The organism is Bacillus sp. VT 712, assembly GCF_001614195.1.
Lineage (GTDB): Bacteria > Bacillota > Bacilli > Bacillales > Bacillaceae_H > Priestia > Priestia flexa.
Window position 1 is genome coordinate 1 of sequence record NZ_LWBK01000010.1, and the last position, 57,671, is coordinate 57,671.

The window sequence follows — 57,671 nt, forward strand, 5'->3', positions numbered from 1 at the left end:
ACTAGCGTCGCATAAATTTTAACCGAATTTTCTGTTTTCTTATTTTTCCTTTTATAAAGAAAAACGAATACTCTTGAACAGAGGTAGTAAACATCCATTTTTTTACTATAACTGTTGACGAGTGTGACAGAGGCGGGAAACCCTTTATGGGACCGCTTTTCCTGCGATTTTTCGTAGCCATAAGTGAGCGGATTTCCATGGAGCTGCCTTCAGTAAACGACTAATTTGTAAGTACGTTCTCGAACTATTCGTGTTCAGTTGTGCCAGTACATGCAGGCAATAGACAATCATCGCGATGTACACCTGATTATGCACGCCTTGTTCGCTTTGTGCGTAGAACTTTTTAATAGTCAAGTGCTGCTTCAGCCATTTAAAAAATAGCTCGATTGCCCAGCGCGACTTATATAACTCAGCGATTTCGTCAGCGCTTAAATCAAATCGATTCGTGATCAGATGCAGTTCGTTTCCTTTTGAATCGAGCACTTTGATGAGGCGAAAAGCGTTTTCTGCACGGTTTTGTGGTGTACCAATCAAAACCATTTCATCTGAAAACACAAGCGAGTCTTCAGGCAGTTTAAATGGCTCGATTACACGAATGACAGCGTTTTTTCGTAAGCGTGACACAAAGAAATACCCATCGTCTGTCATGCGGTCAAATCGTTCATAATCCAAGTAACCCCGGTCAAAGACGTACATGCATTCTTTGTCGTCAACGAGTACTTCCAGCTGACCACGATCATGTTCTTTCGCGTTTGTCAGCACCGCTTTATCTGGATAGGAACAGCCTTTTTCTGCGTAAACAAGACGTAAATGAAGCTTGATGCCCGACTTTGTTTTACGGAATTCAGCCCACTTATGGTTTTTCAAGTTCAATGGCAACATACTCGAGTCGATAATTTTCAGTGGTGTTGTCGTTTCTCGGCGCTGCTCATAATGTGATTTCTCGTGAATTTGGGCAACTAAATCCAAAAATACCTGTTGGAACACTTCAGTCGGTACTTGATTTAATCGGCGTCCGAGCTGCGAAAAGCTAATCGCTTCTAAATGCGTCGCTTTTTGAAGGTCGTCAGAAAATAATGTCTCACTGACTGCACGCAGACTCTCGGTTTCATTGAGCTGAGCGAATACGAACAATTTCAAGAATGACGCAATGTGTAGCTTCTTTGTATAGGAATTTAATTGATAGCTTTCAACCAATTCCTCGAGTTTTGTGGAGAAAATCGGTGAAAACCATTGTTCAAATGATGTTTTTCGTGTAAACTTATCCATGCTTATTGTCCTTTATTTTGGATTTGGATGGTTTATTACCGCCCAACCATTATAAAGGCTTTTTTTATGCAAAGATAAATTACTGAAAATTCAGATTTTTATAAAGCGTTGAATTATTTTAATGCGACACTAGTGAATTTAATTATATAGATAAATTAAGCAAGTGAGCATTACTATAGCTGAAAGTGAAATCTTTATATAATGTACTACTATCTACTTTAGATTAACTCTATTAACAAGTTTATAAAACAGAAAATAGCAAAGGTAGAGGTTAAGGCTGCGTCAGAATCGCTAAAATTTGTATAGATGACTTTTACAAGCTCAGAAATTAAATAACATATACCTACTATTGCTGGAGCTAACAGAAGAAACATATATACTAGCCCTTTCTCCATGCTTTTCTTGAATAATGCAATATCCCTGTCATGAAAGGCTTTCACAATACTAGGATAGATCATGGTTGCTACCGTTACACCAAAAGGAGCATCTCATATCTTAACGAGATATGAGATGCTCCTTTTACAAGTCATTGTTCTATCTTTTCTTTTCGTCCAACAATCCAAGCTAACGATAAAGTTGAAAATGTTACTATAATTGTAGTTAACATACCTACACGCACCTCTTTTTTTCCTTATAATTACAGTATGACATAAAATTAAAATAGAATCTAAGGGTATATATCAAATATAAAGTTAAGTCATTTTTTTATGCAAAATTCTGGATACGATAAGACCAATTCCACCTAACGCAATGAATAAAACAGCTCGGATGGCTAAAGGAATGAACGGTAAATCATAAAGAACAAGCTTAATTAAAGTAAGAAACAATAAGCTAATTCCAATATAAGTACCCGCTTTGAATAATTTTACTATACCAATAGATAAACCAATGATAGCTAGTAAAATCCACGAAAATGTCAGAGCTAATGTTTGAGTATTGGTCGATAACGCTTCTGTGAAAAGTTGAACTTCCTGCGTGACAAAACTTAAGGTTAAAATGGTAAATAAAATACTGGTACTTGCTACAAACAAGGTTGATTTTTTCATTGAATTATTTTGAATAAACACTAAAAAAAGCATTGTGCCTAAAAAACCAAGCCAATTTAATGTCGGTTGTGAAAATACCGCCTCAATTGGTATCGCCATAACAGCAACTGCGCTGATTGTGTAAATTGCATATCCCACAAATTTCTGAATTGGATTGTTATATTTATGTGCTAAATAACAAGTAACAGCTCCTTGAATAATATAAAGCAACAGTGCATCTTCTTTATTAAGAAGCTGATTAATCAAAAACGCAATGCCAATGACTAAATAGCTCATAAAAAAGTCAAATTTCACCTTTTCTGTTTTATATACCTTAATACATAGGGCATATACTACAATAAGTACAGCAATTATAATGGTAACAGTTGTTTTTTCCATCGTACTACTTATCCAGCCATAAACGATAAATAAGCTTGCCAAAGTAGTTGAGGCATAAATAAACTCATTCCCCTTGCGAACGGCTGACAGTAAAAGTAAACAGACATGTTGAATAAGAAGAGCTGCTCCTAGAAGGGATGTAAACTCTACAAACCAACCATATACTAACAACACTACATTCAAGAGTATTGCCGCTAACCCATATAACACATGATAATTCAATCTCCACGCAATGAACGCAAAAGCGAGGTATAAGAGCGTTTCGTAGCTAATAAACACAAGTTGATTGGGTGAGTTACTTTCTATTAAGAACGGTACAAGCACCCCGCCAATTATGCTAATGATCCCAAGCGCTTGTGAACGATAATAAACAGTCATGCCAAGCCCTGCTACAACCCACAGCGCGTTTAACATAAATGCAAACGAAGGCCCAATCATTCCATATAAACTATGCGCTGCAAACGTTGTTAGCATTAGGATTGGAACGGACCCACCAAGGAGCACTTGCCCTAATACAGAGCGTTTTTTTACAATTTGCAAATGGCCAACACCTACAAATGCGGCGCTTACAATATATCCTAGCGTAACCTTGACACCTTCACTCATTACCCCGTAGTCAGAAGCAGCTTTAAATCCCCAAAGAACACCAATTATAAAAACAAAAATAAAAATGCGGGGCAACCATATTTGAAAAAGCTGTTCTTCCCAATTCGTTGATTTTTTCACTTGTTGTTCATAAACTTCAGTTGGCTTCATCGGCTGATGAGAAACCGCTTCTTCATGATTTGAAGGTTTCTTTGCCTGCACTGTAAATTCTGTTTTGCTCCCATATTGATTAGTAAGTAGTTGCTTTAACTCCTTTACTTCCTCCTCTAATACCGTAATCTTTTTTTCTAGGTTCTCTATTCTTTTATGATCCATAACATCTCTCCCTATAGCTTTATCAATTACCAAATTATATCATTTTAGTGTTTTTTAGGATATCTCTTTTCAATTTAACAATAAAAAGTGCAGGCTAAAAATGCCTGCACTTTCTGCTCATGTAAAGTATTCAATTTTTGCATTTGGAAAGAATTGACCAATATAGTATTCAAGCGTTTCACGCAGCTCATGCTCTTCGTCCTTTGTATACACATACTTTCCAATCCCATAGCGTCCCCACTTATAGCGACGCTCTTCTTCATTCATTTGTAGCTTAGACTTTGGATAGTTCTTTTCAATGACACGTTTGGCTGGTTTTGTAAATCGATGCTGAATCATTTCAAATGTAATATCATCACGCGATTCCTGTGGGATGGAAGCATCCAGCTTTTCAAATAGCTTGCGATACCCATCTCTCCATCCCTCATGGATATAGATAGGTGCTACGATAAACCCCAGAGGATACCCCGCTTTTGCCACTTTGTTCGCTGCTTCAATTCGGTAATCTAACGGTGACGTTCCAGGTTCAAAATATTTAATAACATAATCAGCATTCACGCTGAAACGAAAGCGCGTTTTACCGTTATGTTTAGCATCAAGAAGGTGATCTACATGATGAAACTTTGTCACAAAGCGAAGTTGTCCTAAATCGCTTTCTCCAAAATATTCAATGGCATGCTTGAGCGTATGAGTTAAGTGATCAATACCTACAATGTCAGACGTACACGCAGCCTCAAAACGCGTAATTTGTGGTGCTCGTTCTTTCATGTATTGCTCAGCTCTATCTAGAATTTCTTCTACATTTACATACGTTCTGATGTACGGCTTACTTCCCATCGTCGTTTGTAAATAACAATAGTGACAGTGTCCCATACACCCTGTTGCAAAAGGAATTGCGTATTCTGCCGAAGGCTTGGACGTATCAAAATTTAGCGTTTTACGCACACCCACAACAAGCGTTGATTTTGCATTGCGATACTTTTGCAGGTGATTGTCTCCAGGAATATTTCGAACCTGGTTATGAGACGTTGTTTCGCGAATTTCAATGCCCATTTTTTCAAATTTATCTTTTAGCTCTACGCCTAGCGGATATTCTAAAGCACGTGGCTCAATATATACTAATTGCGGTACAAACGGTTTTATCACATTCATCACTTCCCTTTACTTTTCACTTCATGACATTTAGTGTTCGAAAAAAGGAATGGCATATGCTTGTTAAATGTAGGCTAAAAAAGACGCTGTTTAAACAGCGCCCTTTTTTAGCCTTCGTACGGTCCGTAATCAAATAGTTCGTTATATGCTCGTTCTGCTTCTTCATAGCTTGTGTATATCGCATCATCATCTGATAATAAGTGATACGACTCATGTAAAAGCAGCGCAACGTCGCTGTTATTTTCAGGATGCTGAACTACTTCTCCCTGCGTAATATTGGCTACGTTTGCCGTATGAGGGTTTCGATAGATCACAAAAACTTGGTCCCCAACATGATATTCTTTTTTCATTATGTCACCTTCTCTATTTCAGCTTTATTTCTATAGTGTCCGCACATAGTGACTTTATAATGGTGCTTTTTTACACTGTCTGACGTTCAATAAGCTGAAAAGGAAGTTCAATGTATTGAAGACTTTTATCAAGCACAAGTTTAAATAAATGCTCCCCCATTTCAAAAAGTGGTAGCTGAATAGTAGTAATATCTAAATAAGCTGTTAACGGATGATTATCAAACCCAATAATCGCAATGTCTTTGGGCACTGATAAACCTTCTTTCTTACAGCGAGTTATAACTCCTACTGCAAGCTGATCATTGGTAACAAGCAATCCTGTTGGCCGGTCGTCCATTGCAAGCAAACGATCTACAATCATATCTCCATCTGTTATGTATAAGCAATCTGTGAATACCCACTCTTCTCGTATCGGTTCTTGCAACCTCTTCATAAAATCACCGTAAGCATTAGCTCGCTGTTCACTGTTTGTACCACTCATCCTGCCTACGCAGTAACCAATTTTCTGATGTCCGTGCTCATGCAGGTAAGATAGGGCTTTTTCAAAAGCTGCGTAATGATTAACGTACACGGACGACACCTTTTTAGCTGTTCCGTCTTCGCATACAACAACAGGGCCATACGATTGATACTCGCTAAGAACACTCCAATCATTTGCTCTAGAGCAAATGATGACACCATCTACCTGCTTGGTTTTCAACATATGAAGTGCTTCAATTTCCTTCTTTACATCGTAAGCTGTTTGGCACAATACAAGCTGACAGTGAGCGCTAAGTGCTTGCTTTGAAACCCCTTCAAGTATGACGCTAAAGTATGGGTGATTAATAAATGGAAGAACAACTGCAATCCGATTAGTCTTTCCTTTTGATAAAGTAACCGCATTGCTATTTTGCTCATAGTTGAGCTCATCCACGACTGCTTGTACACGCTCTCGCTTCTCTTCGCTTACATAAGGGTGATTGTTCAAAACTCGCGATACGGTAGAAACGGATACCCCAGCTTTCTTTGCAATATCTCGAATATTTACCATTTTTCTCTCCTTTTGCTCTTGTTCTGAAACGCGTTTCATCATTTATGCTGTTTTTATTATAACGAAAGGTGGTCATAAATGATGCTTGGATTGGTTATTTTATTTGTTTTATGCGGAGTTGAACTTTTACTAGCTATGGTAGCTTTAAAGCAAAAACCAGATTTATGGAAGGAGGTTGAATTCGAAGATTTTTATGATTTTTACGATTCAAAAAAGCGATAGAAACCTATCGCTTTTTCTAATTATTTATGTACAACCTCTTCAGTGATTGATCGACCTTTTGTCTGATCTATATCTAACCATTGCCACTCTTCATGTAGGCGAATCCTTCCGTCTGGCAAAACCTCCGGTGTAGAAAAGCATGTGCCTCCGCGAATTTCATAAGCTATGTTAACATGCTGATAGCGGAATGTAAGACAGCTCTTTTCGTCTATAGTCCCAACTAACGTCCCGTATAAAACGTTTCCACCTTCATACGTTGCGTGAATAATTCTGCCTTCTTGCTCATAGCGAAAGGTCGTATGAGAAGATACTTCACCGTTATCCGTATTCTGTACAGAGCGAAACACTCGATTCCTAAAACAAATCATCCTTTCACATCTTTTTCAATATTCTAACATTTTAACTCTAAAAAAAGATGACATCAACCCTTCTTTCCGGTTGATGTCATCTAATGAAATGATGAAATTAAGCTATTTGTTTTTTAGCAGGTTGTTTATGAGTAAGCTTTGGATAATTAAAGACAATCGCTAAAATTCCAAATATCGCTGTTAAGATTGGATAAAATGCGAATGGCATTAGTTCAACTGAGGATACTTTTGCAAATTCTGATGCAATTAGCATTTGCGCTCCATATGGAACAAGTCCCTGCACGCTACATGAAAATAAGTCAAGTATACTTGCTGACTTACGGTTATCGATTTCGTATTCATCTGCAATCTCTTTTGCTAAAGACCCGACCGTAATAATTGAAATTGTGTTATTAGCTGTCGAAAGATTTGTCGCGCTTACTAATCCAGCAATACTAAACTCTGCGCCTTTTCTTGTTTTAATATTACGTGTTAATAGCCCAAGCAAGAAATGGATCCCTCCATTATACTTAATAAGTTCAACGACTCCACCAATTAAGATGCTGAGAATAATGAGTTCAGCCATACCGCCAATTCCTGTTGTAATAGCTTTTGCAAAGGTTGCTAGCGTATAGCTTCCGTCTGCCAATCCAATAATTCCAGCTACAACAATACCCCCTGTTAAAATTGCTAACACATTTAATCCAAGCAATGCTGCAACCAGCACTCCTATATAAGGAAGCATTTTTACAAAGCTAAAACTTTCAACATCTACATTAGAATTATTTCCAAGCGTCATTACTAATAAAAGAACCATTGTAATAATTGCTGCTGGTAATACAATTAGAAAATTCACTTTAAATTTATCATTCATTTTTGTTTTTTGCGTACGAACCGCAGCAATTGTTGTATCAGAAATAATGGATAAATTATCTCCAAACATTGCACCGCCGATAACGGCTGCTACGGCTAGTGCTGCAGAAATATCCGTTTCAGCACTTACTCCAACTGCAATTGGTGCTAGAGCCGCAATGGTACCAGTAGAAGTACCCATCGCAAGTGAGATAAAAGCACCGATAAAGAATAATCCAACAACAAGCAAGCTTTGTGGCAAAACAGATAAAGCAAGGTTAACCGTTGAATCAACCGCTCCCATGCCGCTTGCTACTTCTGAAAAAGCGCCCGCCAGAATAAAGATAAAGACCATAATCATCAAGTCCGGATGACCTGCGCCTTTAGCAAAACGCTCAACCTTCGCATTTAGCGTTTCTTTCCGGTTCATCGCTAAGGCAACGATAGCCGCTACGATAATTGCTACAAGTACAGGAAGCTTATAAAAATCAACTGTAATAATCCCCGAGCCTACAAACAAAGCTAGAAATACTCCTAGCGGCAGCAGTGCCCAACCGTTTTCTTTTTGTTTTCCCATGTTTACACCTCTTTGCATAAATAAAAGACCTCTTCATCAAGAAGAGGCCCTCTTATAATTCTTTATAAGAATACGCTCTTCTCATCTTTCAAACAAAATTGTTTGCTGGATTTGGCACCGCACTCTGTGAGTCAGTTGCCGAGACATCATCGGGCCAGTCCCTCCGTCTCTCTTGATAAGAAGTATAATATTTTTTAAATTTATTATTCAAAATTAACTCTTAACTACTTTAATATCTTTTACTTTCCTTGTCAAACACTATTGTAGAAAAACAAAAAGAAAGAAAATTCAAATATCAATTCGCTACGTCTCGCTTTAAGAAAAACAGCCAAGCCGTTCCAACAAAGAAGAGTAGATGAGCTATAATAATAAATAGAGAAAACGGTAGGGTCATCCCAGGGAAATACGTTTGATTTCCATCCATATATTGACTAAGGTTGGTGTTAGCAAACAGTAAAATAATTCCCCACTGTACTTGAAACTCAGATAAAATTCCAGCAAGCATTTTTGCTCCTACTCCAACAACAATGCCAAGACCAACTGCTAATGCACTATTTCTGAATACCGACGATAGCATAAACGCAAAAGCAACCATCATAAAGGTTTCAAGATATGAAACACCATATGCAATCCAGATACCTTGTCCTTCTTGACCATTAAAAGCTCCTCCTGAAAAGAAAATAATCCCCCAAATGATTGAAAATAAAAAGAAGGCAGCCAAATAGTACAAGCTAATAAAAATGCTAGTCAGGTATTTGGATAAAAGAATAGTTGAGCGACTCTTAGGACGAATTAATAGAAGTTTAATCGTTCCTTTTTCAAATTCAGATGCAACAATCGATCCAGCAGCGGCTACAGCAAAAAATTGGACAATAATTAAAAAGTTTGAAGTGAAAGCAACAAAGCCTGGCAACGTTTCTGTAATTCCAGCATTTGTTGTAATAGCTCTCATTATAAGAGCCATTCCAAGCGTTAAGACAGCAATTGCCAGAAATACGACTTTCGTGCTTTTTTTCATAAACCACTTCATATGTTCATTTTGTATTAAATTAAGCATTGAAATCTCCTCCCGTAACAGACATAAACGATTGTTCTAGCGATTCATAAATTGGAGTAATTTGGTATACTTCAATGCCTTCTTCCACTAGAAGTTTATTAATAGCAGCAGCCTCTTTCGGTTGAGCTTGTACAGAAAGCTGCTTTTCTTTTATTGCACAAGTGTAGCCTTGATTTGATAGCAGATTTTCCGCTTTTTCTACAGCATCAACTGCAAATACAATCGTTAGGTTCTCTTCTGTATTACGCTTAGCTAATTCTTGAACAGATAGCAGTCTGCCGTCTTGAATAATCCCTACGCGATCACACAAGGCTTCCACTTCTTTCAACAAATGGCTAGCAATAAGAATTGAAATTCCTTCTTCTTTGCACAACCGTTTTAAATATGTTTTAAATTCAATCATTCCTGCTGGATCCAAGCCGTTAGTAGGCTCATCTAGTAGCAGTAGTGACGGTTTATGTAGAATAGCTTGTGCAACTCCGAGGCGCTGACGCATTCCGAGTGAATAAGTCTTTACCGGTTGGTGAATGCTTTTTTCTAACCTTGTTAGCTCGACCACTTCATCGATTCGATTTGCAGACACACCGTGCATTCGTGCAAAATGCTTTAAATTTTGATAACCTGTCAAATATCCATAAAACTCCGGGTTTTCAATGATTGCACCAATTGATTTGACAGCTTCATTAAATTGTTTGCGCTGGTCATGATTGTTAATGGTAACGTCTCCTGTTGAACTTACTAAACCTACAACTGCTCGAATAAGCGTAGTTTTACCCGAACCGTTTGGACCTAGTAACCCAAAGATTTCTCCTTTTCGCACAGACAATGATACGTTATCCAAAATAATTTTATTGCCAATCTTTTTCGTGACGTTATGAACCTGTAGTACCTCTCTCTCTGACATAATGTTCATCCTCTCTTCTATGTAATCCTTCTTTTATTTTTCCTTGTTTTGAGGTATTTGTCTAGATTAAAACAAACCATTCGTTTATTTTTCATTTTTTTGGTAAGCTATACGTATATATATTTTTTTATAAAGGGGATGCCGTTATGGAATTAGTCGTTTATTTAGCAGGACAAATTCATGATAATTGGAGAGACGATATCAAAAAGCAAGCGGAGGACTTAAAGCTTCCAATTACGTTTGTAGGACCGATGACGGACCATGATCGCTCGGATAATATCGGCGAAGTCATTTTAGGTAAACAAGACTCAGCTATTTTAAAAGATGAAGCCGCTTCAGCTTTTAACAACTTGCGCACAGAAGTACTGCTTAAGAAATCCGACGTAGTCATTGCGCTTTTCGGTGAAAAATACAAACAGTGGAATAGCGCAATGGACGCGGCTACAGCCGTTGCATTTAACAAGCCCCTTATCCTTGTACGTCCAGAAAAACTGCACCATCCTTTAAAAGAGCTTTCAAACAAAGCACAAGTTGTCGTTGAAACACCAGACCAAGCAATTCGTGCACTGGCTTATATCTTTGAATAAGGCTGATTCATAAGTATTTTAGTTAATGAGATATCCGAACGATCGCTAACCTGCAATCGTTCGGATATTTTTTGTTCGTTCCCAAAACAAGTTAAAAAACTTGTGGAATGGAGCGTAAGACATTCGGCTCCTGCCAGAAATAGAGTAAAAGCTGAGCCTCCTTGACGTTATTCCTTGGTTCATGTACACTTTATGTTCAATTTATTGCTATTGATATCGCTCTTGTAAAGAAAGAATGATATAATTTGATAGATATTGAATTTGGAGGATTGCTCATACATGATTACAGTTAGTAATGTAAGCCTACGTTTTGCAGACCGTAAGTTATTTGAAGATGTAAACATTAAGTTTACGCCTGGTAACTGCTACGGATTGATTGGAGCGAACGGTGCTGGAAAGTCAACATTTTTGAAAATCTTATCTGGTGAACTTGAGTCACAAACTGGTGATGTACATATGGGACCTGGCGAACGCCTAGCGTTCTTAAAACAAAACCATTTCGAATACGAAGAATATGAAGTATTAAAAACCGTTATTATGGGTCACGCTCGCTTATATGAAGTGATGCAAGAGAAGGATGCTATTTATATGAAAGCTGACTTCACTGATGAAGATGGAATGAAAGCAGCTGAGCTTGAAGGTGAATTTGCTGAACTTAACGGTTGGGAAGCTGAATCTGAAGCAGCGATTCTTTTAAAAGGTTTAGGCGTTTCTGAAGATCTTCACGATAAAAAAATGGCTGAGCTGACAGGTAGTGAAAAAGTAAAAGTATTACTTGCTCAAGCTTTATTTGGCAAACCTGACGTTTTACTACTAGATGAGCCGACCAATAACTTAGATATTCAGGCAATTCAGTGGTTAGAAGAGTTTTTAATTAACTTTGAAAACACAGTAATCGTTGTATCCCATGACCGTCACTTCTTGAACAAAGTGTGTACGCACATTGCGGATTTAGATTTTGGTAAAATTCAAGTTTACGTTGGTAACTACGACTTCTGGTATGAATCTAGCCAGCTTGCTCAAAAAATGGCATCTGATGCTAATAAGAAAAAAGAAGAAAAAATTAAAGAACTTCAGGCGTTTGTCGCTCGTTTTAGCGCCAATGCATCAAAATCAAAGCAGGCAACATCTCGCAAAAAATTACTTGATAAAATTACGTTAGATGATATCCGTCCATCTTCTCGTCGTTACCCATACGTAAACTTTACGCCAGAGCGTGAAATTGGAAACGACGTACTGCGAGTTGAAGGTTTAACAAAAATCATTGATGGTGTTAAGGTACTAGATAACGTAAGTTTTACAATGAATCGAGAAGATAAAATTGCGTTAGTTGGCCGTAACGAAATTGCAAACTCAACGCTTATGAAGATTCTAATGGGTGAAATGGAAGCAGATAGCGGTACATTTAAATGGGGTGTAACAACATCTCAATCGTTCTTCCCGAAAGATAACTCTGAGTACTTTGAGAATAGCGACTTAAACTTAGTTGAGTGGTTACGCCAATACTCACCACAAGATGAAAGCGAAAGCTTCCTTCGTGGATTCCTAGGAAGAATGTTATTCTCTGGTGAAGAAGTACTAAAGAAAGCCAATGTATTATCTGGAGGCGAAAAGGTTCGCTGTATGCTTTCTAAAATGATGCTAAGTGGTTCAAACGTTCTTCTTTTAGACGATCCTACCAACCACTTAGACTTAGAATCGATTACGGCATTAAATAACGGATTAATGAGCTATAAAGGTGCAATGATTTTCACATCTCATGACCATCAGTTCGTTGAAACAATTGCGAATCGCATTATTGAAATCACGCCAAACGGAGTGGTTGATAAGCAAACAACATATGATGAATACCTAACAAACACAGACTTACAAAAACAAGTTAAAGGTATGTACGCTTAATCATAAAAAGGTGACGAATATTCGTCACCTTTTTACTATACTTGAATTCCACGCTCCATCAATTTTTGTTCAAAGTAAGAAATCATCACGCTTAAGGTTTTGACTCGCGCATATTGCTTATCGTTACCTGCAATAACAAACCACGGAGCTTGATTCGTATTCGTATATTTAAACATATGCTCTACCGCTTCTTCATACTCGTCCCACTTTTTTCGATTACGCCAATCTTCTTCTGTTAACTTCCAGCGTTTAAAAGGATCCGCTTCCCTTTCTTTAAAGCGCTTGAGCTGCTCATCCTTACTAATGTGGAACCAAAACTTTGCTACAATATAGCCGTTATCCGTTAACGTACGCTCAAACTGATTAATCTCTTCGTACGCCCTTCCCCACTCACTTGTTGAAATTAAATTTTCAACCCGCTCGACGAGTACGCGTCCATACCAAGAACGATCAAATAAAGCTATTTGCCCCGCGTGCGGCAATCTTGTCCAAAAGCGATGAAGATAGTGATACCTACGTTCATCATCAGTTGGTGCACTAATCGGATACACGTGAAAGCCTCGGGGGTCCAACTTTTGTGTAATACGCTTAATAGCTCCCCCTTTCCCTGCCGCATCCCACCCTTCAAACGCAAATATAATAGGTACCTTTTCCATATAGATAATGTGTTCTAACTGCAATAAGCGTAGCTGCAAAGATTTTAGCTTTTTTTTATATTCTTTTTTAGATGAAATCTTTTTAGACAGATCAATATCTTCTAAATTCATATAATCACTCCTACCTACTAGTCAGTAGTATAGTATGAACGTTCTAGGCTGTAATTATGTTATTGAAACATCTTGCTAATGAGCTCATAAGAATGTAGCTTCGCCTGGAAATCGTGAATGTTAGTAATGATTAAGAATTCATCGTTATTATATTCATTTTGTAAGCGTAACAATTTAGCATGAACAGTTTCTGTAGATCCTACAATCATTCGACTCCTATTTTTCTTTATTTTTTGTTTCTCATATTCAGAATACACGCGCTGGTTGACTTCATTAATAGAAGAAACCTTTGTATCTTTTCCTTTTTCTACTTTGAGCAACCAATCATCAAGCGTTTTGGCATGTTGCTCCGCTTCTTCGTCTGTATCAGCACACACCACAAATACGCAAACGTTCGTGTGAGGCACTTGCTGATAGTCTGATGGAACGTATTCTTGTCGATAGTGTTTCAGGGCTTCTTTTCCTCCAATAGGAGAAATAAAGTGACCAAACGTAAAGGAAACGCCAAGTTCCCCAGCTGCTCGCGCACCTCGTTTGTTAATGCCTAGCTGCCACATCTCAGGCTTAGTATCACTTTTGGGATAAGCTGTTACCCCGTAATAAGGGTGATTTTCAGGAAGGTTTTGCAGCAAATGTCCCTGTAGCGCTTGAATTTGACGTGGAAATTCATTCAGACTTTTTCGTACTCCGTCTGTTAATGCTAACCTCGTTAGTGCATCGCCTCCTGGAGATCGACCTAATCCCAAATCAATTCGCCCTGGAAACAAATTCTCTAATAACTGTACGTCTTCAGCCACTTTATATGGGCTGTATTGAGGGAGAAGCACGCCTCCAGAGCCAATTCGAATCGAACTTGTTTGAGATGCCAAATGAGTCATTAATAAAAGTGGCGAAGAGCCTGCTAACCCATTTGTATTATGATGTTCAGCTACCCAAAAGCGATGATATCCTAGTCTTTCTGTCCACTTTGCTAGCTGTACCGTCTGAGCAAGCGCATCTTTTGCTGTTTGGCCGCTTGATATTGGAGACTGATCTAATACGCTTAAAATTATAATTGATATCACTTCCTTTGCTTTTATTTTAAAAGAAAGAGGCTTGCTCGTCCGTTATTTTGCTTAGTCATTTATGTATACATATTTACAATTTCAGTTGCTTTCTTTTTTAATGACTCCCGTAATTCTTTTGGTTCAATTACTTCTGCATAACGTCCTAAATTCAGCAATATATTTGCCGTAAAATCAAGGTCATCTCGACCAATTACTGATTTTATTGTTCCCGTTCCATCGTTATTTATGGTTATATGAGGTCCTAAGCTAGGATTTGCACTTGCTAACCGCACGCCTTCTTTTGTTATTTCAATATGCAACAATAGAGCCTTTGTGGGAACATAGTCTTGAGCTAACCATTTCTTTAACGTTAGCGATTCCGTAAAATCTTCACCTAAGTTCTCTATTTTTTTTACCCTATCTGCACGAAAAAGCAGGATTTTTTCTTTTTTATAGCTATATGCCGGAAAGTACCATAGACCTTCATGCGCATAAATACCAATTGGTTTAACAATATGCCCCTTTATCCCTGTTTTACTTTCATACTGAATCACTACTTTTTTATGCTTCATTGCTGATAGCAATAAGTCTTTTAAAAGGGGGGCTTCCTCTGAACGATTTGGCGTTAAAAATACAACAAAATCTTTTATCTGTTCTAACTGATTTCTTACATCTGCAGGTAAATGAGTATAAAACTTTGTTTTTACCCTCTGAGTATCTACTTGAAACGGGATTGTAGGATAATGAGTGATCATTTCAAGTAAAAAATACATCATTTTTCCTTCTTCCTCAGAAAAGAATAAAGGAGGCAATACGCGATTGTTCAAAACACGATAGCCGCCATATTTTCCTTTTTCAGCATATAAAGGAACCCCTAGCTCCTGTAAATCCAATAAGTAGCGCTGAACAGTACGCACAGACATATCAAACTCTTCTGCAACTTCTCTAGCAGTAAAATAGCGCTTCGCATTAATATAAAACATCAGTTCAAATAACTTTTTTGTTTTCATAATATTCACCTATCTATGACAGTTTTTGACGCATTTAAATGTTATTATCATACACGAAGCGGGTAAAATATAATAGCGATTTGCTAAGGAGGAACATGGCATGACAAGAAAAGTAATTTTATATATTGCAACTACAATTGATGGATTTATTGCGCGTGAAAACGGAAAAATTGATTGGCTAGTGGAGAATGAAACAAACGAAGATTATGGATATAATGAATTTGATGAAAGCATTGATACCGTATTTATGGGTCGCCACACGTACGAACAAGTATTAACGTTCGGCGAGTTTCCTTATAAGGGAAAGGAAGTATTTGTAGTGACAACAAAAAAGGGCGGCAAATCTGAAGACGTAACGTTCATCTCACCTACAGAAGTTCACGACAAAGTCACCGAATTAAAGAAGCTGGAAGGGAAAAACATCTTTCTTGTAGGGGGCGGGTCACTAAATGCACTGTTTTTAAATGAAAACTTAATTGATGAGTATTGGATCTTTCAAAAGCCTATATTGCTAGGAAGTGGCATTCCTCTCTTTCAAAGAAACGTAGCTGACACGCCACTTTCGTTAATTGATTCAAAAATTTATCCTTCTGGATTTGTTTTTCTTAAATTTGTGAATGATAAGAAGAGTTTGGGACATAACAAAATGATTGCTTCTAAGAGACGAACAATAGCTGTTCCAATCTTTTTGGTTTGTCTGAACACGTTCATTCCATTGCGCTACGGCCACTCGCTTTCCGCGGGGAGGAACCTGAGCTTCCTCGCTGCGCTGCGGGATCTCAGTTTTCCCTCTCTTTCCCGCAGGAGTCGAGTGTCCTACGCTCCATTCCACCCTGTTTCCAACATTGTTTTCACAATCAACCAAAAAACCTGAACGATTAAAAGTGAGAAACTCTCAATCGTTCAGGTTTATCATTGGCTGAATTACTTATGTCCCAGCCTCTTTTATAATTCGTTATTCATCTCTTTTACTTGCTTGTCACTTGGCAATAACCACGTTAGAATTCCAATTAGAGGAAGGATACTACAAAACAGCATAATAAATTTTAGGCTATATATATCCGCTAACTTTCCAAATATAACGGCTCCCAGCGCTCCCATCCCGAACGCCAAGCCCACGATAAGCCCTGAAACAAGGCCGATTTTTCCAGGTAATAATTCTTGAGCGTAAACTACCGTAACGCTGAAACTAGATTGAAGAATAAAACCAATAAGCACTAACAACAGGGCTGCTGCACCAAGCATCACGTGCGGTAGCATAAGTGCAAATGGTGCTGACCCAAGCATGGATACCAACAAAACGTTTCGTTTTCCGAAACGATCTGCTAAAGGTCCCCCAAAAAAAGTGCCAAAGACTCCTGCAATCATAAATAAAAAGACATAGATTTGTGCATGTTTTATTGTGACTCCGTATGCTTCAATTAAATAAAATTGGAAGTAATTCAAAATCCCAGCTCCATACCACGAACGAGCAAAAACTAAAAAAATTAATAAAGCAACAGCGAATACTAATTTGCTTGTCACTTTCATTTCATTTACTGATCGCTTTTTTTGCAACTGTTTTCGAACAATCAGCTCTTGCTTGTACCACGTTGATACATAGTAAAGAGTTACAATACCAACCGCTGCCAAGAGTGTAAACCACATTGCACCAAACTGACCTAAGCTAATAAAGATAAAAGCAGTAAATAAAGGCGCCATCGACTGCCCCGTATTACCTCCTACTTGATAGATTGACTGAGCTAACCCCCTTTTCTGTCCAGCAGCCATATAGGCAACACGTGACCCTTCCGGATGAAAAATGGCTGATCCTAATCCAATAAACAGCACGGACGCTAGAACAAAATAAAAGTTAGGTGCTAGCGCTAAGCCAATAATGCCGACTAAACTTAAACACATTGCAATTGGTAATAAAAATGGGAGTGGCCGCTTATCTGCGAAGATACCAAATACCGGCTGCATGATAGAGGATGTCATATTCAGCGCAAATGCAATCCAACCAATTTGCGTATAATTTAAATTCATTGATTGCTCTAGAATGGGAAAAAGCGCTGGAACAACTGATTGCATGCAGTCGTTTAAAAAGTGACCTAAGCTGATAGCAAATAAAATACGATAAATAGTTTGTTCTTGTTTCGTTTGTAACTTTACTGCTGCTTGCATATAAAACCTTCTTTCTATTACCTTCTCGTTCCTGTATAAACTTTCTATGAACTTGTATTATATTCTTCAACCAAAGAAAATTTCCTTTTTTGAAAAGCAATTATATTTATATCAACCTACTATTTTGATAAAATGGAAAAGTAAGCGTTTTATATAAAGCGTGTGGGAGGAATGAACAATGGTTAAAAATAAAGTTGTATTAATTACAGGGGCTGCTCAAGGAATTGGCTTTCAAATCGGCGAGCGTTTTGCTGAACATGATGCAAAGGTTGTCTTGACTGATTTAAATGAAGAAGGTGTTAAAAAAGCAGAGCAAGAACTCTCTTCAAAGGGATATGACGTCTACGGTGTAAAAGCAGACGTCACAAATGAAGATGATATTAAATCGATGATTAACGCTGCTTCTGCAAAATACGGAAAAGTTGACGTATTAATTAACAATGCGGGCATGCAGTTTGTCTCCCCACTCGAAGAGTTTCCAACTGAAAAATTTGAACTTTTATTAAAGATTATGCTGACTGCACCTTTTGTTGCTACAAAGCACGTCTTTCCTCTTATGAAGCAGCAAAAATTTGGTCGCATTATCAATATGGCATCCATAAATGGCTTGATTGGCTTTGCAGGAAAAGCAGCTTATAACAGTGCAAAACACGGAGTCATCGGCTTAACAAAAGTAGCGGCGCTAGAAGGTGCTGAACATGGAATAACCGTTAACGCTATTTGCCCTGGCTACGTAGATACGCCTCTTGTCCGTAACCAATTACAAGACTTAGCTCGTACGAGAAACGTTGAGCTCGAGAAAGTACTTGAAGAAGTAATTTATCCACTCGTCCCTCAGAAACGTTTATTAGATGTAAGTGAAATTGCCGATTACGCCCTCTTTCTAGCAAGTGATGCAGCAAAAGGCGTGACCGGTCAAGCTGTCGTTATTGACGGGGGATATACGGCTCAATGAAAACAAGAGAGGGCTCTTTTAGCCCCCTCTTGTTTTCAAGATTATGAGAAAGGTGAAGTATTCTTGTTAGAATCCAGACGACTTACTTCCTTATCTTTCTATTTAAAGCCTATGCTTTTCACTACTAGCTCTTCACTCCCACTATGCTACACTAGTGATAGAAACAGAACGGGGGAACATGTATGATGATAGCATCTTTAGCAGATAGCATCATTTCAGAAATCAATCATCTAATTCATGAAGATTTAATTGTAGCCGATACGTCTGGCATGATCATCGCCAGCACGGATAAAAACCGAGTAAATACATTTCATGAAGGAGCTCTCATTTGCACGCAAAAAAAGCAAAAGTTCATTATTACTCAAGAAAATCAAGCTCCTTTAAAAGGCGTCAAAGCGGGAATTAATCTTCCAATCCTTTTTCAAAATCAAATTGCTGGTGTAATTGGTATTACCGGTAACCCAGAACGCGTATCCGCTTATGCCGAAATTTTAAAAAGAATGACTGAACTAATGATGAATGAACGCTACTATTCCGAGCAGCTTGAATGGCAAGCGCGAGCACTTGAAGCGTTTGTATTCGATTGGGTCCAAAAATCCGATTGGAGTGAAGAATTTATCCACCAAGCGGAATTGATTGGTATCGATCTTTCAATTGAACGACAAGTTTTAATCGGTCACTGTTCAGACGTAATGAATAACAAAATGTTAAAAGATCTTATGGAGAACTTTAGTCAGGACAACAAAGATGTGTTTGTTCGCTGGGGAAACGACCGCTTTATTATTTTACAAGCTGACCAAAAGACAAAGGAACGTACGCTTCATTTTGCTAAGCAAATTAGCCGCCATTTCAAAACTCGATATCAAGTAAACGCTTCAATTGGAATTGGACAACCTGCTTCTCCTAGAATGGTTCATCAATCTTTTCACGAAGCGGAACGAGCTTTGAGTACTGCAAAAAAATCCGGAGCTATTATATTTGATGATGACCTTCGTCTTGAAATGTTGTTAAAAGATATAAAAAAAGAAACAAAGGTTGAATTTATTCGCAGAACCATTTCCCAGGTTATGAATGATCAAGAATTAATAAAAACTGTTAAAACGTTTTTAAGGCAAAATCAATCCTTCAAAGCTACGGCAGATGCACTGCACATTCATATCAACACGCTACACTATCGAATAAAGCGAGTCGAAGAATTAACTGGACTAAACCTTCGCCATACCGAGGACTTGCTCATTTTTCACCTCGCTTTTTTGTTTTTAGATGAATAACCAACGATACCGCATAAATAACTGCTACACTTTAGAGGATTAACCATAGTTAATCCTTCTTCTATTTCTTATTATAAAAGTAAGAATTCGTTTACTTAAAAGGAGCTATAACCATGATACCTATTGAACTCAAGAAATCCTTTGAAGACATTGTCGGCGCCCATAATTATGATGACTCAAAAGCCGGTCGACTCGTTTACTCCTACGATGCTACACCTCAATTCCAATCACTGCCTGATGCCGTTATTGCGCCCAATAACACTGAAGAAGTAGCAGCTATTGTAAAACTATGTAATGAATATAAAATTCCGATTGTACCTAGAGGGTCGGGCACAAACTTATGCGCAGGAACCTGTCCAACTGAAGGTGGTATCGTTCTTTTGTTTAAACATCTAAATCAAGTGTTAGAAATTGATGAAGAAAACCTAACTGCTACAGTTGAACCAGGCGTCATTACCTTAGATTTCATCCACCAAGTAGAAGAAAGAGGTCTGTTTTATCCTCCAGATCCGAGCTCGATGAAAATTTCTACAATCGGGGGAAATATCAACGAAAACTCAGGGGGGCTTCGCGGTCTTAAATATGGCGTTACGCGCGACTATGTGTTAGGGCTTGAGATTGTACTCGCAAATGGAGACGTTATTAAGACGGGAGGAAAGCTCGCAAAAGACGTAGCTGGCTACGATTTAACACGCTTGTTTGTCGGTTCTGAAGGAACTCTTGGAATCATTACAAATGCAATCTTAAAACTAATACCAATGCCTGAATCAAAAATGACGATGCTTGCTCTTTATCAAGACCTTGAAGCCGCAGCAAAATCGGTGTCAACGATTATTGCGAATAAAATTATTCCGACTACGCTTGAATTTTTAGATCAACCAACATTAAAAGTCGTAGAGGATTTTGCTAAAATTGGGCTTCCTACAGATGTAAAAGCTGTTTTATTAATTGAACAAGATGGACCAATTGACATTGTGAAGCGAGACATGCTGAAGATGGCTGCCATTTGTGAAAGAGAGCATGCTGTATCGGTAAAGGTAGCTGATTCAGAAAAAGAAGCTGATGATCTTCGCACAGCAAGAAGGTCTGCCCTATCAGCTTTAGCGCGTTTAAAGCCAACGACTATTTTAGAAGACGCAACGGTTCCAAGATCTGAAATTGCAAAGATGGTTGTGGCCACTAATGAAATTGCTAAAAAATATAACTTAACAGTTTGTACATTCGGTCATGCTGGAGACGGTAACCTTCATCCAACATGTTTAACAGATGTACGAAACCATGAAGAAATTGAGCGTGTTGAAAAGGCCTTTGAAGAGATATTTATTAAAGCGATTGAGCTCGGAGGCACAATTACAGGTGAACACGGAGTTGGCGTCATGAAAGCTCCTTATCTTGAGCTTAAAGTGGGCAAAGAAGGAATTGCTGCAATGCAAGCCATTAAGAGTTCCCTAGACCCAAATAACATTCTCAACCCAGGGAAAGTTTTTGCTAAAGATTCCCGAAAACGAGTGGTGATTACAACATGACAACAGTTAAAGAACGTGAGAAAATCCAAAAGCAATTTAAAGAACAAATGAATGAAGATGAACTATTAAACTGCATGCGCTGTGGTTTTTGCTTACCAACCTGCCCTACTTATATTGAATCAGGCTTTCAAGAATCGCATTCTCCAAGAGGAAGAATTGCGCTCATGAAAGCCGTAGTTGACGGTGTTATTGAGCCTGATGAAGAGGTAGAAAAATCGTTAAACATGTGCCTTGGCTGTAGAGCCTGTGAGCCTGTATGTCCTTCTGGAGTCAACTATGGACATTTACTTGAAGAAGCAAGAGATATTATCAATCAAAATAAAAAGCACTCTATTCCTGTAAAAACGATTCGAAAAGTGGTATTTGAAGGCCTGTTTCCTCATCAAAACCGCATGCAAAACGCGACAGGGTTACTTAGCTTTTATCAGCGTTCTGGCCTTCAACGCATTGTTCGCTCTACCGGAATACTAAAGCTTCTTCCAGACAACCTAGCGTTAATGGAAACAGTATTACCAACTGTTCCTCCTTTAAAGGAAATGAAAAATCGACCTACCCATTTGCTTTCAAAAGTTGAAACAAAAAAACGAGTGGCCTTTTTTTCTGGTTGCTTGATGGATACCATGTTTATGAAAACAAATGATGCTACAATGAAGCTACTTCAGCTTGCGGGTTGTGAAATTGTGATTCCTAAAAATCAAGCTTGCTGCGGGGCTTTACATGGTCACAGTGGTGAAAAAGACGGAGCGAAACAGCTTGCGAAGCGCAATATTCAAGCCTTTGAAGATTTAAAAATAGATTATATTATCACAAATGCAGGAGGCTGTGGTGCTTTTTTAATCGATTATGATCACCTGTTAAAAGATGATGTTAACTGGGCTGAGCGCGCTCAAGCGTTCTCTAAAAAGCTGAAGGATATAAGCAGTATTCTTGTCGATCTGGAATTTTTCAACATGAAACTTTCACTGCCTCAACAAGTGATTACGTATCAAGATTCTTGTCACTTGCGCAACGTCATGAAAACATCAAGTGAACCTAGAAAGCTTTTAAAAGCCATTGCTAACGTAGAATATAGGGAAATGAAAAATGCAGATAGCTGCTGCGGATCAGCTGGTATCTATAACATCGTTGAATCTGAAATGTCCATGCAAATCCTCGATACAAAAATGAAAAATGCTGTGGCTACACAAGCTACAACGATTGTGACAGCTAATCCAGGCTGCCTTCTTCAAATGAAGTTAGGAATTGAAAGGGAAGGATTATCCTCGAAAGTAAGAGCTGTTCATCTCGTGGATTTATTACTTGAAGCCGTGCAAGAATAACCCTAAAAAAGGAGCTCTACAACCAGAGCTCCTTTTGCTATTTCTGTTATTTCCACCACGTATCAAACATAGTTGCCGGAAGCTGGCGCTTATGCTCAGTCATTCGATAGCGCTTCTCAATCTTTTCAGCTACTTCTGGCGCCACTTCTTTTCCTTCTAAATAATCATCCAGCTCATCATATTTAATGCCTAATTCCGTTTCGTCTGCTTGGCCTGGCTTGTTATCCAATAAGTCTGCAGTTGGAACTTTTTCATATAAGCGCTTATCTGCACCTAGTTCTTTTAGTAATTCTTTTCCTTGGCGCTTTGTTAATCCAGATAACGGTAGGACGTCCGCTCCACCGTCTCCATACTTCGTGAAAAATCCTGTGACTGCTTCAGCAGCATGATCTGTACCTATTACCAATAGTCCATGTTCCCCGCCAATTGCGTACTGCGCAATCATACGAACACGTGCTTTCACATTTCCTTTATGAAAGTCTCCCAATTCATGACCAGCTGCTTCATTAAAAGTTTGAGAAAATGACGTAACTGTTTTTTCAATGTTAAATGTAATCGTTTCATCAGGCTTAATAAAATCCAATGACGCTTGCGCATCGTCTTCGTCTTTTTGAACTCCATACGGCAAACGAACCGCGATGAATTTTGCTTCATAACCTTCTTTACGAAGTTCTTCAACTGCAAGCTGAGCAAGCCTTCCTGCTAAGCTTGAGTCTTGACCTCCACTAATCCCTAACACAAGCCCCTTCGCGTGAGCTGTTTTTACATATGTTTTTAAAAAATCAACGCGTTTACGAACCTCTTCTGATGAAGTGATTGTTGGAGAAACGTTTAACTCTTTCATAATTTGCTGTTGAATTGTCATAATAAGCTCCTTTCAATTTCTCACTTTATCTTTTATATAAATGATGATTCTTAATATAGTCATAGCATGCGTCTGGTAGTAAATAGCGAGGTTCTCCACCTCTGGCGAATTCCTCTCTGATATAAGTAGAGCTAATTTCCATAGCTAATCCTTTATCTAAGAGCTGAAAGCGACCATCATCATAATTTCGTAAAAGTGGTGAGCGGCTAATTGCTTGTAACATGTCAATGCCATTTCGAGCCATGACAATAAACTGATTTTCGCTGACAAGTTCTTCTGACATTTTCCATTTACCACCCGCAATATCAACCAGTAAGTCTGCACCCATGATGAAATAGAGATTTGCTTTTGGCAAAAGCTTTTTGAAATAATCCATTGTGTAGTATGTGTAATGATAACCTGGCAATACATTTAATTCATGAGTATCTAATAAAAATTTAGGATTAGTTGAAATAGCTTTTTGAATCATGGCAACGCGATGTTCATCGGTTATTTGCAAGCGTTTATCTGTACGTTTATTAGAAGATGGAAGAAAGATAATATAATCTAGCTTTTTACGATGAGCTACGGTTGATGCGGTCCACAAGTGCACATTAGTAATTGGATCAAAGGATGAACCGTATATTCCAATCTTTATTCCCGGTGAAGTAAGCTGATTGAGTTGCTTCGTATCATTTAACTGTTTCAGTTCGTTCCACTTATTTTCTTCCATCTTCAGTATCCCCTTTTACGCTTGATTTAATTTGGATGAGACTTTTTTACGCACTTCATTTATTTGACGTGCTTTGTTTTCCCAGCATTTCTCACTTAAATCAACTGGGTATTCCTCTGGATTTCGCGTTCGTTTATACTCATCCCAAAGCAACCCTAAGTTATCTTCTGTATACTGTTGGATCGTCTGTAAGTTTGGCGTTTGATACACAAGCTCTCCACTTTTGTATATATCTTGATGAAGTTCTTTTGCTTCAAAGTTTGTCACAAATTTACTAATAAATGTATGCACTGGGTGGAACATTTTTAATCGTTCTTCACTTTGTGGATCTTCACCTTCAAGGGTAATGTAGTCACCTTCTGATTTGCCGTTCAGCTTATTGATGATACGATATACGCGCTTTAAGCCTGGTGTACTTACTTTTTCAGGGTTAGCGCTAATTTTAATTGTATCAACCATCTCACCGTTTTCTCCTTCAATAGATACGAGCTTGTATACAGCACCTAATGCAGGTTGGTCATATGCCGTAATAAGCTTTGTGCCAACACCCCACATATCGATTTGAGCACCTTGAGACTTCAAGTGCATAATAGTGTCTTCATCGAGATCATTTGAAGCCACAATTTTTGTATCAACAAATCCCGCTTCATCTAAAAGCTGACGTGCTTTTTTAGAAAGATATGTTAAATCTCCGCTATCTAATCGAATCGCTCGAAAGTTTATTTTATCTCCTAATTCTTTTGCAACTTTAATAGCATTTGGCACGCCTGATTTTAAGGTATCATACGTATCAACTAAGAATACGCAGTCTTTATGGCGGCGCGCGTATTTGTGAAACGCTACGTACTCATCTTTATAAGCTTGAACCATTGAGTGAGCATGGGTTCCTGCTACTGGGATACCAAATTTTTTCCCAGCTCTCACGTTTGATGTTGCTTGAAACCCACCGATGTATGCCGCTCTTGTTCCCCAGATTGCTGCATCCATTTCCTGAGCGCGGCGAGTACCGAATTCCATTGCTACTTGATCTCCAACTACATGCTTAATGCGAGAAGCTTTTGTAGCAATTAGCGTTTGGTAATTAACAATGTTTAAAATAGCCGTTTCAACAAGCTGGGCTTCAATTAACGGGGCTTCAATTCGTAAAATGGGCTCATTTTGAAACACCAGCTCCCCTTCTACCATTGAACGAATATTTCCTGTAAAGCGTAGCTCTTTTAAAAAGTCTAAGTAGTCTTCTTTAAACCCTACTTCTTCACGTAAATACGTAATGTCTGATTCTGAAAAACGAAAGCTTTCAATATAGTTTATAATGCGTTCTAATCCCGCAAATACTGCATAGCCGTTTCCAAATGGAAGCTTGCGAAAGAACACCTCAAATACTGATTTTTTGTTATGAATACCATCTTCCCAATACGTTTCACCCATATTAATTTGATACAAATCCGTATGCAGCATAACGCTATCATCTTTATACACAGTCATTCTATTTTCCTCCAAATAATCAATCCACAACTTATTTAATAACCGTTGCGTTTAATGAATTCTTAAAATGAGTTAACGCCCATTCATGCCCTGCTTGGTTAAAACTTGCAACCGCTTTTTCATACACGGTGATACTAAATCCTTTATTATACGCGTCTACAGCAGTATGCAAAACGCAAATATCGGTGCATACGCCTACTAGATGTACCTCAGTAATTCCTCTTTCCCGAAGCTTCATTTCCAAATTTGTGCCTGCAAAAGCACTGTATCTTGTTTTATCCATCCAGTAAGTGTTTTGGTTTTCTTTGTACGTATCATATACCTCTTGTAACGTACCGTATAAACTTCTTCCCTTTGTACCTTTAATATTATGTGGCGGATATAGTTTGGTTTCAGGATGGTATTGATCCTTTTCTTCGTGCAAATCAATTGCAAATACCACATAGTCACCGTTATCGATAAATTGCTTAGTTAAGCTAACTATTTCTGATTCAATTTGCTGTCCAGGCTCTCCACAAGTTAAAGCTCCTTTATCGTCTACAAAATCATTCGTGTAATCGATGTTTAAAAGTGCTTTCATTACTTTTCCCCCCTTATCATTAATTAACAATAAACAAATTGTTTATTAATTAATATCTAGCTGTGTAGATAGATGTAGCAAAATCTGCATCAATAAACCGATATAGCTTTGTTGGCTTTTTAGATGTTCTAGTCGTTGTTTGTCCTTCTACTTCTTCAATAAAAGGCAGCATTCGAATCTTACGCGCAAATGCTTGATCACTCCTAATTGCCGGATTATCCGTAATTGTAAGCAATACAGCCTGAAGCTCGGAATACGTAAACATTTTAGGTAAAAATTTTTGTGCAACCGTCGTCTGAAGGAGATCTTTTTTAATTTCAGCAATTCCATCTTGAATAATTTGAGCATGATCAAATGCCAGTGGTAGTGAAAAAACTTCTTCTAAATCAAAAAGTTCAACGTTTGCTGCATCATCATTTGCTTGTCTTTTAGCTAACATTTCTTCTGGTACAATGGCATAGTGAGCATTTGAAATAACCCATCCCCGTGCGTCTCTCCCAGGTTTATCATAGACTCCATACTGCTTCATATGAATACCAGCTACACCTGTTTCTTCTTCTAGTTCACGCTTAGCTGCTTCATAAGCGGATTCAGCAGGGTGCACAAATCCACCTGGAAGCGCCCATTTGCCTGCTTCTATATTTTGTTCACCTTCAGCATTTAAAATTGCTCGTTGAATCAACATTAGTTTTAGCACCATTTTTGGTGGCTTATATGCTTCTTTTTCAGTAGCTACAATCGTAAACACAGCAATATCTGCCGTATATCCGTATGGCTTTGGATATTCTTTTTTTACATTTTTTTGATCATGATTTAACATTGCTCTATCTCCTGATTAGTTTTATAATTAACAATTTGATTAATGTTAATTATACGTACTTTTTTTATAATGTCAACAAAAAGAAGTGAATTTATGCTTGGCTAATAAAAAAAGCACCGTCGTATAGGACGACGATGCTTCTTTATTCGTTATCTTGCAGCTAATCCGACAGTAAAGCATTTGTCTTTCACCCACTCAATGACATACTCAATTGTTGGACAATAGATAAACAAATGACAATCTTGCAGTTTTGTCACCACTGTTAAAGCTTCTTTCAAATTCACTCGCACAGCCGGAATACGATAATCTTTTGAAAATAAAATAACGTGTTCATCATAAATTTTCATTGTTTGTAGCCATTGAATAACCTGCTGAACCTGCTGACATTTTTCTTTAATTAGCACTCGTTTCCAATCAATGGTATTCGTTTTTGTAAAGGGGAATTGCCCCACTAATTTTTCAAAATAAATGCTCGACTGCTTACTTGTCAAGACATCGACTTTATTTCCTAATTCTTCAATTAGTTTTTTAAATGGTTTCATTGTCTACCTCCATCCACTCATCTTACTCTGTCTGAAAACCGACATTTTCAGAAAATATCTAAATTTAACTGTACCATAAATTCCACAGATTCACTTTGATGAGATAGAATGATATTTATGGAATTTTTTTATTTAAAGTAGATATATGGACCTAAAACAAAACCATTTAAAAAGAAATCTTCTCTACACCATTAAAGTTCGCTATTCCATTACCTTCATTTGCTTTTCCAACAGTCTGTTAAACAACAACCCTTTGTCAGCCGCTAGACTTTTAAACTCTCCCTGCTGAATAACTTGTCCTTCTTGAAGTACAAGTACTTGATCGGCGTTGCGAATTGTAGATAATCGATGAGCAATTACAACAATAGTCATTCTGCCTTTTAAACTATCTAAAGCCCGCTGAATTTTATACTCATTTTCCGTATCTAACGCACTAGTGGCCTCATCTAACACAAGAATTTTTGGTTTTTTTAAAATAGCTCTTGCTAGCACTAAACGCTGTCGTTCACCACCAGACAGCTTTATTCCTCTGTCTCCTATTAACGTATCTAAACCGCTTGGTAGATTTTCTACGAAATCCGCAGCTAAGGAAAACTGAAGAGCTTCCCACATTCTTTCTTCTGTAGCGTTAGGATCTACTAATAATAAGTTCTCTCTAATGCTCGCATTAAATAAAACTGGATCTTGCGGCACATAGCTAATCAACTGTCGAAATGCCATTATGTTAGTAGCACTTAAAGGAACACCATCTATAAATACGGCTCCTTTTTGAGGTTGATTTAACCCCATTATAATATCAATCAATGTACTTTTCCCAGCACCCGAGCTTCCTACTAGCGCCGTCATTTGATGAACTGGAATGACAAGATTGATATTTTGTAATGCGTAGGCTTCTCCGTCTTCGTTGTAACGAAAATGGATATTTCGACAAGCGATTTCTCGTTTAAATACGAGCTGAGTACTTTGTGACTGTCTATTACCGTACTCTTGCGCTTCTCTACATTCCTCCTGTAAAAGTTTAATCGCTTCAAAAGATGGAAACGACTTCGCAATTTGTTCTAACTCCCCTTGTATACCCGCTACCTTTGGCCAAAGCCTTGAAAAAATTAAAATAATGAGCATTAGCTGGCTTGCTTGGGCCTGGAACAACTTAATCGCAACAAAGATAAAGAGAGCAATAAAAATGGAGGAAGCTACTTTATAGTAAAATTGAGACGTCATCTTCATCTTTGTATATTCCAGCTGCTCACTTTGCATTTGTTTCGTAATAGATGAGTGCCATTCTACCCTCGAAGCTTCTAATGTATTGCTCTTGATATCTTTAATACCATTAATTTGATCAGTCAACCCTGCTACGTAGTCTCTGCCCAATGTGAAATTTCGCTTTCCTAATGACAATGACTTTCTCAAAAAGGTTCGATTGAAAAAGAGCAAAATCGCACCGCATAATAATACAAATAGCGTAATAACAGGTGAGAGCAATAAAGCTAACATAATTTGAATACACGTAAACACTAAAGAAGTCATAAACTGCAAAAGTGCGTGAGTGCCTCCACTGACTCTAGCCACTTCCGTTTGTAATAAATGAATAAGATCTGATTTTCTTTTTCTTAAAAAAAAGCTCCAATTAGCATGTAGAACGCTCTCATATGTTTGCAGGCGCATCTGTCGAAAAAAACCCTGCTGTATCATCGCATTTTTAATAGAGACATGCCTGTACAAAAAGTACTGAACAAAAGCAATCAATACGAATACTACTAAAATAAGCGAAAGACTAAGCTGATTCGGTACATATGTAAACAACTCAAAGAATTTCATCCCCGATTCATTTACCTTACTAAAATCAACGATTCCACTCATAGTAAGCATTGGAACTAACAATAAAATAGCTACTCCTTCAAGTAAACTAATGGCTACCATAGCCAATAAATTTAAATAAAGAGCCTTTCCAGCATATGAGTAAATTTGTTTCAAGAAATAAAAAACATAATTCATAAATCGACTACACCTCCTAGGAAAATACTTGCTTCCTAGTTTTGCGCCATGCCCATAATACAGGTCGCAAAGGAAAATAGAAAAAATGTAAATAGCTTGGTAAAGGGAGCGTTTCAGCATCCTCTGGATAAGGATATAAAAAGCTAAGCAAGAACCATGCTTTTTGTTGAGTTGACATCAGCGAAAACAAATGACGAGAGTGATAAGCGGAAATGTCTTCGGCTAAAGGCTCCGTATGCAGATTAATCATTTGTTCTAAATAATAAAAGGCTCCTTGTGCTAAGCGTTTTGCCTTTTTTGTTATAAAAAACTTGTGTGCTCCTTCGGGGATGGACGACTGAAAACATGCTTTTACTAGCAAAAGCGCCTGCCCACCGACATGATAATTAGAATGTTTTTTAAACAGATTATATACCAGCTTCCATTCTATATCCTGATTTAAAATTTGATGAATATCTGCTAACCAGCGCAGTCTTGACCAGCCATGCCGAGCTCCATGAGAGATTAAAAACACAGTTAGATCTTCTTGTCCTAAAAAATACACAGGCGAACTTGTTACGGTGCTTAGCCTTTTGCGACTCCATAATTCTTTAAACTGTGGCTCACTGCTCGGGCCTGGATTTAACCGCCAATGAATCTCAAGCTTAATGCGCTTTATAGGATGAAAGTAGGTTACGTGATGATGTCTCCACTTCCAGTCACCCAAGACCGTTTGGATATAATCATCTTTTTCATATCCAAGACTAACAAGCAGCTCTTCAGCTTTCTGTAGATGCTCTATTGAAATTAAAAAATCTAAGTCACTCGATGTCCGAAGCGATAAATTCTGATAAAGATGTTCTGCGATAACAGGACCTTTTAAGAACAAAGTTGGAATATTCTCACCTAAGAATAAGGTACTGACTGCTTCCATTTCACCACTTAAATAAAGCATTTTAATCGTATTATGCTCATATTGTGCTTTTAGTTTTTCTGAAACTGCTTTTGGGATTTTTAATTTCTTATTTTCATTGAGCTTTACATGCAGCAAAGGGTATACCCGATGATGCATTGCTAACTTAAAAAAATGATTCCAATCGATTGACCGTGTATAATTAACCCAAGATTCTTCACTTTGATCGTCGTGCTGGTTCCTTAACAACTCTAAAATAAGCTTAAGTTCCTGCGGAATATTTGTTAATGGTAACGTCTGGTTCATCCTGTTCTCCTTTTCATGGGATGCTTTGCAAACTTTGCAATGACGGTATAGCGCTCTTTTCCTTCAACACCTGATACATAAAAGCTCCCACTTCGTAACCACGCGTGAGCTACTAGCTGGTGATCCTCATCTTTAGCCGTTCCTAAATAAAGTGTGCTTTCAATATTTCTTTTTTCCAGCATCTTCATCCCAGCTAGCGCTTTAACTAAGCATTGACTTTCCCAAAAAGTGTAGCCGCTCATTGCGTAAAGCGCGTCTGAAACGTTTTGAAGCGTTTGTTTATGAGCTGCCTCTGTTTCAAAAGAAGTTTCATTCATCTGTAAATGAAGCGATGATGCCACTTTTTCAAATGACTTTTCTTTCATCAAGCGTGCCCATGCTAAATACACAAAAGCTTCAATAAATAAACGCTTTTTTTGACGCTCCAATTCTATAAATCGCCTGCACCTACTCCAAATTTTCATGATGGCCCCCTGCTAGTTATTTATTAGGTGCGTCTTGGATTAAAAGTAAGCCTTCAGCTTTTAGAGAGGTTAAAAAGTGCATGACCTGCTGCTCACAAACGTCTTTTTCGACTTCATACTTTTCTGTTAAGCGTAAGATTAGGCTGCTCACTGTCATCGGTTGCTTTAATTCTTCCCAAATATCACCACCAACTTCACCTAGATTGTAATATTTGCTGTTTTGAATGCTTAGCATAACTTTCTCTCCACCCATATCACTTACAATCTGTCCTTTTGCTTGTGCAACAAGTTGGCTTTTTTCAATCACTTGGCTATTTATCATTTTTCTTCTCTCCTTCATGAATTTTATGTAGAATACTCTCTACTAACTCACTTGCTGTAAAGCGATTAATAGGTCGTTTTAGCTGATACATACCGATTTGGTTAGCGACGGATACTGTGGTTTGAAAATGCCAATCATACAGATTAAACGATTCCATTAAAAAACGACGATACGTATGATTAAACAGCATTTGGAGCTTTTCTATACCCGCTACTTCGTTTATTTCTATTTCCTCTTGATTGCTTTTTACCAACTCTACTACGCCTGCTAGCGGAACTGGACAATTAGCAAACTGAGAAGTAACTGGAATCGAAAACTTTGTTTCACGCTGGACAATCGGGCGATATATGGTAGCGTTCATACCAAAATGACTTAAGCTTTCTTGCCATAGCTTTTGCTGTGGATAAGCAGGAATCACAACTGGCTGGTTATTCTGCAAAGGCAGGGCAATCACATCATCTGTTAGCAGCTCGTATCCTTTTTGTAAAAAAGCTGACGCTAGCGTAGATTTACCCGCGCCTGATTTCCCAACAATTCCGTACGCTTTTCCATTAATAACAACTGCACTTCCGTGTAAAGGCAGGATTTTTCGCTGCAATAATAGTGCACCCATGCAAGAACCAAGCACATACAGCCTGATTTGATCTTCATTTGAGTTTTTCATAGGACATATGCTAATCTCATTGCCATTTTTTACATCAAAAATGGCTACATCAGGGACTTTAAAAAAGAATCGATTTGCTTCAACATGAAAATATTGATCTTCACGGCATGTTTGATTCCATAAAAGCTCCAACTCTTTTATTTGCACGGTTACTTCCTCTTCGCTTTTTCCTAAATCGACCGCTATCAGTTCCGGGATCTTCATTTCACTAGCAATTAATAATCCAAACGCTTGATACCTTACTTTTGTTTGAATATCTAACAATCATCACGCCTCCTCTATTTAAAAACACTTTTGTTCATTATAAAGAACAACCAGTGAAAAAGATACGTTCATTAGTTGAAAGATACCCTTATACTGATAAAGTGCGTACAAGGGCAGTCCATCAATTAAATCATCTATTTAGCTATGGTGAATCACTTCATCAACATCAGGCTGCACTGCATCCGGTGTTTTAATTCCAGGCCCTGCCATCGTCATTTTAACTTCTACTACCTCTAATACTGGTAATTCCCACTGTTTTTTCATTCGTTCACCCCCTTTCAATTCATTTTTTTCATAAACCGATAAAAAATTAGGCTACGCATAAGCAATCGAAAGCGAAGGTCGAAAATCAATTCAGGCTTCGGGATAGTACCAATCGTCTTTTTAGCTTCTTTTAAAGAAGCCATATCAAGATAACAAGCCATTTGTTCATCAGAAATTAAAGCTTCAACTTCCTGTAGAAAACTTGGCCATGCTTGAACCATACGTAAAGTCCCGTCAGCGCCTTGCACACCTTTCACCTTTTGATTCATACGAATGTTATCCGGAAGCATCCCTTTTGTAGCTCTTCTAATCAGCGATCTGTCAACTCCATCTTGTACGTATTGAGATTCTGGGACGGATAAGCAAAAACGAATCACGCGCAAATCGTTGGTCGGGTCTCGATCCCACACACCATACCGTACAGATAGTTTAGAGCCATATGTACCAGTAATATTCCAATAATAAGGGTGTTCAAATTGTTTCTCTTTCACTTCATATACGCTGGTTATAGCATTTCCTGTTAAATCAATTTGGTGCTTCTTCAGCTTTTTATATACGTCTTGCTTTCGAGCAAAGTTGGGATTAACCATTTGTGGAAATTGACTTTCTTGCTTTCGGTACGACGACAAATGTAGTAGTGGAAAAGCTTTTCTACGGACAAAATGAAAAACCCTTGAGCGAGTAACGCCGATGTTTTGACTATACAGTTTCATCTCGTGAGACAGCTTTTTCAAAGATAACTTCTTCAAAAGAGATGCCTGGTAGTCAAGCGCATGCCCCCAGGAAATTGTCCAGTTTCCTCTTTGACCATTTAACAAAATACCTATATTCTGTCGCGCAGCTTCCTCATAAATTCCTTTAAGCCAAAACGTGTTCTCAAAAAATTTGTAGGGCATTTCTAATAAGTCAATCCAATCATCGATTTCCGTAAATGGATTTCGCTCTTTAAAATCTAGATAAGTATCTTCTATATTCCCTAAATATTGGACAGTTGATTTTATAAATTTTTTCTCATTAGCTATTCTATATTTTGGCGTCCAATCAACGAAATCTTGAATAGGTACATAGCTAAAGGTGCGAAGTTTTTCCTCTCGATTTCGTAAAGCTTTCGCAGCGAAGCTAACAACTGACCCTGAATCCAATCCCCCGCTTAAATGTGCACCAATTGCTTTATGCGTACGAATTCTTGAGCTAATAGCTACTTGAAAAACTTCTTTAAATGCTTCTTCATATTCCTCGTTTGTTTTCAATAGCAAGTCTTGTTGCTGAATAAATGCATAGCGTGTTAGCGTTACGCGTCCGCTTTTGACGATGATTTGATAACCAGGAGACAGCTGCTTGATCTGTTCGTATACCGTTGAAGATGTATCAACTGACTCAAAGTTCCACGGAATTGTTAAGAATTCTGCTATCCACTCTTCATTTCTTTTTGACCTCACGAATGGCAGATGTAACAGCGGGCGAACAAGGGTAGAAAATGCGAATGTTTCGTAACCATGATGATAATAAAGTGTACGAGCTCCTGAGAAGTCTCTTGCCCCAAACAACTGGTTTTCGCTTTCATCCCAAATCATAAAAGCAAAGTCACCAATTAAATAACTTGGACAGCTACTATTCCAGCGCTCATATGCAAGTAAGATTAGCTCCGTATCAGAAATGTCTCCCCAAGCGTTTTTATCAACACCTAGCTTTAAAAAAAGCTCTTCACGATTGTCAATGATAGCATCCGCTGTGATAACAAGCTTTTTCTCTAAATTATAAAATGGGATAGGTTGAGAAATAGATTCAGGCGTAATCCATTGATTATGACAACCCAAAAACAAACCTTTTTGACGCCAAACCTGAATATCATCGGCTGGGTATGATTGAAATGAACGCATTACCCGGTTTATTTCTTCGGTTGATACTTCTCTTGAATTAAAATGGTATATACCAGCAATTGCACTCACTTCTCTACTCCCCACTTTTCTATTCTTAATAAAGAACACATAATTAAAAAATATATCTCATTTTTGTTCTTTATAAAGAACTTTACTATACTTCTTTCTTCATTGCAATACTGTTTCTTCCAGTTTTGTCGTCAATTATTGACCTCTACTAAAACCTTTTTGGAAAGAAAAACGAGAACGACTAGCCGCTAAGCTGTTTACTACTAACTTCTTAAAATAAGAAAACTCCGGTGTACGATGAAAAAGTGCCCAATAGAAACCATTAATAATAACTAAATTAAGCACACAATTGGATAAAAATAACAGAGTACTATCTGAACCTTTAAGACTAGACGTCACCAAATGCGTTACGAACAAAGGAATTAAAGCAAATAGTAAATACTTAAAATAGAGCTGGAAGTATTGGCGTAAAGGCTTATGAAATACATATTTATATACCATTTTTGGTTTAACCCAAAAGATAACCGCTATGTTGCTGATGAGCGTTCCTAAAAAAATACCTGATAAACCCATCACTTTTACCAGCACAAGTGACGCAACGATATTCACAGCACCTTCAATTAAAGGAGCATATCGATCTTGATAAAATATTCCACCCGCTTCTTTAAATCGATCTACCGACCCTCGCATTAAAAAAATATACAAATTTACTAATATGAGGCCAATCGTTAGTGAGTCTAATAGCTGTTCTTCATTAAGCCATATCAAAATAAACGAATTAATCGTATTCCACAGTGAAATAACCATACATGACACCAACCAAAAGCTTATAAAAAATAAACGTTGATGAACGACAAACGCATTTTCTCGATTATTTTCTGTGAGCAGCTGGCCAATGCTTGCTGTTATACCTGATAAGCCGTTTAGTATGGTAGCTTGAAACGCACTAATAATCATATAGTAATTATTAAACACTCCTACTACTCCTAGGTTAATATAGTAAGCCATGATGATATTATCTGTACTAAACACCAAGATACCGCCAATTTTATGAAAGAACATGGCTTTCATATTCTTCGTTAACTCTCTTTTTTCTGAAGGTTCTATTTCTCCCTTTACCTCAAATACCCAAGCAAACTTTTTATGAATTAAGCGATTTAATATATAATAAAAGAGAAGGTTAATAACGAGCTGAATAATCAAGAAAGCATATAAGCTTGGATATAGTTTTAATAACACAAACTGTAAAGCAAAGGTCCCCAGCTTAGCTAAGGTCATGCTCACAGCTATTCGATATTCTTCTTGTGCTACAATGAGCAAACTAAATTTATATGAAAAAAAATAGGTGATAACGCTATTCGCTAAAAATAAAAGAAAGTATATTCTTGCGTCCATTATATTCAAATTTCCTTTTATAAACAGCGGTAAAAACGGCAGCATACATATACCTACGCCCAATATAATTGCACCAATTATTTTATAAAATTTAGCATAATAATTAAGGTATCCTTTAATCTTGATTGTATTTCTTTCAGCAAATGGTTGATATAAAGCATATACAATTGCACTACCAATACCTAATTCTAGAATTGATAGCATCCCAATCATGCTAGTATATAGCGCAGTAAGCCCTAGTAGTTCGTTACCTAAAGCATCAATAAAAGCTTTTCTCACTATAAAGGCGGGAAATAATAGTAGAACAAAAGATAATACGTTCATCACCGCATTTAAGGTTGCTTTTTGTACTCTCATTTCATCTTCCACCTTTAATTTGCGGCCTCAAGTAAGGAATACACCTTGAAGATTTCAGCTTCTGTCCCTACTTGTTCATGGCTCAGCTTTTCACAGACAGACTTTTTTAATTCACTATCACAAATCATTTCTTGAATACCTTTAGCCAAACTGACAGCGTTCATTTTTACAATTAATCCATTCTCTCGATCTCTAAGCTGATTATAGACAATCGGAAAATTAGTAGCGACAATCGGCTTTTTCAATAGCCTCGCTTCCGCCATAGCTAAACCATAGCCTTCTAATTTAGAAGGTTGCACGTAGATATCCGCCTGATGTAAAAAAGGATAGGGATTTTGATATGTGCCTAAAAAAACAAATACACCTTCTAAGTGGTAGGCGGCTACTTTTTGCTTTAGGTTCTGTTCTAGTGAGCCTTCACCAATTGCGTACCACTTTATATTGAAGCCTTGCTTTTTTAATCTATAGCACGCTTCAATGGCAAGATCATAGCCCTTTTGCTCAACAAGTCGCCCTATTGTCAATATTCTTATGCCATCGAACAAATCAGTAAACCCTCCTTTTTTTATTGCCATCTCATAAACGAGCGCAGGAGAGATAATATCATAAATGACTTCCACTTTTTTTGCTATGCTTGGTAGCTCAGTCGTCAACACTTCTTTAGATGAATCCGAAACAGCAATAATATGGTGAAATTGATTATAGTAATACACATCAAATTTTTTATGATGACGAATTAATTTGTAGTCAGTATTTACCCAGGCAAGTTTTTTAGCTGCCTGTACTTTCTCTGCTACAAAATAAGTTGGCATTCCTTGACTATATGCAATCGCTACGTCATATCTTTGTTCTAGCGGTTCCATGCCTCTATTCGCCCATGTCCATAAAATTTGAGAGGAGTGCATTGTTTTCTTTTTTAAAGGGTTACGCAAAGCAAGCGATGCGAACGTTCTAAAATAGAGTGATTTAAACTCTTTTTCTTTTACTAAATCTACTCGCTTTTTAGCTTGCTTTTTCATATACGCAGGCTGCGGTAAAATAGTAACTTCCTTTGGAAGCATATTTAAATAGAGCCCCTCAATTGAAAATAATAGTAAATCTACTTTATATTTTTGATAATTAAAACAAGCTAATAGTGAGATTAAGCTTTTTTCGGCCCCTCCACTATTTAAAGAGTCTATTACAATTAGGATCCGTTTTTTCATTTAGTTTGCCTCACTTTTCACACGTCTTCTATTTAAGAATACGGCAACCTAGTTCATTAACTCATAAAGCTTCTCTAATTCTTTCTCATTGTGATAGTTTATACTTTTACACTTAGAAGTTAGCTGACTCCTCAAACCCGAGTTATGTAGCATTTCTTCAATTCCACTTGCTATTCCTTCTATAGAAGCTTCACATATAACGCCGTCTTCATAGCTCTTCACCTGACTCACAGCCGTTGGGTAGTTCGTAATAAGTACCGGCTTTGCAAGGATTTGCGCCTCACATATCGTTACTGCTTTCCCTTCGTACCTGGAAGGCTGCACGTATAGATCGGCTGCTTTTATATACGGATATGGATTCATTTTTTTTCCTACCAGTAGGAAATCATTCTCTAAATTATTTTCTTGGATTAACGATTGAAGCATCTCCTCATCCCCACCATATCCAACCACGTACCAGGCGATATTACTATGCCCTTTTGCTTTCAAGTATTTGAATGCTTGCACAGCTCGATCAATCCCTTTAGCATGAGAAAGCCTAGCTACCGTGACAATTTTAAATCGATTATCTTTCGCCATTCGAGATTCTAAAGGCTCATTAGCTTGATTTTCAATAAGCTTAGGGGAGCGAATGTTTTCAACCACTGTTGTTTTATCAGCTAAAGAAGGATACTTTCTTAAGAATGCTTGTTTACACTCTTCTGACACCGCTACGATGTGGTTAAACTGTTTCCATACTTTAAGGTCGAGTACCTTATCCGTTTCGATCGTAGAAAAATCAGTATGTATCCACGCAATTTTAATTTTAGCCTGTACTTTTTCTGCTACAAAATCATGTGGCCATAGATAGCTAATTGCTACATCATACTCTTGCTTCAGAGCAGGTAAGAAAGGCAGAGTATACCTCCACATATACTGCATTTGCTTATAGCCACTTTCAGCACTTTTACAGTAAGCTACTCGATACTTAGCTAAAAGTCGAGCTAGCACAATGGGGAACTGCTTATCTTTTATATTTTGAACAATTGATTTACGAAACGTTTTATATGCTTTTAATTCTGGTAACAGTTTAGCTTTTGATGGTAAGTCCGCAAATAAATCTCCTGTATGACTATGAAGATGAAAATCTACTTCATATGCTTCATAATCAAAATGACCGAGCATACTTAATAAGCTACGCTCCACACCTCCTACTTCCATGTCAAACGAAGAGATTAACATTTTCTTCATGGCTTCACGATCCCTTCGTTATAATGCTACGAATATATGCTAAGTTGTTACCACCAATAAGCTTGACAACTGCTTGCTTTGCCATTCCTTTCGCTTTTTGCCGTGGGGAAAGCCAGCTTTTATAAAAATGGTGGACCGCGTACGTTTCTTCCGTTTGAAGTAGACGACAGTTTATATAATCGTACGGTGAAAAATAATTTTGCGGATAAATAACTGCCATTTCCTCAATATACTGTTGCTCTCCTGTTCTTTTCATTCCCATTTTTTCAAACATTTTTGTCATAACAGCGACGTTTGTCAGCTGGTTGTAGGATCCATCTTTTTGAATAAAGCTTTGCCCATCATAATAATCAAGCATGTTCTTTATAATAGGATGTTCTTTCATAGCACCAAATGTACTTGTCGCGACAAAACTTTTTTCTTCAAAGCCAAAGAAAGACTGATTGATTAACAAATTATCAAAAGATTTAAACAATTCTACATCTGTGTCTAAATAAATTCCGCCCATGTTATACAACGCTTGCATTCGAACATAATCACTGACAAATGCATACTGCTCTTGTTTATACGCTTCTTTCACGTATTGGTTAGACTCTAACGATGTATTTGATTCATTCCACTCAATGATTTCGTAATCTTTCAAACAATCTCGCCAGCTTTGAATACACTTTTGAACTAATGGAGGCTTTTCTTTATTACCAAACCAGCAGTAATGAATAATCTTAGGGATTGTCTCTTTGGATTTAGCCACCTCTCATAACTCCTTCCTACTATTCTACCAACGTATTTTTCGTTTCCTGCTGCCATTTAATAAACGCAAAAACCCTTTTATACTCTTCTAACTGTTCTTTTTTCACACCTATCTTCTTTAGTTCATCAATAAAATCTAGCCATTCTTGTTCCGGGAGAGAGTCATGTTGAGGTTGTAATTCTAATAACCAATTAAATTCGACGCCCAATACTGCTGCAATCTTCTCAACAACTTGTATAGATGGGTTTTGGTTTACATTTCGTTCAATATTGCTTAAATATGACTTTGAGACATTTGATCTTTCTGCAAGCTCTGACAAAGTTAAGCCTCTTGATTTACGAATCCTATATATATTATCTCCTATCATTATATACATACCTCATACTTTCTCTTATTGACTACACGATTGAATGACTGCTGGTCATCATACTAGTTTGCAATAGCTTAATAACAGCTGTTTGTTCGCCTACGGAGAGGTTGGAACCAGATGGTAAACACACTCCTGTATAAAAAAGCGTTTCAGCAATATGCTCGACTTCAGAATGGCTATAGTAAAGGCAGCCTTTAAATAGTGACTGTAAGTGCAAAGGTTTCCATACAGGTCTTGCTTCAATTTTGTTTTTCTTTAAGACATTTATAATTTCTTTAGGCTTTATGTTTAGCTTGTCACAATCAATTGTAAGGGCTGTCAGCCATCGGTTGGTGATAGTCTCTCGTAGCTCAGGCATGAACGCAACGCCGTTAATATGAGATAAACGTTTATAATAGCGCTGAAATACTGCTCTCCTAGCTTCAATTCGTTTCTGTAAAACATTTAATTGAGCCAAACCAATTCCAGCCAATATGTTGCTCATCCGGTAATTGTATCCCATCGTGCTATGCTCATAGTGAATCGCTGGATCCCTTGCTTGTGTTGCTAAAAACTTCGCTTTGTTCAATGCTTCTTCATTATTTGAAACAAGCATTCCACCACCTGATGTCGTAATAATTTTGTTGCCGTTAAATGAATAAATACCAAAATCACCGAACGTTCCTGTATACTGGCCTCTATAAGTGGAGCCTAGAGATTCAGCAGCATCTTCAATTACAGGTACCTTATATTTCTGACAAAGTTCCATAATTTCGTTCATCCTTGCACTTTGTCCATACAAATGAACGACAATTACAGCTTTAGGTAACTGATTTATTTGAACAGCTTCTTTCAATGCTCTTTCTAGTGCACGTGGAGACATATTCCATGTATCTGGCTCTGAGTCAATAAAAACCGGTTCTGCTCCTTGATAAAGAATGGGATTAGCACTTGCCACAAATGTTAGAGTTGAGCAAAATACCCGATCTCCTTTTTTAACTTCTAGCAAAGAAAGAGCTAAATGAATGGCAGCAGTACCTGAACTTACTGCTACAGCTCCTTTAGCTCTTACGTATAAGGCTACTTCTTGCTCGAACCGGTCAATATTAGGGCCTACTGGTGCAATCCAATTCGTTTGAAATGCTTGTTGAATATACCTTTGCTCTTCTCCACTCATATGAGGAGGCGATAAATAAATTTGGTACATGGAACTTACTCACCTTCTTTCTGCTTTTATGGAGTTATTATTTTTCACTATTGCTGGCGAGCCTACTGCTATACAATAACTTGGTAAATCTGATGTAACCGTTGAGCCAGCACCAATTATTGACCATGCTCCAATTTTTTTTTGAGGGATAACGGTAGCTCCTGCTCCAATAAATGCGCCTTCACCTATTGTTACTTCACCTGTAATCGTAGCTCGAGGAGCAGCATGTACATAATCTTCTAGTAAACTATCGTGTTCAATGATTGCACCTGAGTTGATAATGCAATGTTTTTTTATCACTGCACCAGCATTAACAACCGCATATGGCATAATAACGGTTCCATTACCAATCTCTGCTGTTTGACTGATAACAGCCGTTGGATGAATAACAGATAAATACTGACTGGATGAAAGATTTAACATCTCCATTAACTGTCTTCTTATTGAATTATCTCCAATAGCAATACTAATTTGAAATACATACGCACTCTCCAATTTTTCTATATACGATATAGGTGCATAAATCACTTCATCCTCAAAGAAATTAGTCTGATATTGATCATCTAACACCGCGATAATGATATAGCCGTTTAAGCGAATTATCTCTTGAATAACTTTACTGTGACCTCCGTTACCTATAACAACAACATTCATCCTATATCACATCTTTCGAACCCATAAATTTATCCGTCGTGACGTGCCCTTGCTTTGAAACCCCTTCTTTTTTTACAACTTTTAAAGCCGTCAGTAGTAATATTTTCAAATCCAAGCCCATCGTTTGGTTTCGAACATACCAAGTATCTAACGCAAGCTTTTCTTCCCAAGAAAGATTGTTCCGACCGTTCACCTGTGCCCATCCTGTTATTCCTGGTCTAACCGAATGACGAGTTTCTTGTTCTTTTGTATAGAGGGTTAAGTATTCCATTAAAAGTGGTCTAGGTCCCACTAAGCTCATGTCCCCTTTTAAAACATTAACTAATTGGGGAAGTTCATCTAAGCTATATTTCCTTAAAAATAATCCCATTTTGGTTAACCTTATATGGTCAGCTAATAGTTCACCCTCTTCATCTACCGTCGAGTTCATTGTACGAAGTTTGTATACATAAAAAGGTTTCTCCTCTAAGCCAGGACGCTGTTGCTTAAAGAAAATTGGTGAACCTAAGCTAAATTTCACAATCATACAACAAATTAGTAGTATAGGAAATAGCAGAATTAATAAGATAAATGTAACAACAATATCAAGTAAACGCTTCATGTGAACACTTACTCCTTATCTTGTTTACTTTTTGACGTAGCATCTGCTGTCACATTCACGGCTAGTAAACTCTGCTTTAAATCATCAAGTACTTCCGAAAGCGTTAAGTGTGTGGCTACCTGTGCTTTTTTCTCCAATTCAGCTAAAATCCGCCGTAATGTCTGTTCATTTAGTTGCTTAATGTTAGAAGCCATTAAATTCATCCTATTCTGATAAAATTATTTTCTGCACTGATTGAGTGGTGTACCCATTTGGGTTTAATTTCTGCCAATTCCACGTATCTTTACAAATCTCATCAATACCACGAAGCGCAGACCAATTTAATTCTTTTTCCGCTTTTGTTACGTCAGCAAAGCAAATGGCCGTGTCACCACTTCGACGATTCGTTGTACGAAACGGAATATTTTTCTTTGAAGCAAGCTGGAATGCAGCCACTAGTTCCAATACACTATAGCCTTTTCCTGTTCCTAAGTTATACGTATGAATTCCTGTTTGATTCCTCACCTTTTCCATTGCTTTTATATGTCCTATAGCCAAATCTACGACATGAATATAGTCTCGAACTCCCGTACCATCAACCGTCGGATAGTCGTTTCCATAAACATCAAGGTGAGAAAGCTCACCTATTGCTACTTGTGAAAGATATGGCATTAGGTTGCTTGGAATCCCTCGAGGGTCTTCACCGATTAACCCACTCTCATGAGCACCAACAGGGTTAAAATATCTTAGTATTGCAATGCTCCATGAAGCATCTGAGCCATACAAGTCACCTAAAACTTGTTCGATGATCTCCTTCGTTTTTCCATAGGGATTAATCGCTCCTAAGGGGGTTTTTTCTGTAATGGGAACCTGCTTGCTCTTCCCATAAACAGTTGCTGACGAGCTAAATACCATCTTTTTCACCCCGTATTGCTTCATTACATTACATAGTACAAATGTTGAAGTTAAATTGTGCTGATAGTACATCAAAGGTTCCTTTACAGACTCTTCAACAGCTTTGAGACCTGCTAAATGTATAACTGCTTCGATAGGATGTTTTGCAAAGATTTGTTTAAGCTTTTGCTCATCCAGTAGGCTGATACTATATGTAGCGAAAGACTTCTCTGTTAGCTTAGAAACCCTTTTTAATGCTTCAGGATGACTATTTGAAAAATTATCAACTACAATCAGCTCATAGCCTGCATTTAATAGCTCTACGCAGAGGTGACTGCCAATATAACCAGCTCCTCCTGTGACTAAAATAGCCATCTTTTTCCTCCTCCATTCACTTTACTCTTAAACTTTTAAAACCAGTTTAAGAAGTCACTTTTATATATAATATTTAACGTCACCACGTGCTCGTAATAAAAATAAACAAAGTAAAAAGCTAAGATTCCGTAGTAAACGACTTTCTGATCTTTCTCTCGAAATAGCTTGACTAGCCAGGAAATTAAAATTAGCTGATAAAGACCAAAGTAAATGGTAAAGCGAGCAAAGATCCAGTTTTGTGTTGAAACAATCATGAATACAAAGCCAAGAAGCGTCATATTGACGATATAATCACTTTCTGGAAATAATTCTCGCAGCCGCTCTCTCCCTAAATAGGCAATGACTAAAGGTATGGCATTAATCAAAACTCGTAGAAAATTTGCTCCTCCTTCATCAAAGTTTTTGTACTCTGCATACTGGGTATCTTCAATAGCTGAAAACAAGATGTTTATAAATTGGTCAAAGCCAATCACTGCAGTTACAGCTAACAAAACGAGAGCGACTGTAGATTTAGACCATGCTTTTGTCCGAACAACAAAATATAAAGGAAGTAAAATAAATGCGCTTTGATGAAAAAACGAAGCGCATATAACAACTAGAAAATATCCTTTCCATCTACCTTCAATTAGCAGTTTTGTGGCTGTGAAGATAATAGCTGCTGCTAACATTTGCCTAATACCATTCATTGATACTAAAAATAAACCTCCCGTAATGTATACATAAAGGCTTAAATCTAGCATTCTCGAATATTTATAGAGGACGGTTACAACCAAAACATTTGTTATTAAAGCTGTTGAAAAGATGAGAAGCTGTGGATCTTGTGAAAGGTTCTTTAGCTGCATTTGAAACAACCCAAACCCGATGTCTTTTTGACTCATCACATATTGCCACGTAAAATCATTGGATGTATAAATATCTATATAAGCCAATGTATCGCCGATATTTGATCTCAAACCTGAAATACAAATAAGCGCCATCAGCGCTCCTGTAACAAGAAGCTTATTAGGGCGAATTTCAACAGGTGAACCTGATTCCATTAAAGGTGTAGCTGCATACCGTGAAAAAAAAGACAACAAAAAGACAATAATTAGGTTTAACCATAAAAGAGCCATTTGAAAAGATCCTTTCATTTAAACCAAGTTTTAGGATATAAACATTCTCGTTTTTAACGTAATATAGCCATATAGCGTAATACCAAGTGGGACAGCTAACAGAGTTATTGTTTTAAGAGGTGTCTCCTTTAAAAACTGACCGTTCCGGCTGATGAGGCTGCTTGATACATAATGAACAGCTTGGCGAAATTTAAACAGAGGGCTGGCAAAAGGAAGTTTCATCAACTCTTTTCTGTAAAATGCAAACCCCTGTGGATTCTTTAGATACTGTGATAACATATTTTGAGATGATCCATCGGAAAGATATTCTACACAGCACAAAACTTCGTTCATTAAAAGCAGCTCATAGTCTTTATCAAGCATGTGATACTTATAAGCAAGCCCGACATATTTTTCACCTTCAAACAGTGGATATGGATATCTTTTAGTTAGTTCTGTTCGATATACAAGCTTTTTATCTCCTGTAACGCCGTGCTTATGATAAAGATGAAACAGCGTTGACTGCTTTAATTCTTCAGGAAAAGCCGTTCCGATGATAGTGCCGTTACGGTTTGAATCTAACCCCATAATTCCGCTTACGCTGCTATTTCCGTATCGCTTCCAATGCTGTATAATCTTCTCTACCGCGTCTCTTGGCATGTAATCGTCTGAGTCGATACAGACATTCAGTTCTGTATCTATTAATTCATACGCCTTATTGTGTGCAGCGTGCATGCCTTTATTTTCTTGGAAACAATAGGAGATATCTACATCTCCTTCTTCTTTCCAAACAGCCACTTTTTGACGAGTATCATCCGTGGAGCCATCATCGATAATTAACCAAATAAAGTCTTTGCACGTTTGGACTTTTAAACTTTCATAACAATCGTTCAAACAATATGCCCGATTATATGTTGGCGTAAAAATGGTTATGGTTTTCATCATGGCCCTCCTTCATGCACACCCGATAAAACTGCTCAATTTTTTCAGCTTGATGCTTAATGTTATAGCCTTTTCTATCTAATAAATAAGCCACTTCTTTTCGAGGCAAAGAAGGGTCTATAAAAGATAGAACCCTTTCCCACTCCTTCGCCTTATCTAGTGATAATCGCTGAATAAGACCACATTCCATGTCAACTTCTTCACTGATGTCATCAGAGATGATACAGGGTAGACCACATGCTTGTGCTTCAATCAAGGTTAAGGGTAACCCTTCATGTACTGAAGGAAAAACAAAGCAATCAAACCCTTGCAAGATCTCATGAACATCTGAGCGAACGCCTAATAATCTAACGCTTTGTGCGAGCTCCAGTTCTTTAATTTGCTTTTCAATCTCGCTTTTTAATACTCCCTCTCCAACGAGGACCAGCACGGTATTTTGATTTTTTTGATGAACTTTATGAAATAATTCAAGTAAAAAGCGATGGTTTTTCTGATGGTTAAAGCGACCAACATGTCCCCATACAAGTGTACGTTCATTAACGCCCCACTCTGCACGAGCTTTCTGCCTTGCTTGCTGACAATAGCGGAATCGATCCACGTCAACTCCGTTGTTCAACAGAATGACTTTCCTGTCATGCTTCTGAAATAACCAGCTAGCAGCTGCTTTTGAACAAGCATATAAGTGTGTAGCAGATGGGACAATTCGAGTTCCTGCATACCATTTATAAGTGCGCGCCACTAAACCACCTTCACTTCTCGTATTATGACTATGGGCAATTCGAATTGGAATTTTAGCTTTTTTAGCTGTTTGCAGTACAAAACCACTCATTTTATCTAAATGAGCGTGTACAATTTGATAAGTGTGATGTTGTTGAAAAAATAAGTAGAGTTGCTTTAAATACAAGCGGTGACCAACTTCAGTTACATATGGAATACGGTAGACCTTTCCACCCAGTTCTTTTATTTCTGAATCAAAAACCCCTTCTTTGCATGTTAAAAAATCAAACTGAACTTTAGAACGGTCGATGTTGCGGTACAAATTCATGAGCAACGTTTCTGCTCCACCTCTGTTCATATTAACGACAACATGAAGTACTCTTAATTTGCAATCCACCGTTTCTCTTCCTTTCTCATACATGCTTCATAGATTGCTCTTTTTCTATCCATTACTTTCTCTAAACTGTAATGATTCATAATTGCGTTTCTCCCTTTCATGCCCATTCTATATTTTAATTCTTGGTTTGTTGCTAGCTCTTCAATATAAGAAGCAAATTCTTGCAGAGTATGAGCAATGAAGCCGTTTTGTCGCTGCTGAATTAGTTCTCTATGTCCTCTATTATCTGTACCTACGATCGGTAACCCACATGCCATGGCTTCCATTACATTGACGGGTAGACCTTCTCTAAAACTTGAAGCAACAGCAACATCGCAAAGCGGCAGTAATTCATTTAAGTCCTTATGGTACCCTAAAAACTCAACGCTTTCTCTTACACCTAATTGTTCAGCTAATAACCTGCAATTTGCTTGTAAAGGTCCCTCTCCTGCAAGCAACAATTTAGCATGTGGTATTCGTATTTTTAACTCTTTCATTAAATGAATAAGGTACTGTTGATTTTTATTGTGATTAAACTCTCCGGCGTAGATTAGTAAAAAATCCTGAGAATGGTAGCCTAGTATTGTTTTATTAAGATTTTTGGACCTTGGCTTGAATTTATCAGTATTAACCCCTACACCTTTTACATGCACTGTTTTATGCGCTTTTAGTTTTGCTTTAGCCAGATGATAATCTTCACTATTAATTGTAATTAAAACATCAGTGTAAGACGAAATTGCTCGCTCAATTGGATAATATACAAGCCAATTTAATAAAGGTGCCCCTTTATAGAAATGAAAGCCGTGCGCTGTATAAAGGACACACGCTTCATGCTTTCGAATTTGTAAAGCCGCTAAGCGCCCTAATATGCCACCCATTGGCGTGTGGCAGTGAATAACTTCATATTGATGCTTTTTCATTAGTTTCTTTAACTCTTTATATGCAAGCAGATTCTTCATATGAAAAGGTGAACGCTGAATAGATAACGCATGCTGGTGAGTGACATATGGTAAATCCATTGTTTTAGCCGCTGCAACATGGACTTCCCACCCTTGTTCTTTAAACCACTTTAAATATGGAAGGTGAAACGCATTGAAGTGAAAATCAACTGTCGCACAAAACAATATTTTAGGCATAGACGAGCGTTCCTTTCTACTACAGTAATATTAACTTGATACAGATAATGTCTTATCTACCTTCTTATTTGCTAAATAAATTAACTCGCTGCGCAGTTCATGCTTATTTAATTCATGAGATGTTGCAAGTAATCTCTCAATCTCTTGAAAATAAGGCGAAGATGTTTTGCCTACGTAAATTTTTGGATAAACCTGTTCCTCATGAACTTCTTCTTTTGTCAATAATTCTTCAAATAGTTTTTCTCCTGGACGAATTCCCGTGTATGCAATGTCAATATCATCCAAACTATAACCAGATAAGGTAATTAAATTTTTAGCTAAATCAACAATTCTCACAGGCTTTCCCATATCTAAAACAAATACTTCGCCACCTTTTGCTAATGCTCCAGCTTGAATAACAAGTCGAGACGCTTCTGGAATCGTCATAAAATAGCGAACCATTTCTGGATCTGTAACGGTCACAGGTCCTCCTGCTTCAATTTGCTTCTTAAAAAGAGGAATAACACTCCCTCTGCTTCCAAGCACGTTTCCAAAGCGGACGGCTACAAATGTTGTTGCACTCTGTTCATTCATATATTGAACAATGGATTCAGCTAGTTTTTTTGTTGCTCCCATAACGCTTGTCGGATTTACGGCTTTATCTGATGAAATCATGACAAATGTGTTCACGTGATTATCACTGGCAGCTCTTGCTACGTTTATCGTGCCAATAACATTGTTTTTTACAGCTTCCTCTGGATTATGTTCCATAAGTGGAACATGTTTATGAGCGGCGGCATGATACACGACGTCAGGAGCATAGTGTTTCATCACACGCATCATTTTTTCAGCATCTTGAATATCTGCAATTTCTGTTATAAAAAGCGTTTTCGTAGTGGGGAATTGTTCTTTTAGCTCTACGCTAATCGAATAAATACTGTTTTCTCCGTGTCCCAATAAGATTAATTGCTTAGGCGCAAACCCTGTAATTTGTCTAGCGATTTCAGAACCAATGGATCCACCAGCTCCCGTAATGAGAACCGTTTTATTTGTTACGTACTTGGCCACGCTTTGCATGTCCATATCTACAGGCTCTCTTCCCAACAAGCTCTCTATCTTCACATCTTGAAATTGATTGACTGATACTTTCCCAGTTACCAAATCTTCAAGCATTGGAAGTGTCTGAGTTTTCACTCGTGTTTTAACACAAGCTTTTGATATGCGATGTAACTGCTTTTTTGTTAAAGAAGGAATTGCAATTATGATATTGTCAATTTTTAAATCACTAACAACCCAATCAATGCTGTCCAAGCCTCCTACAACTCTTACACCTAAAATATCAAGGTGTTGCTTGCTTACGTTATCATCAATAAACGCAACAGGATAAAGCTCACTTTGTTTGTTTTTTACTAGCTGTCGCACAACCATGGTGCCGGCAGAGCCTGCGCCTACAATTAGTGTTCGTTTTTTCTTTTGCTTTTCTTTATTTAAAGAATCTAAATAAACACGCCACACAAATCGTGACCCCCCAATAAGCAAAAGATGCAAAAGCCACGTTATTAATAAAAGTCGAACATGAACGGTCTGTATAATCACTTGTTGAAACACACAGGCCAGCATAACTGAGTAAGAAACAGCTTTTAAAATGATAACGAGCTCCCCTACGCTTGCATACTCCCATGATTTATAATATAAGCCCAATTTAATAGCGAACAGATGGTGCCCAAGCAGCAATACTAGTGAACTCATCCATATTTCAGCAGTTACTATATGAAAGTCACTATTAACAAGAAATCTACTAATGAAGATTGTCATGAAAACAATACATGAATCGATGACGATAAATAGTGATAATCTCTGTCTGTGCGTCATGAATTGATCCCTTTCTTTCTGGAATTAATATAATAAAGTTCTTATGTATAAAGTTCTTATGTATAAAGTTCACACTATACTTCATACATAAAAACTTTATTTAAACTAAATAGGCATCTAACCTATCCTCACACCACACTTTTGACGACTAGCGTCTAAGGTTTTGTAACCCACAGCACGGTCGAGTGTCTCCATTGATACAGGTAAGTAGACATCACCTCGTTCTTTATAAAGAACATTTGTATACTTATTTTTCATTAATAATCGTTCCTACTAGCTTTGCATGCGCTAAATCTAAAATATTTTTCGCTTCAATCAATTGCTGAGGTTTGATCTTTCCCTGCTTAAGTACAAGTACAACCCCATGACACCGGTTAGCCATTAACCTTGTTTCCGTAAAATCTAATACGGACGGTGAGTCAATAATCACTACATCGTAGCGATTAACAATAATTTGCATAAGTCGAATCATTGTGTCGCTTCCCAAAAGCTCTGCTGGATTATAAGATGGTTTACCGCTCGTTAAAATTTCAAGCTGACCGATGGCGGGCTGATATATAGCCTCTACTAAATCAGCGGTTCTTTCTAGTACATCTGTAAGCCCAACTTTATTAGACAGCTTAAAAATTGTATGGATGAACGGAGAGCGGAGATTGGCATCAATTAATAACACTCTTTGCTTTTGAGCAATAGAAGTCGCTAGATTCGCTGCAATCATTGATTTTCCAGTTCCTTGCTCTGCAGATGTAATTAACAGCAAGTAGTTCTTTTTCTCTTTCATTAAAAATTGAATATTGGTTCTAATTGTTCGAAACTGATCTGAAATTAAAGAGTTTGGATTTGAGTAAGCAATTAGACTTTGTTTTTTAAAAGCGGATGATTGACTTTTTTTACTTAGCATCAGCAGCTTCTCTCCTTACTTCCATTTCTTTCGCTCGTTTTTTATTAATAGATAAATTTTTCTTATTCATACTTGAGATTACGCCGAGAACTGGAACACCGAGAATATCTTCAATCTCACTATGCTTTCGTAGCGTTACATCTAAAGAGTCCAATAAGAATGCCAAACCCACACCAACTGCTAATCCAAACAAAAAGGTAAAAATAATTGTACGACTTTGGGATTCATTGATGGGATAAGGGTTTTCTTTTGCACCGGATAATAGCTGTACATCTTTAAATTTTAAGATGGAAGCAATTTCATTTTTAAAAACGCGAGCCGTTGTATCCGCAATACTTACTGCCCTTTGTGGAGTCGAGTCAACAACTGAGATGCTCACAACTTGAGATTCGTCAATCCTTGTAACTTGTATTTGATTCGCAATCGACTCTGGAGATTTTTGTAGCCTTAACTCTTCTTTTACTTTTTGCATCATGATAGGATCTTTAATCATGACCATTAACGTTTTCATGTATTCACTATCTGTATTAATAATAATTCGTGTTGATGTTTGATAAAGAGGGGAGCTATTTAAGCCGCTGTAGATAACGCCAATCATTGTAGTAATAGCCGTAATGATTAGAATGACCCAGACTCTTTTCTTTAACACATCATAATATTCCTTTAAATTAATTTCTTTGTCACTTTTACCTCTTTGAAAGGTTTGTATATTCTCACTCTTCATGCTAACCACCCTTATTATGCATGTTCAACAAGAATATTGTTCTCTATAAAGAACATGTCAATATAATGTTTTTTTTTTTATCATTTATGCTCAGTGGGTGTTCGGTTCTTTCATAATTGACAACAGGATTCCTTCTTGCATCATTTTTTCAATATGAATGATAACTGGAATTAGAGATGTTGTAGGCCCAACCAACTCAGGACCTGTTTGTTCAACCCACAAGTGATATGAAAAGCGAAGCATACGGTACAGCTTCTTTTCAACGAGGGCTATGTAGTACTTAGGCTGATAGATCTTTGCATGATGGTTAAAAATAGAAAAGAAATGACTGAAGTAACCTTGACGCTGATAGTTTAGATGTAAACAAAGTTTATCTATTTCCCAGGATCACTACATGCTGTGGTTTATAAAACCAGAAGATGACCTTGCGAACAACGTAACAAGGCCATCTAGCTGTTATTAGCTGTCTAAGTCATTGTTGGAAGAATCTTTTGATGGCTTGTCTTCCCAACCTTTTAATGTCATTTTGACTTCTAACACTTCAACCGTTGGCGTATTCCATTCTTTTTTCATTTTAATCCTCCTTTATATGCTTTTGTTTCATAACTGCTCATGTACCTCATAAACAAGTAAATAAGAGCAAAAAACACATGTGTTCTTTATAAAGAACACATGTGAATCTTATCACTTTAACATTTTATTGTCAATAATCTTTCGTTATTTTCTGAATTTAAACACCATCTCATTTATTTTTTAAGCAGCTTATTGATTAGTGCGCTGCCACTTTTGAAACTCTAAAAACTGCTTAAATTGTTCTTTACTAACTCCGGAATGTGCCGCTTCTTTTGCAAGCTCTACCCATTCTGCGTCTAACTGTGATTCATCTTTATCACTGGTACCATTGATAAGCGTCTCAACATTAACATTTAATACATTCGACACTTTTGTTAAAAACTGAATTGAAGGATTAAGCTGAATGCCACGCTCTACCGATGAAATATAAGATTTAGCTACCCCAGCTCGTGTAGCAAGTTCGGTTAAAGACATTCCTTTTTTTCCTCTTAACTCTCTAATACGCTGACCAATTTCCATTGTCATCACCCTTAACTGTTACTGTTAAGAGCATTATAACATATTTTCTTTTCCATTACTTATTTTCAAAATACCGATTGTGACAACTGCTACAATTCAGTTTATGTTGACGATTTTTTATTTTACAGGCGTTTTCCACCACCGATATAAATCGACGCAGCTACCCACTAACAAACCACTGAATAGACCGAGCGGTAAAACTGCCATTTCTTCGTATACAACCCCTTCAATAAAGAGCCCAGAAATACAGCCAAATAAAACTCCTACAAAGGTATAATGTCCAAATAAACCCGCTTTCACCACGATAAAAACCTCTTTCTAATTTTTAAAAATAAGTCGATAAACTCACTATTAGTATAAATTACTCATTATCGCGTGTATAGCATTTTAAACAGTGATCCTGTTATTTTATAAAAAACTGCCTCATACAAACAGCTTTTTGTTAGCTAGTTAAAACTTACCTCTTTAATCTTCCAAGTACCACTGGTTGAAGGTTTTTCTAATTTAAAGCTCACTGTTAAGCTTCTTTGACCTTCACCTCTCTCAACTGCAATAGTTGAAACATTTACTGCTCCCTTTACGATTAAGGGCTGTGTTTCTATCACTGATTGAATTTCTTCTTGTTTGTAATGTAATGCTTCAATCTTTTCCACTTTTGAATAGACTTTTTCTAGCTGTTTTTTACCTACCGCTGCTTTCAACAGTATATCATCTCTTTGTTTTACTCCAATTAAGAAAAGCTGAATGAGTTGTTCTGGTGTAGCTGTAGAAACAAATTTCTCAAGATTATCTCCGGCTTTTAACACCATCATTTGATGATCTGGGTCAGCATGATTTCGTTTATGAGTAGTGCTGCCTAAAAAATGAATGCAAAAATGTCCTGGAAATCCGTTATCTAGCGCCCCGGCCCCGTGTGGTATACCATTCATCGATGCAGCTATAAGCTGTCCTTTTACAGGAATCAGAACTGCTTTTCTATTCCAGCTCCAATGATTGTCATAGATGTATTTCATAACGGCTGTATCGGTTCTTGTTAACGGTTGTACATCTGCATGCTTGTTTCCCGCTCGCCGCTGCACGTTAAAGGATAAACCTGTATCCATATCAATTACCGTAAATTTCTTGCCTTTAAGAAGTAAATGTTGGGCTTCTTTCCATGGTATAATTTTACCTTTTTGTACTGCGCCATAATAAGTTAAAGGATGATTTTTTGCTTTTGCACTTGCTTGAGTCGGCGTAATAAGACTTATAAACAATAAAATAATGAAATATTTGTTCATACATAAACCTCTTTCATGTACATTTTAGCTTTATTAATATACGACAGTTTATGTATTTTATAATTGGCACTTAATAACTAAAAGAAACCTTTATTCGGTTACATGAAATTGTTATGCTTCCTTATACTAACATCGGGAGGGAAATGCGTATGAAACTAACTTGGATGTTAGGTCTTATGTTGGTTGCTCATCCAACTGCGGTATCAGACCATTTGTTATTAACCGATGACAATAAACCAATTACAACCATTAATCGTGCAGATATTCAAAGTGATATTCCAGGCGTTCCACTTATTGATGATGATAAATACGACATGCTATTGAAAAAAATTCAGCCTATTGTGTATAAACCACCTGTTAATGCAAAGCTTGATCGTGCGGGCAACATCATTTCTGAGCAGCCTGGCTCACAGCTTAACAGCGTATTATTTAAAGAAGAGTTTTACAGAACCTTTTATAATCATTCACAACCATCCATTAAGATTCCAAAGGTGGTTATTTATCCTAAAGTGGACAGCGAACTGTTAGCATCCGTACGGTCCAAGCAAATTAGTCATTATTATACTTATTTTAATACGCATAATAAAAACCGCTCACACAACATTTCTTTAGCTACAGAAGCCATTAATAATCAAGTTATTTTTCCTGGAGAAACGTTTTCGTTTAATCGTACTGTGGGGCAACGAACAAAAGAAAAAGGCTATCTTCCTGCTAAAATTATCGTGCGTGGTGAATTTTCAGAAGGAATTGGGGGTGGCATTTGTCAAGTTTCCTCAACCTTGTTTAACGCCGTTGATCGTGCGGGATTGGAAGTAACTCAGCGATTTTCACATAGCAAAACGGTTCACTATGTTCCACCGGGAAGAGATGCCACTGTAAGCTGGTACGGTCCTGACTTCAATTTTCGAAACAACTATGACCAACCGCTCCTTATTCGCGCTTATGCAAAGGGAAGTACAGTAATCATTATGCTACTTTCAACAAATGATCTTCGCTACGAACCAAAAAGTGTACCAAGTATTCAAAAAGAAGACCTCGTCCCATCAGCAGTTGACTAAGTAAAAAGATGTGTTCTGCATGCTATATTGAACACATCTTTTTAGTAAAGAGAGAGCTGTACGCAAACAGCAATCCATTCTTCACCACTCCATTATCTTTTCTTATTTTTTTAGAATAAGAGATAAAAATGGAGAGTTTTTATCTCTGTATTACGTCTAATCCGCTGATGTATCATCTTAATGATTATTTAGAACATATATTTATTGGCTTGAATTGCATCTTCTACAGAATAGTCTTCAAGAGGTAGCTCAATTTCTTGTCCGAGCGCAAGCTTAGCAAGCTGTGATCCTAAATAAGGTCCTACTGTTAAACCTGATGCTCCAAGTCCATTTGCTAAAAAGACGTTTGAATGTGACGGAACGGCCCCGATAATTGGTAAGAACCCTGGCGTAAACGGTCTGAATCCTACGCGAATTTCATCTATTGCTCCGTCGGCTAATCCAGGTGCTATCTCTAATGCTTTATTAAGCACTTCATAAACCCCACCAGCTGTTACCCGGTAATCAAAGCCCGTGTCGTTTTCATGTGTTGCCCCAATTACAATCTTACCTTGTTCAAAAGCGAGAATATATTGGTCATTGGGTGGCATCACAACAGGTAAAGAACCGGTGTCTTCTTCGTCAAGCTGCAAATGCATAATTTGGGCTTTTTGATACGTAACTTGTAAATCAATCCCAATCGGTTCAAATAGCTCTCTTGCCCAAGCTCCCGCCGTAACGATAACATAATCTGCTTCAATAGTAGCTGAACTTGTAAGAACTCCTCTTATTTTTTTACCTTTATATAGAAGTTTGGCTTCATCATGAATGAGTTTTGCTCCATGTTTTTTGGCCCCTGCAAGCAGAGCTTCACACAATGCTCTTCCATTAACGCGAGCAGCTCCGCTAATGTGAACAGATTGAAAGCCATTTTGTAAAAAGGGAAACTCCCGTTGAGTTTTATCTTCTAGCAAGCGACTGATATCACCAATTTCAGGCGCATCTTCACGTCGCTTGTAAGCCCGCTCTTGCATTTTATCAAGTTTATTTTCATCTGTATGAATACTGATCGCTCCAACCTTTTTATAGCCTGTATTTGTTTCTCCATCCGCTTCTAAGCTTGCAATTAAGTCTTGATAATATTTTGCACCGTACTTAGCTAAACGGTACCAAGCTTTATTACGACGCTGTGACAGCCATGGGCATACAATTCCTGCAGCTGCATCTGTTGCTTGTCCATCATGCTTTTTGTCTACAACCGTTACATCCGCTCCTGATTTGGCTAAATGATAAGCAGTTGATGCTCCTAATATTCCTGCTCCGATAACGATATATGTACTCATTTATTAACATTCCTTTATTCTCTATTAGTCATTAGTTGATGAAGATGGTGCTTCACCACTTTGTTCTTTAATTCGTTTATCGATTGCTTCCTTTGTTTGCTTACGAACCTGACCTTTTCGCTCATACTCGTTTTGGTAATAATCTTTAACCGTTTGATAGCGCTCTTTAATGAGGTCACGATAAACTTCGGCTTCTTTTTTATTTTTAAACTTATTTTCTTGTTCTAAAAAGCGACCAGCCTTTTGCATCCTTAAATCTGTATATAATAACCTTGTTGATACACCATTGACCGCAAACAGGGCTTGACTAAAGATTTTATTGCTTGTAAACATGGCTTGCTGCAAATTTCCTGACTCCCACTGAGCCCATTCCCATGCTAAGCGCAGCTACTACGTTTTTCATGCTTTCGCGTCCCCTTCATACTATATCATCCATATGGTAACATAAAACAGCTCTCCGAAATCCATTTTTTGTATAATGAAAATTCGAGCTACTGCTTTATCTACTGCCTTCGAAGTCAATTAAACTATGATCTGCTAGAGAAAGGAAGGTGACTATATGAAACAAATTAAAGTTAATCAATACGATGCGTTTAGTAGAAAACCACATAAGGGAAACCCTGCAGGAGTCGAGTGTCCTACGCTCCATTCCACCCTGTTTCCAACATTGTTTTTCACAATCAGCAAAAAACCTGAACGATTAAAAGTTATGAACTCTCAATCGTTCAGGTATAGTAGAGGCTGAACTACTTATGTCTCAGTCTCTTTCCTATGTAAAAACTTATGAGAAAACAGCTTGAACGCTCATCACCGTTACAGTTAACACAAGCACTAAATTTCCAAGAATTAACCAGGTCTTCACGCTCCCACGCTTTCCTTTAATCGCTGTAATAAGTCCAGCTACTGGGAGTAACGCCATTAGGATGACCCAAATTTTTCGAATAATTCCTGATTCTAAATAAAATCCTACTTGTACCATTGTAAATAAAACAATTGTCAGTACAAACAGTAGGCCCGGAATAAATAAATGTACGCCTCTTGGCCTTGGTGAATAGTACAAAACATCACTTTCTTTCTATATATAATTTTAGCTAACAACAACGTTATCATTTACCAAAGTTTTTGACAACTTGTCAGACAAAGTTGTTAACAAAATTTAATAAAAAATCATTAGTGCTTGGTTTCTTCAAATGGAAATTCCTCTGTTGTATGAATAATCCCTTTCAAATATGATTTATCCAAAGGTTTACCTTCTATCCATTCTTTAAATGAAAAGATGAAAGGCTCAGCTGACCGACCAATTCCAACTGCTACTTGCAGCGTATGAGGTTCATATGCAACCGTATGCAACGTTCCAGCTGAATTTTTATAGTCTTCTTTAAAGACTCCGTAGGCTGGATCATTAAAAACTCGATACGAATCTCGTATGGATAGCGCTTGGTCAATCTGGTTCCGAATATTCTCTAAACGCT

Annotated in this window: 61 protein-coding genes, 1 pseudogene and 1 riboswitch (1 of these 63 running past the window's edge); of the genes and pseudogenes, 9 read left to right on the plus strand and 53 right to left on the minus strand. The window is 37.5% G+C overall.

All coding sequences use genetic code 11. The features are described from left to right. Window positions 1–144: 144 nt before the first annotated feature. The 6 genes and pseudogenes from A2U94_RS06125 to A2U94_RS06145 form a co-directional block, all read right to left on the minus strand. Window positions 145–1,269, minus strand: coding sequence for an IS4-like element IS4Bsu1 family transposase (locus tag A2U94_RS06125; protein ID WP_062954443.1), 1,125 nt, complete (start codon window positions 1,267–1,269; stop codon window positions 145–147). Window positions 1,270–1,487: 218 nt separating this feature from the next. Further along, window positions 1,488–1,736: pseudogene (locus A2U94_RS22220) on the minus strand (murein biosynthesis integral membrane protein MurJ); the annotation flags it as partial. 225 nt (window positions 1,737–1,961) lie between these two features. Continuing rightward, on the minus strand, window positions 1,962–3,614 hold the full coding sequence (locus tag A2U94_RS06130; RefSeq protein ID WP_025910466.1) for a DUF2339 domain-containing protein: 1,653 nt from the start codon (window positions 3,612–3,614) through the stop codon (window positions 1,962–1,964). Between the two features lie 117 nt (window positions 3,615–3,731). Beyond that, window positions 3,732–4,760 (minus strand): spore photoproduct lyase, encoded by a 1,029-nt coding sequence (gene splB / locus A2U94_RS06135; protein WP_025910467.1) that lies wholly within the window; start codon window positions 4,758–4,760, stop codon window positions 3,732–3,734. A 113-nt stretch (window positions 4,761–4,873) separates the two neighbouring features. Further along, the gene (locus A2U94_RS06140; protein ID WP_025910468.1) at window positions 4,874–5,116 is read right to left on the minus strand and encodes a transcriptional regulator SplA domain-containing protein; all 243 of its coding nucleotides are present in this window, start codon (window positions 5,114–5,116) and stop codon (window positions 4,874–4,876) included. A 70-nt stretch (window positions 5,117–5,186) separates the two neighbouring features. Beyond that, complete coding sequence (locus A2U94_RS06145; RefSeq protein WP_025910469.1) at window positions 5,187–6,146, minus strand: LacI family DNA-binding transcriptional regulator; 960 nt, start codon at window positions 6,144–6,146, stop codon at window positions 5,187–5,189. Between the two features lie 78 nt (window positions 6,147–6,224). Between A2U94_RS06145 and A2U94_RS21060 the strand changes: the two genes are divergently transcribed. Then, complete coding sequence (locus A2U94_RS21060; RefSeq protein ID WP_153301172.1) at window positions 6,225–6,368, plus strand: hypothetical protein; 144 nt, start codon at window positions 6,225–6,227, stop codon at window positions 6,366–6,368. Between the two features lie 20 nt (window positions 6,369–6,388). Here the strand turns inward: A2U94_RS21060 and A2U94_RS06150 are convergent, their stop codons facing one another. The 4 genes from A2U94_RS06150 to A2U94_RS06165 form a co-directional block, all read right to left on the minus strand. Then, window positions 6,389–6,736, minus strand: coding sequence for an avidin-fold protein (locus A2U94_RS06150; RefSeq protein ID WP_025910471.1), 348 nt, complete (start codon window positions 6,734–6,736; stop codon window positions 6,389–6,391). Between the two features lie 97 nt (window positions 6,737–6,833). Continuing rightward, window positions 6,834–8,144, minus strand: a complete 1,311-nt coding sequence (locus A2U94_RS06155) for a Na+/H+ antiporter NhaC family protein (protein WP_025910472.1) — start codon at window positions 8,142–8,144, stop codon at window positions 6,834–6,836. 78 nt (window positions 8,145–8,222) lie between these two features. Further along, a riboswitch (SAM riboswitch) is annotated at window positions 8,223–8,326 on the minus strand. A 113-nt stretch (window positions 8,327–8,439) separates the two neighbouring features. Next, window positions 8,440–9,201 carry an ABC transporter permease gene (locus A2U94_RS06160; protein WP_025910473.1) on the minus strand — a complete coding sequence of 254 codons (762 nt, stop codon included), beginning with the start codon at window positions 9,199–9,201 and terminating at the stop codon, window positions 8,440–8,442. Then, complete coding sequence (locus A2U94_RS06165) at window positions 9,194–10,105, minus strand: ABC transporter ATP-binding protein (protein WP_025910475.1); 912 nt, start codon at window positions 10,103–10,105, stop codon at window positions 9,194–9,196. Before A2U94_RS06165 ends, A2U94_RS06160 begins: the two co-directional genes overlap by 8 nt. Window positions 10,106–10,251: 146 nt before the next feature. On the opposite strand from A2U94_RS06165, the gene A2U94_RS06170 reads away from it, so the two are divergent. After that, window positions 10,252–10,692: a YtoQ family protein gene (locus A2U94_RS06170; protein WP_025910476.1), complete on the plus strand. Its 441-nt coding sequence runs from the start codon at window positions 10,252–10,254 to the stop codon at window positions 10,690–10,692. 279 nt (window positions 10,693–10,971) lie between these two features. Beyond that, entirely contained in the window at window positions 10,972–12,591 is a 1,620-nt protein-coding gene (locus A2U94_RS06175; RefSeq protein ID WP_025910477.1) for an ABC-F family ATP-binding cassette domain-containing protein, read from the plus strand. A 35-nt stretch (window positions 12,592–12,626) separates the two neighbouring features. Here the strand turns inward: A2U94_RS06175 and A2U94_RS06180 are convergent, their stop codons facing one another. The 3 genes from A2U94_RS06180 to A2U94_RS06190 all read right to left on the minus strand — a co-directional run bounded on the left by A2U94_RS06180 (window position 12,627) and on the right by A2U94_RS06190 (window position 15,414). Next, window positions 12,627–13,358: a polyphosphate kinase 2 family protein gene (locus A2U94_RS06180; RefSeq protein WP_062686457.1), complete on the minus strand. Its 732-nt coding sequence runs from the start codon at window positions 13,356–13,358 to the stop codon at window positions 12,627–12,629. A 59-nt stretch (window positions 13,359–13,417) separates the two neighbouring features. Further along, complete coding sequence (locus tag A2U94_RS06185) at window positions 13,418–14,413, minus strand: LLM class flavin-dependent oxidoreductase (protein ID WP_035320991.1); 996 nt, start codon at window positions 14,411–14,413, stop codon at window positions 13,418–13,420. Window positions 14,414–14,481: 68 nt separating this feature from the next. After that, entirely contained in the window at window positions 14,482–15,414 is a 933-nt protein-coding gene (locus tag A2U94_RS06190) for a helix-turn-helix transcriptional regulator (RefSeq protein WP_051567173.1), read from the minus strand. Window positions 15,415–15,514: 100 nt separating this feature from the next. Here A2U94_RS06190 and A2U94_RS06195 point away from each other — a divergent pair, with 100 nt between their 5' ends. After that, a complete protein-coding gene (locus A2U94_RS06195; RefSeq protein ID WP_062686458.1) occupies window positions 15,515–16,288 on the plus strand; it encodes a dihydrofolate reductase family protein in 774 nt (257 codons plus the stop codon). A 71-nt stretch (window positions 16,289–16,359) separates the two neighbouring features. Here the strand turns inward: A2U94_RS06195 and A2U94_RS06200 are convergent, their stop codons facing one another. Beyond that, window positions 16,360–17,577 carry an MFS transporter gene (locus A2U94_RS06200; protein WP_062686459.1) on the minus strand — a complete coding sequence of 406 codons (1,218 nt, stop codon included), beginning with the start codon at window positions 17,575–17,577 and terminating at the stop codon, window positions 16,360–16,362. A gap of 178 nt (window positions 17,578–17,755) precedes the next feature. Between A2U94_RS06200 and A2U94_RS06205 the strand changes: the two genes are divergently transcribed. From A2U94_RS06205 to A2U94_RS06220, 4 genes are all read left to right on the plus strand, one after another. Beyond that, a complete protein-coding gene (locus A2U94_RS06205) occupies window positions 17,756–18,532 on the plus strand; it encodes a 3-hydroxybutyrate dehydrogenase (protein ID WP_062686460.1) in 777 nt (258 codons plus the stop codon). A gap of 182 nt (window positions 18,533–18,714) precedes the next feature. Next, window positions 18,715–19,803, plus strand: coding sequence for a CdaR family transcriptional regulator (locus A2U94_RS06210; RefSeq protein WP_025910484.1), 1,089 nt, complete (start codon window positions 18,715–18,717; stop codon window positions 19,801–19,803). 113 nt (window positions 19,804–19,916) lie between these two features. Then, window positions 19,917–21,329, plus strand: coding sequence for a glycolate oxidase subunit GlcD (gene glcD / locus A2U94_RS06215; protein ID WP_025910486.1), 1,413 nt, complete (start codon window positions 19,917–19,919; stop codon window positions 21,327–21,329). Then, window positions 21,326–22,648 (plus strand): (Fe-S)-binding protein, encoded by a 1,323-nt coding sequence (locus A2U94_RS06220; RefSeq protein WP_025910487.1) that lies wholly within the window; start codon window positions 21,326–21,328, stop codon window positions 22,646–22,648. The genes glcD and A2U94_RS06220 overlap by 4 nt, the downstream gene beginning before the upstream one ends. Window positions 22,649–22,694: 46 nt before the next feature. Here the strand turns inward: A2U94_RS06220 and nadE are convergent, their stop codons facing one another. The 35 genes from nadE to A2U94_RS06380 all read right to left on the minus strand — a co-directional run bounded on the left by nadE (window position 22,695) and on the right by A2U94_RS06380 (window position 53,819). Then, window positions 22,695–23,513: an NAD(+) synthase gene (gene nadE / locus A2U94_RS06225; protein ID WP_025910489.1), complete on the minus strand. Its 819-nt coding sequence runs from the start codon at window positions 23,511–23,513 to the stop codon at window positions 22,695–22,697. Between the two features lie 25 nt (window positions 23,514–23,538). Continuing rightward, window positions 23,539–24,225 carry a nicotinate (nicotinamide) nucleotide adenylyltransferase gene (gene nadD / locus A2U94_RS06230; protein WP_025910490.1) on the minus strand — a complete coding sequence of 229 codons (687 nt, stop codon included), beginning with the start codon at window positions 24,223–24,225 and terminating at the stop codon, window positions 23,539–23,541. Window positions 24,226–24,240: 15 nt separating this feature from the next. Continuing rightward, window positions 24,241–25,710: a nicotinate phosphoribosyltransferase gene (locus A2U94_RS06235; RefSeq protein WP_025910492.1), complete on the minus strand. Its 1,470-nt coding sequence runs from the start codon at window positions 25,708–25,710 to the stop codon at window positions 24,241–24,243. A gap of 31 nt (window positions 25,711–25,741) precedes the next feature. Beyond that, complete coding sequence (locus A2U94_RS06240; RefSeq protein WP_062954444.1) at window positions 25,742–26,290, minus strand: cysteine hydrolase family protein; 549 nt, start codon at window positions 26,288–26,290, stop codon at window positions 25,742–25,744. Window positions 26,291–26,339: 49 nt separating this feature from the next. Then, the gene (locus tag A2U94_RS06245; protein WP_061785243.1) at window positions 26,340–27,110 is read right to left on the minus strand and encodes an NUDIX hydrolase; all 771 of its coding nucleotides are present in this window, start codon (window positions 27,108–27,110) and stop codon (window positions 26,340–26,342) included. Between the two features lie 149 nt (window positions 27,111–27,259). Next, entirely contained in the window at window positions 27,260–27,652 is a 393-nt protein-coding gene (locus tag A2U94_RS06250; RefSeq protein WP_062954445.1) for a CDI toxin immunity protein, read from the minus strand. Window positions 27,653–27,853: 201 nt separating this feature from the next. Then, complete coding sequence (locus A2U94_RS06255) at window positions 27,854–29,647, minus strand: ABC transporter ATP-binding protein (protein WP_062954447.1); 1,794 nt, start codon at window positions 29,645–29,647, stop codon at window positions 27,854–27,856. 16 nt (window positions 29,648–29,663) lie between these two features. Further along, window positions 29,664–30,845 carry a nucleotidyltransferase domain-containing protein gene (locus tag A2U94_RS06260; RefSeq protein WP_062686463.1) on the minus strand — a complete coding sequence of 394 codons (1,182 nt, stop codon included), beginning with the start codon at window positions 30,843–30,845 and terminating at the stop codon, window positions 29,664–29,666. Next, window positions 30,842–31,309, minus strand: a complete 468-nt coding sequence (locus A2U94_RS06265) for a lasso peptide biosynthesis B2 protein (protein WP_062954449.1) — start codon at window positions 31,307–31,309, stop codon at window positions 30,842–30,844. The genes A2U94_RS06260 and A2U94_RS06265 overlap by 4 nt, the downstream gene beginning before the upstream one ends. A 16-nt stretch (window positions 31,310–31,325) precedes the next feature. Beyond that, window positions 31,326–31,631, minus strand: coding sequence for a lasso peptide biosynthesis PqqD family chaperone (locus A2U94_RS06270; RefSeq protein ID WP_062954450.1), 306 nt, complete (start codon window positions 31,629–31,631; stop codon window positions 31,326–31,328). Beyond that, window positions 31,621–32,559: a phosphoenolpyruvate carboxykinase (ATP) gene (locus A2U94_RS06275; protein WP_374699984.1), complete on the minus strand. Its 939-nt coding sequence runs from the start codon at window positions 32,557–32,559 to the stop codon at window positions 31,621–31,623. The genes A2U94_RS06270 and A2U94_RS06275 overlap by 11 nt, the downstream gene beginning before the upstream one ends. 138 nt (window positions 32,560–32,697) lie before the next feature. Beyond that, entirely contained in the window at window positions 32,698–32,823 is a 126-nt protein-coding gene (locus tag A2U94_RS21065) for a paeninodin family lasso peptide (protein ID WP_062686466.1), read from the minus strand. Between the two features lie 14 nt (window positions 32,824–32,837). Beyond that, a complete protein-coding gene (locus A2U94_RS06280; protein ID WP_062954452.1) occupies window positions 32,838–34,772 on the minus strand; it encodes an asparagine synthase-related protein in 1,935 nt (644 codons plus the stop codon). A gap of 135 nt (window positions 34,773–34,907) precedes the next feature. After that, window positions 34,908–36,464 carry a lipopolysaccharide biosynthesis protein gene (locus A2U94_RS06285; RefSeq protein ID WP_062954454.1) on the minus strand — a complete coding sequence of 519 codons (1,557 nt, stop codon included), beginning with the start codon at window positions 36,462–36,464 and terminating at the stop codon, window positions 34,908–34,910. A 14-nt stretch (window positions 36,465–36,478) separates the two neighbouring features. Beyond that, window positions 36,479–37,669: a glycosyltransferase gene (locus A2U94_RS06290; protein WP_062954455.1), complete on the minus strand. Its 1,191-nt coding sequence runs from the start codon at window positions 37,667–37,669 to the stop codon at window positions 36,479–36,481. 48 nt (window positions 37,670–37,717) lie between these two features. Beyond that, the gene (locus A2U94_RS06295; RefSeq protein ID WP_062954457.1) at window positions 37,718–38,899 is read right to left on the minus strand and encodes a glycosyltransferase; all 1,182 of its coding nucleotides are present in this window, start codon (window positions 38,897–38,899) and stop codon (window positions 37,718–37,720) included. Between the two features lie 4 nt (window positions 38,900–38,903). Next, window positions 38,904–39,650 carry a glycosyltransferase family 32 protein gene (locus A2U94_RS06300; protein ID WP_062954459.1) on the minus strand — a complete coding sequence of 249 codons (747 nt, stop codon included), beginning with the start codon at window positions 39,648–39,650 and terminating at the stop codon, window positions 38,904–38,906. 19 nt (window positions 39,651–39,669) lie between these two features. Further along, window positions 39,670–40,026 carry a helix-turn-helix domain-containing protein gene (locus A2U94_RS06305; RefSeq protein WP_309599122.1) on the minus strand — a complete coding sequence of 119 codons (357 nt, stop codon included), beginning with the start codon at window positions 40,024–40,026 and terminating at the stop codon, window positions 39,670–39,672. Window positions 40,027–40,048: 22 nt separating this feature from the next. Further along, complete coding sequence (locus A2U94_RS06310; RefSeq protein WP_062686473.1) at window positions 40,049–41,206, minus strand: aminotransferase class I/II-fold pyridoxal phosphate-dependent enzyme; 1,158 nt, start codon at window positions 41,204–41,206, stop codon at window positions 40,049–40,051. A gap of 9 nt (window positions 41,207–41,215) precedes the next feature. After that, entirely contained in the window at window positions 41,216–41,860 is a 645-nt protein-coding gene (locus A2U94_RS06315) for an acetyltransferase (protein WP_062954460.1), read from the minus strand. Window position 41,861: 1 nt separating this feature from the next. Further along, complete coding sequence (locus A2U94_RS06320; RefSeq protein WP_062954462.1) at window positions 41,862–42,461, minus strand: sugar transferase; 600 nt, start codon at window positions 42,459–42,461, stop codon at window positions 41,862–41,864. Window positions 42,462–42,469: 8 nt separating this feature from the next. Then, window positions 42,470–42,655, minus strand: a complete 186-nt coding sequence (locus A2U94_RS06325; RefSeq protein WP_062686476.1) for a hypothetical protein — start codon at window positions 42,653–42,655, stop codon at window positions 42,470–42,472. Between the two features lie 10 nt (window positions 42,656–42,665). Further along, window positions 42,666–43,709, minus strand: coding sequence for a UDP-glucose 4-epimerase GalE (gene galE / locus A2U94_RS06330; RefSeq protein ID WP_062954463.1), 1,044 nt, complete (start codon window positions 43,707–43,709; stop codon window positions 42,666–42,668). 35 nt (window positions 43,710–43,744) lie between these two features. Further along, window positions 43,745–44,821, minus strand: coding sequence for an EpsG family protein (locus tag A2U94_RS06335; protein WP_062954465.1), 1,077 nt, complete (start codon window positions 44,819–44,821; stop codon window positions 43,745–43,747). A 30-nt stretch (window positions 44,822–44,851) separates the two neighbouring features. Further along, window positions 44,852–45,742 (minus strand): glycosyltransferase family 2 protein, encoded by an 891-nt coding sequence (locus tag A2U94_RS06340; RefSeq protein ID WP_062954466.1) that lies wholly within the window; start codon window positions 45,740–45,742, stop codon window positions 44,852–44,854. Further along, entirely contained in the window at window positions 45,708–46,856 is a 1,149-nt protein-coding gene (locus tag A2U94_RS06345) for a glycosyltransferase family 1 protein (RefSeq protein WP_144593865.1), read from the minus strand. Before A2U94_RS06345 ends, A2U94_RS06340 begins: the two co-directional genes overlap by 35 nt. After that, window positions 46,841–47,971: a glycosyltransferase family 4 protein gene (locus A2U94_RS06350; protein ID WP_062954468.1), complete on the minus strand. Its 1,131-nt coding sequence runs from the start codon at window positions 47,969–47,971 to the stop codon at window positions 46,841–46,843. Before A2U94_RS06350 ends, A2U94_RS06345 begins: the two co-directional genes overlap by 16 nt. A gap of 30 nt (window positions 47,972–48,001) precedes the next feature. Then, window positions 48,002–49,822, minus strand: coding sequence for a polysaccharide biosynthesis protein (locus tag A2U94_RS06355; RefSeq protein ID WP_062954470.1), 1,821 nt, complete (start codon window positions 49,820–49,822; stop codon window positions 48,002–48,004). Window positions 49,823–50,069: 247 nt separating this feature from the next. Continuing rightward, entirely contained in the window at window positions 50,070–50,723 is a 654-nt protein-coding gene (locus A2U94_RS06360) for a CpsD/CapB family tyrosine-protein kinase (protein WP_064484033.1), read from the minus strand. Then, window positions 50,713–51,447: a YveK family protein gene (locus tag A2U94_RS06365; protein WP_062686483.1), complete on the minus strand. Its 735-nt coding sequence runs from the start codon at window positions 51,445–51,447 to the stop codon at window positions 50,713–50,715. Before A2U94_RS06365 ends, A2U94_RS06360 begins: the two co-directional genes overlap by 11 nt. A 90-nt stretch (window positions 51,448–51,537) precedes the next feature. Further along, window positions 51,538–51,690, minus strand: a complete 153-nt coding sequence (locus tag A2U94_RS21070) for a hypothetical protein (RefSeq protein WP_156482226.1) — start codon at window positions 51,688–51,690, stop codon at window positions 51,538–51,540. Window positions 51,691–51,906: 216 nt separating this feature from the next. Then, entirely contained in the window at window positions 51,907–52,020 is a 114-nt protein-coding gene (locus A2U94_RS21075) for a paeninodin family lasso peptide (RefSeq protein ID WP_119543706.1), read from the minus strand. Window positions 52,021–52,209: 189 nt separating this feature from the next. Beyond that, on the minus strand, window positions 52,210–52,539 hold the full coding sequence (locus A2U94_RS06370) for a helix-turn-helix domain-containing protein (protein ID WP_062954471.1): 330 nt from the start codon (window positions 52,537–52,539) through the stop codon (window positions 52,210–52,212). Window positions 52,540–52,656: 117 nt separating this feature from the next. Then, window positions 52,657–52,842: a hypothetical protein gene (locus A2U94_RS06375; protein ID WP_062954473.1), complete on the minus strand. Its 186-nt coding sequence runs from the start codon at window positions 52,840–52,842 to the stop codon at window positions 52,657–52,659. A gap of 143 nt (window positions 52,843–52,985) precedes the next feature. Then, the gene (locus A2U94_RS06380; protein WP_062954475.1) at window positions 52,986–53,819 is read right to left on the minus strand and encodes a class III extradiol ring-cleavage dioxygenase family protein; all 834 of its coding nucleotides are present in this window, start codon (window positions 53,817–53,819) and stop codon (window positions 52,986–52,988) included. 149 nt (window positions 53,820–53,968) lie between these two features. Between A2U94_RS06380 and A2U94_RS06385 the strand changes: the two genes are divergently transcribed. Then, window positions 53,969–54,877, plus strand: coding sequence for a VanW family protein (locus A2U94_RS06385; RefSeq protein WP_025910507.1), 909 nt, complete (start codon window positions 53,969–53,971; stop codon window positions 54,875–54,877). Between the two features lie 188 nt (window positions 54,878–55,065). On the opposite strand, the gene A2U94_RS06390 is transcribed toward A2U94_RS06385, so the two are convergent. The 4 genes from A2U94_RS06390 to A2U94_RS06410 form a co-directional block, all read right to left on the minus strand. Continuing rightward, on the minus strand, window positions 55,066–56,199 hold the full coding sequence (locus A2U94_RS06390) for an NAD(P)/FAD-dependent oxidoreductase (protein WP_025910509.1): 1,134 nt from the start codon (window positions 56,197–56,199) through the stop codon (window positions 55,066–55,068). A gap of 24 nt (window positions 56,200–56,223) precedes the next feature. Continuing rightward, on the minus strand, window positions 56,224–56,544 hold the full coding sequence (locus A2U94_RS06395; protein ID WP_062954477.1) for a hypothetical protein: 321 nt from the start codon (window positions 56,542–56,544) through the stop codon (window positions 56,224–56,226). A 436-nt stretch (window positions 56,545–56,980) separates the two neighbouring features. Next, the gene (locus A2U94_RS06405) at window positions 56,981–57,259 is read right to left on the minus strand and encodes a hypothetical protein (protein WP_231882737.1); all 279 of its coding nucleotides are present in this window, start codon (window positions 57,257–57,259) and stop codon (window positions 56,981–56,983) included. Between the two features lie 110 nt (window positions 57,260–57,369). Beyond that, window positions 57,370–57,671, minus strand: partial view of an acyl-CoA--6-aminopenicillanic acid acyl-transferase gene (locus A2U94_RS06410; protein ID WP_025910515.1) — the end only. It continues 751 nt past the right edge of the window; 302 of the gene's 1,053 nt are visible here — the last part of the coding sequence; its start codon lies beyond the right edge, outside the window; the stop codon is at window positions 57,370–57,372.

What these genes read in the sequence shown, in the direction of transcription:
- A2U94_RS06125 (WP_062954443.1), bottom strand. Translation starts at nt 1,269, where the DNA reads ATGGATAAGTTTACACGAAAAACATCATTTGAACAATGGTTTTCACCG.
- A2U94_RS06130 (WP_025910466.1), bottom strand. Translation starts at nt 3,614, where the DNA reads ATGGATCATAAAAGAATAGAGAACCTAGAAAAAAAGATTACGGTATTA.
- A2U94_RS06140 (WP_025910468.1), bottom strand. Translation starts at nt 5,116, where the DNA reads ATGAAAAAAGAATATCATGTTGGGGACCAAGTTTTTGTGATCTATCGA.
- A2U94_RS06145 (WP_025910469.1), bottom strand. Translation starts at nt 6,146, where the DNA reads ATGGTAAATATTCGAGATATTGCAAAGAAAGCTGGGGTATCCGTTTCT.
- A2U94_RS21060 (WP_153301172.1), top strand. Translation starts at nt 6,225, where the DNA reads ATGATGCTTGGATTGGTTATTTTATTTGTTTTATGCGGAGTTGAACTT.
- A2U94_RS06150 (WP_025910471.1), bottom strand. Translation starts at nt 6,736, where the DNA reads ATGATTTGTTTTAGGAATCGAGTGTTTCGCTCTGTACAGAATACGGAT.
- A2U94_RS06155 (WP_025910472.1), bottom strand. Translation starts at nt 8,144, where the DNA reads ATGGGAAAACAAAAAGAAAACGGTTGGGCACTGCTGCCGCTAGGAGTA.
- A2U94_RS06160 (WP_025910473.1), bottom strand. Translation starts at nt 9,201, where the DNA reads ATGCTTAATTTAATACAAAATGAACATATGAAGTGGTTTATGAAAAAA.
- A2U94_RS06165 (WP_025910475.1), bottom strand. Translation starts at nt 10,105, where the DNA reads ATGTCAGAGAGAGAGGTACTACAGGTTCATAACGTCACGAAAAAGATT.
- A2U94_RS06170 (WP_025910476.1), top strand. Translation starts at nt 10,252, where the DNA reads ATGGAATTAGTCGTTTATTTAGCAGGACAAATTCATGATAATTGGAGA.
- A2U94_RS06175 (WP_025910477.1), top strand. Translation starts at nt 10,972, where the DNA reads ATGATTACAGTTAGTAATGTAAGCCTACGTTTTGCAGACCGTAAGTTA.
- A2U94_RS06180 (WP_062686457.1), bottom strand. Translation starts at nt 13,358, where the DNA reads ATGAATTTAGAAGATATTGATCTGTCTAAAAAGATTTCATCTAAAAAA.
- A2U94_RS06190 (WP_051567173.1), bottom strand. Translation starts at nt 15,414, where the DNA reads ATGAAAACAAAAAAGTTATTTGAACTGATGTTTTATATTAATGCGAAG.
- A2U94_RS06195 (WP_062686458.1), top strand. Translation starts at nt 15,515, where the DNA reads ATGACAAGAAAAGTAATTTTATATATTGCAACTACAATTGATGGATTT.
- A2U94_RS06200 (WP_062686459.1), bottom strand. Translation starts at nt 17,577, where the DNA reads ATGCAAGCAGCAGTAAAGTTACAAACGAAACAAGAACAAACTATTTAT.
- A2U94_RS06205 (WP_062686460.1), top strand. Translation starts at nt 17,756, where the DNA reads ATGGTTAAAAATAAAGTTGTATTAATTACAGGGGCTGCTCAAGGAATT.
- A2U94_RS06210 (WP_025910484.1), top strand. Translation starts at nt 18,715, where the DNA reads ATGATGATAGCATCTTTAGCAGATAGCATCATTTCAGAAATCAATCAT.
- glcD (WP_025910486.1), top strand. Translation starts at nt 19,917, where the DNA reads ATGATACCTATTGAACTCAAGAAATCCTTTGAAGACATTGTCGGCGCC.
- A2U94_RS06220 (WP_025910487.1), top strand. Translation starts at nt 21,326, where the DNA reads ATGACAACAGTTAAAGAACGTGAGAAAATCCAAAAGCAATTTAAAGAA.
- nadE (WP_025910489.1), bottom strand. Translation starts at nt 23,513, where the DNA reads ATGACAATTCAACAGCAAATTATGAAAGAGTTAAACGTTTCTCCAACA.
- nadD (WP_025910490.1), bottom strand. Translation starts at nt 24,225, where the DNA reads ATGGAAGAAAATAAGTGGAACGAACTGAAACAGTTAAATGATACGAAG.
- A2U94_RS06235 (WP_025910492.1), bottom strand. Translation starts at nt 25,710, where the DNA reads ATGACTGTGTATAAAGATGATAGCGTTATGCTGCATACGGATTTGTAT.
- A2U94_RS06240 (WP_062954444.1), bottom strand. Translation starts at nt 26,290, where the DNA reads ATGAAAGCACTTTTAAACATCGATTACACGAATGATTTTGTAGACGAT.
- A2U94_RS06245 (WP_061785243.1), bottom strand. Translation starts at nt 27,110, where the DNA reads ATGTTAAATCATGATCAAAAAAATGTAAAAAAAGAATATCCAAAGCCA.
- A2U94_RS06250 (WP_062954445.1), bottom strand. Translation starts at nt 27,652, where the DNA reads ATGAAACCATTTAAAAAACTAATTGAAGAATTAGGAAATAAAGTCGAT.
- A2U94_RS06255 (WP_062954447.1), bottom strand. Translation starts at nt 29,647, where the DNA reads ATGAATTATGTTTTTTATTTCTTGAAACAAATTTACTCATATGCTGGA.
- A2U94_RS06260 (WP_062686463.1), bottom strand. Translation starts at nt 30,845, where the DNA reads ATGAACCAGACGTTACCATTAACAAATATTCCGCAGGAACTTAAGCTT.
- A2U94_RS06265 (WP_062954449.1), bottom strand. Translation starts at nt 31,309, where the DNA reads ATGAAAATTTGGAGTAGGTGCAGGCGATTTATAGAATTGGAGCGTCAA.
- A2U94_RS06270 (WP_062954450.1), bottom strand. Translation starts at nt 31,631, where the DNA reads ATGATAAATAGCCAAGTGATTGAAAAAAGCCAACTTGTTGCACAAGCA.
- A2U94_RS21065 (WP_062686466.1), bottom strand. Translation starts at nt 32,823, where the DNA reads ATGAAAAAACAGTGGGAATTACCAGTATTAGAGGTAGTAGAAGTTAAA.
- A2U94_RS06285 (WP_062954454.1), bottom strand. Translation starts at nt 36,464, where the DNA reads ATGAGAGTACAAAAAGCAACCTTAAATGCGGTGATGAACGTATTATCT.
- A2U94_RS06290 (WP_062954455.1), bottom strand. Translation starts at nt 37,669, where the DNA reads ATGAAAAAACGGATCCTAATTGTAATAGACTCTTTAAATAGTGGAGGG.
- A2U94_RS06295 (WP_062954457.1), bottom strand. Translation starts at nt 38,899, where the DNA reads ATGAAGAAAATGTTAATCTCTTCGTTTGACATGGAAGTAGGAGGTGTG.
- A2U94_RS06305 (WP_309599122.1), bottom strand. Translation starts at nt 40,026, where the DNA reads ATGTATATAATGATAGGAGATAATATATATAGGATTCGTAAATCAAGA.
- A2U94_RS06310 (WP_062686473.1), bottom strand. Translation starts at nt 41,206, where the DNA reads ATGTACCAAATTTATTTATCGCCTCCTCATATGAGTGGAGAAGAGCAA.
- A2U94_RS06315 (WP_062954460.1), bottom strand. Translation starts at nt 41,860, where the DNA reads ATGAATGTTGTTGTTATAGGTAACGGAGGTCACAGTAAAGTTATTCAA.
- A2U94_RS06320 (WP_062954462.1), bottom strand. Translation starts at nt 42,461, where the DNA reads ATGAAGCGTTTACTTGATATTGTTGTTACATTTATCTTATTAATTCTG.
- A2U94_RS06325 (WP_062686476.1), bottom strand. Translation starts at nt 42,655, where the DNA reads ATGGCTTCTAACATTAAGCAACTAAATGAACAGACATTACGGCGGATT.
- galE (WP_062954463.1), bottom strand. Translation starts at nt 43,709, where the DNA reads ATGGCTATTTTAGTCACAGGAGGAGCTGGTTATATTGGCAGTCACCTC.
- A2U94_RS06335 (WP_062954465.1), bottom strand. Translation starts at nt 44,821, where the DNA reads ATGGCTCTTTTATGGTTAAACCTAATTATTGTCTTTTTGTTGTCTTTT.
- A2U94_RS06340 (WP_062954466.1), bottom strand. Translation starts at nt 45,742, where the DNA reads ATGAAAACCATAACCATTTTTACGCCAACATATAATCGGGCATATTGT.
- A2U94_RS06350 (WP_062954468.1), bottom strand. Translation starts at nt 47,971, where the DNA reads ATGCCTAAAATATTGTTTTGTGCGACAGTTGATTTTCACTTCAATGCG.
- A2U94_RS06355 (WP_062954470.1), bottom strand. Translation starts at nt 49,822, where the DNA reads ATGACGCACAGACAGAGATTATCACTATTTATCGTCATCGATTCATGT.
- A2U94_RS06360 (WP_064484033.1), bottom strand. Translation starts at nt 50,723, where the DNA reads ATGCTAAGTAAAAAAAGTCAATCATCCGCTTTTAAAAAACAAAGTCTA.
- A2U94_RS06365 (WP_062686483.1), bottom strand. Translation starts at nt 51,447, where the DNA reads ATGAAGAGTGAGAATATACAAACCTTTCAAAGAGGTAAAAGTGACAAA.
- A2U94_RS21070 (WP_156482226.1), bottom strand. Translation starts at nt 51,690, where the DNA reads ATGCTTCGCTTTTCATATCACTTGTGGGTTGAACAAACAGGTCCTGAG.
- A2U94_RS21075 (WP_119543706.1), bottom strand. Translation starts at nt 52,020, where the DNA reads ATGAAAAAAGAATGGAATACGCCAACGGTTGAAGTGTTAGAAGTCAAA.
- A2U94_RS06370 (WP_062954471.1), bottom strand. Translation starts at nt 52,539, where the DNA reads ATGGAAATTGGTCAGCGTATTAGAGAGTTAAGAGGAAAAAAAGGAATG.
- A2U94_RS06380 (WP_062954475.1), bottom strand. Translation starts at nt 53,819, where the DNA reads ATGAACAAATATTTCATTATTTTATTGTTTATAAGTCTTATTACGCCG.
- A2U94_RS06385 (WP_025910507.1), top strand. Translation starts at nt 53,969, where the DNA reads ATGAAACTAACTTGGATGTTAGGTCTTATGTTGGTTGCTCATCCAACT.
- A2U94_RS06390 (WP_025910509.1), bottom strand. Translation starts at nt 56,199, where the DNA reads ATGAGTACATATATCGTTATCGGAGCAGGAATATTAGGAGCATCAACT.